Source organism: Streptomyces puniciscabiei (assembly GCF_006715785.1).
GTDB classification, from domain to species: Bacteria; Actinomycetota; Actinomycetes; order Streptomycetales; family Streptomycetaceae; genus Streptomyces; species Streptomyces puniciscabiei.
In genome coordinates, this window is sequence record NZ_VFNX01000001.1 from 6,233,762 (window position 1) to 6,289,285 (window position 55,524).

A 55,524-nucleotide genomic window follows, 5' to 3' on the forward strand; every position below is an offset into this window, starting at 1 on the left:
CGGCCGACCGCGTCTCGGCGGCCGGCCGGGCGCCGGTATCACCGGCCGGGGGCGCGTGTCCGTGGCGCCGTGCCCACCAGGTGTGGAAGCCGGCCGTCGCGGCCAGCGCGAGCGCCGAGATCACGAGCAGGGCGGGACCGTCGGGGCCGTGCCCGACCAGGTTCGCCACCCCGTCGGCCACGGCGACGGCCGTGAACAGCGCGGCGAGCTCGACGACGTCCCGCCGCCAGTGGTGCACGGGGCGTCCGTGCTTCGCCCGGGTCACATCAGACATCTCTGGAGTCATGCATCCACTGTGAAGGAACGGTGTTGCGTGATCACGAACTGATTGTGACCGATGGGTAAAGCATGCTCCGTCCGTTTTGTTGTATTTTTTACGGCCTGCTGGCGCCGCGCCACCCGGCCCCAGATCGTGGCGTTGTCGTCATCCAGTGCTCGCGTCATACGAAAACCGTAGAGGCGACCACTGACAATCGGCCTGACCTGCGAAAAGGGCCGCACCACAGACGAGTTGCCCGTGCCGCGCCCCGTGGGATGACGCCGGTGCGCGGCACGGATGAAGGGTACGGGACCGGCGGGCCCCCGGCGCCTACTGGCCGACCCGGCCCGGCTGGAGCGTCTGGGTGAACAGCACGGTGCCGTCGTACTCGCGCAGCCGGACCGTCAGTTCGCCGCTGCCGCCGTCGATGTCGACCTCGCCGAAGAACTGGTAGCCCTGGGCAGGCGAGACATTGGACGCGGTGGGCGCCTTGACGAACACCCGGTCCGGGCCGAACGTGCCGTCCAGCGCGTTGGCCGGGAAGGCGCCGGCGTTGAGCGGGCCGGAGACGAACTCCCAGAACGGCTCGAAGTCCTTGAACGCGGCCCGTGACGGGTCGTAGTGCTGGGCGGAGGTGTGGTGCACGTCGGCCGTCAGCCACACCGTGCCCGTGATCCGCCGGTGCTTGATGAACCGCAGCAGCTCGGCGATCTGCAGCTCACGGCCGAGCGGAGCGCCCGGGTCGCCCTGCGCGACGGCCTCGAAGTTCGGCTTGCCCTCGACGGGGTCGGGTACGACAAGACCGAGCGGCATGTCGTTGGCGATCACCTTCCACACCGCGCGCGACCTGGCGAGCTCCCGCTTGAGCCACTCCAGCTGCTCGCGGCCGAGGATGCCCACCGGGTCCGTGGTCTGGTTGTCGGGGGAGTTCGCGTTGCGGTAGGTGCGCATGTCGAGCACGAACACGTCGAGCAGCGGACCGTGGTGGACGACCCGGTAGATCCGGCCGTCGGGGCGCTCGCTGATCGTCGAGATCGGGAAGTACTCGGAGAACGCCTGCCGGGAGCGCAGCGCCAGGTCGTCGAGTTTCGTGCCCGCCGGGTAGGGGGTGCCGGCGCCGATGACCTCGCCCGGGTACCAGTTGTTGCGGACCTCGTGGTCGTCCCACTGGATGATGTTCGGCACCTGGGCGTTGAACCGGCGCAGCGCCGAGTCCAGCAGGTTGTAGCGGAAGTTGCCCCGGTAGTCGTCCAGGGTGGTCGCGACGTGCGACTTCTCCTCGGTGGTGACGTTCCGGTAGACACTGCCGTCGGGCAGGGTCGCCGTCGCCGCGATGGGGCCGTCGGCATAGATGTTGTCGCCGCTGCAGAGGAAGAAGTCGGGGTCGACCTTCGCCATCGCGTCGAAGATGCGGTAACCGCCGATGGACTCGTTGATGCCCCAGCCCTGTCCGGCCAGGTCGCCGGACCACACGAACCGCACACCCTGGCGGCGCCGGGCGGGCGCGGTACGGAAGGTGCCGGTGACCGGCTCGCTGGTGCGGCGCGGGTCGTCCGGGTCGGCGAGCAGCACGCGGTAGTGGACCTGCTCGCCCGACGGCAGGCCGTGCAGCCGGGTGGTGCCGGTGAAGTCCGTGCCTGAACCCAGCAGCGGACCGTGCCATCTGCGCGGGTTGCGGAACGACTCGGTGGCCGAGGTCTCCACGATCATCCGGGCCGGCCGGTCCGAACGCACCCACACCAGCCCGGAGTCGGTGGTCACATCGCCCGCCTGCACGCCCCAGCTCGCCTGGGGGCGCCCGGAGCGGGCGAACGCCGGGGCGGCGCCGAGGCCGACGGGCAGGGTGAGGGCCGCCGACGCGGCCAGGGAGCCGCGCAGAACGCTGCGGCGGCCGGGGGACGGACGGTCTGACATGGCTGCGCCTCCAGGAGCGGGATCCGGCCAGTGTGCAGAGCCACACCTACTGGGACGCTGCGGCGCGCGCGGAAACCGCAAGTGAACAACGGGGCTTGGACAGTGCCCGCCGAGGGGCTCGCCGCGGCCGAATGGCCCGTCCGCGTACGGCGGACCAGGTGCGTCCGGGACCGCCACACGAAACCGAGCGCACGCGCGCGTACCGCGCGAACCGAAGCGGATCGTGTGAGCCCGGGCAGAGGGCGCGAGCCGAGGCGGACCGGCCGGGTGCGCGGCGTGCGGGACGCGTCCGGCCTCGCGGAAGGCGGCCGCCCGCGCACGCGTGCGCGGGACACCGGCACGCACGCGGGGGACCAGGACGGGCAGCGGCCCGGGCGTGACCGCGCGGTACTCGTGGCCGTGTGGTCACGCAGCCGGCCGCGGCCGGGGATCCGCACGTGGTGCGCGACGCCGTTGGCCGGGGAAAGTCCTTCGGCGGAGGCTAGAACCGGCCGCTGCCCCACCTCCTGCGGCGAAGCGCCCGTGCCGTACGGCCCGCTCCCTGCGGTGTGGCGACAACCCCGGGGACGCCCGACGCGTCGGCGAGGGCCCGCCGGCCTGAACGGCCGCCGATCCCCAGCGGACGGCCTCACCGTGCCGATGGTCCCCGACGACCTCGCCCCATCCGCAGCACAGGCCGTGGCCGCCGGTGCCACGGAAGTCGACGTGCACCCGAAGACGCCGTGCGGACACGACGGTCTCTCCCCGCGCGTCCTCGCCCCCGCGCCGGAGGCGATCCGGGCGCGGGCGTCCGGGGCCCGTCGCCCGCGGCCGGCGCCGGTCACGTCACCCAGCCGGGGCCGGTCGGTCCGCCGCCGGTGCCGACCGCGCCGGTGTGTTCAGCGGCTGCCGTCCAGGATGACCCGCGCGACCAGTGCCGGGTCGTCGTTCATCGGGCAGTGGCCGCAGCCGGGCAGCCGTACCAGCCGGGCGTGCGGGATCAGCTGCTTGGCGCGCACGCCCTGGCGGCGCACGAGGATCCGGTCGCGGGTGCCCCAGGCCACCGTGACCGGCAGACCCGGCAGGTCGTCGGTGAACCGGACGGTGCCGCCCGCCCGCAGCGTCGCGTCGAACCCGGTGGCGCCCACCAGCGCGAGCGTCTCGGCGACGACGGCCTCCGGGGCGCGGCGCGCGGGTCGCGCGTAGATGGTGCTCGTCAGCGCCGTACGTCCGGCCGCGCTGCGCGACAACTGCTGCACCAGCGGGAGCGGGAGCCGCTGGGCGATGCCCCGCATCGCGAGCAGCACCGCGAAGGCGTACCGGCGCTCGGCCTCCGTCCAGAACCCGGCCGGGGAGAGGGCCGTGACGGACCGTACGAGCTTCTCCCGGCCGAGCTCCAGGGCGAGCAGGCCGCCCAGCGAGTTGCCCGCTATGTGCGGCCGGTCCAGCTCCAACGCCTCGAACAGGGCGCCGAGCACCGAGTTGGTGGTGGGCAGGTCGTAGGCGAGGCCGTCAGGCAGGCCCGGGGACGCGCCGAAGCCCGGCAGGTCTAGGGCGATCACCTCGCGCTCGGTGGCGAGGATGTCCACCACCGGGTCCCAGGCCTGCCGGTGATGGCCGATGCCGTGCAGCAGCACCAGCGGTTCGCCGCGGCCCACGCGCGCGTAGGACACGGCCACGTCCTTCGGGCCGTGCGGAGTGGGGACCTTGAAGGAGACGGTGGCGGACATGGGGTGCTCCTCGTCTGGGTGCTGACGGACGCCGTAGACAGCTTGTCAGCAATTGCTACCAGCCGGTAGCCCCCGATGGGAGGGGCGTCCGCTTCGCGGTGGAGGTCAATCCGCCCGGCGCACCTCGATGTTGAAGTCCGCGGTCCCCAACGTCCGCATCATGGTCAGCCACAGCGGCAGATACATCTCCGTCGCCCGGGCCGCCCGGATCCCGCCCAGGTCCAGCACCCGCTCGGCCGGCCATCCGAACTCTCCGAGCAGCGCCGTCACCTGCTCCTTGGCGCCGGCGTCCTCACCGCACACGAACAGGTGGTGCGCACCCGGCACCCGGCCCGGCTCCACCATCACCTGACAGTTGACCGTGTTCAGCGTCTTCACCACGCGCGCGTGCGGAAAGGCCCGCTGGATCTGCTCGCCCACGCTGTCCGACTCCACCGGGTCCAGCCGCGGCTGGCCGTCCTCGAAGGCCAGCGGGTTGGAGACGTCCACCACGACCTTGCCGTCGAGGTGTTCGGCGCCGGCCGCCCGCAGGGCGTCCAGCGCCACCCGGCCGCCCACCGCGTTGATGACCACCTCGGCCGAGGCGGCCGCCTCCGCGAACGTGCCGGCGCGGGCCCGCTCGGCGGAGGCCGTGGCCCACTCCAGCGCCACCGGGTTGTCCTTGACGCGCGATCCCAGGGTCACCTCGTGCCCCAGTTCCACCAGCCTCCCGCCCAGCGTGCGGCCCACCTCGCCCGTGCCCAGCACCGCGTATCGCATCGGCCACCTTCCGTCACCGACCGCCGACTTCCGGCGGTCCGCGGTCATTGTGATCCGGGCCGGCGCCGGACGGGCCGATTCCGGGTGGACAGCTCCGGTGCGTGTCGGCTGGGATGGACCGGTGACCACCGACACCGCGACCGATGTCTTCGAAGAGCACCGCCCCCTGCTGATGGGCGTCGCCTATCGCATGCTCGGTCGTGTCGCCGACGCCGAGGACGTGGTCCAGGACGCCTGGCTGCGCTGGTCCCGCGCCGACCGCGCGGAGGTCCGCGAACCGCGCGCCTACCTGGTGCGCATCACCACCCGACTGGCCATCGACCGGCTGCGCCAGGTGCGGACGCGCGGCGAGGCGTACGTCGGGCCCTGGCTGCCGGAGCCGTATCTCACCGAGTTCGGCGACGTCGCCCCGGACGCGGCAGACCGCGCCGTGCTCGCCGACACCGTCTCGCTCGCCCTGCTGGTCGTCCTGGAGTCGCTGTCGCCGCTGGAACGGGCCGTCTTCGTGCTCAGGGAGGCCTTCGGCTACCCGTACGCCGAGATCGCCGCCCTGCTCGACCGCGGTGAGGCGGCGGTACGGCAACTGGCCGGGAGGGCGCGCCGGCACGTCGAGGAACGGCGGCCGCGCTACGACGTCGACCCCGGCCGGCGACGTGAGCTGACCGAACGTTTCCTCGCCGCCGCGGCCGACGGTGACCTGGACGGGCTCATGTCCGTGCTCGCCCCGGACGTCCGCCTGGTCGGCGACAGCGGCGGCAAGGCCAAGGCGCCGCTACGCATCCTGCACACCGCCGACAAGGTCGGCCGGTTCCTCGTCGCCGTCGCGCAGCAGTCCACGGCGGCCCTGTCCTACCGCTTCCTGGAGGCCAACGGCGGCCCGGCGCTGCTCGTCCTGTCGGACGGCAAACCCGAGAGCCTGGTCCAGGTGGATGTCGTCGACGGCCGCGTCACCACCGTGTACATCGTCCGCAACCCGGACAAGCTGCGGCATCTCGCCGACCGCTGAGCCACACCGCCGGACCCCACGCGCCCCGCGAGCCCCTGTCCTGCGACGGGGGCTTTGCCGCGATGTCACACACACCGCCGTGCGCGAACGCCTTGTGAACGCTCCGCGGCAGGTCACCTGTGGGGTGCCCGGGGGATCGACGATTGGTCTTGACCAAGGGTGAAGGCCGCCCTATGGTCGCAGAGAAGTGCAACAACCTTTAATAAACAAGGGCGCCAAAACCGCCGGACCACGGCTCTTGCGGAGGACAGGGTGGGGACCACGCAGCTGGAATCGGTACCGGAACCGAAGTACTGGCATCTCAAGACCGTGCTCAGCGAGGCACTGGACTCCGAGTTCTCGGTCGGCGAGATCCTGCCCAACGAGCGCGACCTCGCCGCCCGCTTCGGGGTGGCCCGCGCCACGCTCCGCCAGGCCCTCGAACAGCTCGAGCTGGAAGGCCGGCTGCAGCGCCGCCGCGGCGTCGGTACGACCGTGGCGCCGCCGCGCGTGGGCGTGGCCGTCGGCACCGAGCGGCACGTCTGGCCCGGCGCCGGCTCGGACGCCTGGCAGCCCGTCGACTGCGATCAGGCGGTGCCGCCCGCCGCCGTCTCCTCGGCCCTGGAGACCGGCGCGGACGAGCCCGTGCACACCGTGCGCCGCTCCCGGATGTCCCACGGCCAGCGGGTCGCCACCGAACTCCTCTACATCCCGGCGGCCTCGGTCCCGGACCTCACCGCCATCGACGCCCCGTCCGGCCCGGCACGCGCGCGCGCGGTGCTGCGTGAACTCCAGCACCTGACGCTCGAGGGCCAGGACCGCGCCGTCGAACTGGGCTCCGCCCGCGCCGACGACGCCAAGGACCTCGACCGGCTCCCCGGTTCCCCGGTCCTCGTCGTCACCACCCGCTTCTTCGCCGACGGCCGCACCGCGGCCCTGTCCGTCGCCACCTACCGCGCCGACACCTGCCGCCTGACCTTCGGCGACTCACCCGACGTCGAAATACACCACGACCCGGACCGCCAGGCCTCCTGACCTCCGGGGTACCTCATGAACACTCGGTGGGGGTGACCAACCCGGGCGCGGGGCCGTGTCGTTGAGGCTCCGCCGCCTGGGCGCGACCTGCCACGACGACGCCGCAGTGGCACGCGGCCCGCGCCCTGCACGGCCAAAGCCTCAGCGCCGCGTCACCGTTCCCTCCACAGCGAACAGCTGCTCCTCGACATGGTCCAGAGCCAGGCGCAGCGCCCCCGTCGCCACCGCCGCCTCACCCAGCACGGACAGCGCCACCTGCGGCGGCCGCAGGCAGTAGCGGGCCAGTTCGCGGCGCAGCGGTTCCAGGACGCCGTCGAGACCGGCCGCCCACCCGCCGATCACGACGAGTTCGGGGTCCAGCGCCAGCACCAGCGCGGCCACGTCGTGCACGAGCCGCTGGATGAACCGCTCCACCGCCGCCCGCGCCCGCTGGTCGCCCTTCCGGGCCAGCGCGAACACCTCGGCGACCGCCTGCTCGTCCAGCGGGTGCAGCGGCTCGTCGGTGGTGGACAGCAGCGTCTCCGGAGTCGCCTCCCGGCCCAGGAGATGCAGCGCGCCGATCTCCCCGGCGGCCCCGCCGTAGCCGCGGTGCAGCCGGCCGCCGATCAGCGAACCCGCGCCGGGGCTCAACCCGGCCAGCACGAAGACCACGTCCTCCGACTCGGTGGCCGCGCCCTTCCAGTGCTCGGCGACGGCCGCCGCGTTGGCGTCGTTCTCCACCAGCACCGGGCACTTGAAGGAGCGGCTGAGCCGTTCCCCCAGATTCAGGCCCGTCCACTGCGGCAGCGCCGTGCTCAGCCGTACCGTCCCGTCCGCCTCCACGATCCCCGGCGTGCCCACCCCGACGGCCCGCAGCGAGCCGCGTGCGACCCCGGCCCGGCGCAGCAGCTCGGCGACCGCGCCGCGCAGCCGGTCCAGCCGCTCGTCGGCCGTGGCCGTCTCGTCGACCTCCTTGGCCTGCGCGCCGAGCACCCGCCCGTCCAGGTCGGACAGCAGCGCGGCGACCCGGTGCGGACCGATCTCCAGGCCCAGCAGATGCCCCGCCTCGGCCCGGAACCGGAACCGGCGCGCGGGCCGCCCCTGACGGCGCGCGGTGCCCTCGTCCGCCGGGGTCTCCACGACGAGCCCGCCCTCGATGAGCCCTTCGACGACACCCTCGACGGTCGGCCGGGACAGTCCGGTGACCCGGGTGATCTCGGTGAGCGTCGCGCAGTCCGTGGCGCGCAGCGCGTGCAGCACCACCGCGGAATTGATCCTTCGCAGCAGCGAGGGATCGCCGCCGGTCAGCTGCCCCACCGTCCGTCCTTCCAGCTCGCGGGCGTGTTGGGCGGATCGTACTCGGCCCGGCGCACCCCGGCGAGTGCCGGGCCGCGGCCCTGCCTCACCGAGGCTCGACGAACCGCGACTCGTACGCCGCGATCACCGCCTGGGTGCGGTCGCGCGCGCCGAGCTTGGCCAGCACCGCGCTCACATGCGACTTGACCGTCTCCGTGCCCACGACCAGCCGCGCCGCGATCTCCGCGTTCGACAGCCCCCGCGCCATGAGCCGCAGCACCTCCGCCTCCCGCTCGGTCAGCCGGGCCCGGTCCAGGACGGCGCGCGCCGGCCGGTCGCCGTCGCCGTACCGGGCGGCGAGCCGCCGTACGGAAGCCGGGAACAGCAGCGACTCGCCCTCGGCCACCAGGCGTACGGCGTGCACGATCTCGGCGGGCCGGGCCCGCTTCAGCAGGAAGCCGTCGGCGCCCGCGCGCAGGGCTTCGTACACGTACTCGTCGTCCTCGAAGGTGGTCACCACGAGGATCTTCGGAGGGTCGTCCACCGTACGCAGCACCGCCTGCGTGGCCTCGATGCCGTCCATGAGGGGCATGCGCACGTCCATGGCGACCACGTCCGGCCGCAGTTGACGCACCAGCGGGATGACCGCAGCCCCGTCGGCCGCCTCGCCGACCACCTCGATGTCGGGCTGTGCCTCCAGCACGGCGCGCAGACCCGCGCGGACCAGGGGTTCGTCGTCTACGAGGAGTACGGTGACCGGCATCCGGCCAGCCTAGATCAGCTGATCGGCAGCTCCGCGCGCACCTCCCAGTCGCCCTCTTCGGGCCCGGTCCTGGCCGTGCCGCCGAGCAGCGCGGCCCGCTCCCGTATGCCCCGCAGGCCGCTGCCCCGGCCCGGGCCGGGTATCGGGTCCGGCAGTGGGTTGCGGACCTCCAGCGCGAGCGTACCGTCGCCGACCGCCACCCGGACCCGGACCGGGACGGCACCCGCGTGCCGCAGCACGTTGGTGAGCGCCTCCTGGAGGATCCGGTAGCCCTCGCGGGACACCGGCCCCGGCACGGCGTCGACCGGTCCGGTCACCTCCGCGTCGACCTTCGCCCCCGAGGCCCGCGCCGACTCCAGGAGCCGGCCGGCGTCGGCCAGCGTGGGCCGGGCGCTCGCCGGACGCTCGGCCTCGCGCAGCACACCCAGCACCCGCTCCAGGTCCGCCAGCGCGGCCCGGCCGGTCTCCTCGATGGCGTCCAGCGCGCGGTCGGTGAACTCCGGGTCCCCTGCCGCCCGCGCCGCACCGGCCTGCACCACGGCCACCGTGAGCGCGTGCCCGATCGAGTCGTGCAACTCCCGGGCGATGCGGGTGCGTTCCAGCAACTGCTCGGTGCGCTCCTCCAACGCGGTCAGCCGCTCGGCCGCGGACGGCCCGAGGAGCCGGCGCGCGCAGAACGTGATCAGCTCGCCGAAGCCGACGACCACGCCGTACAGCACGAGCAGCGGAAGCGGCGTCAGCAGCGCCCATGCGCGGTCCGGCGGCAGCCGGTCCAGCAGCGGCATCCCGGACGGCATCCGCCCCCACGCGCAGCGCGCCAGCTCGATCGCGATGACGGGCAGCCACACCGTGGCGAGAGACGCGGCCAAGCCGAAGACCCACCGCACCTGAAGCCACAGCACCGTGCGCAGCCGGTCCCGCCATGTCCCGGACGGCGCCTCGGAGATGCCCGGCTCCTTCTCACCGGGCGTCAGCAGCAGCCGCGCCTGCACCCCCTCGCCCATCCGCACGGCGGGCAGGAGGCCCACCGGAACCAGCACCAGCGCGGGCACCCAGGGCTTCGACATGTCGATGAACAGCCACACGCTCTCCATCAGCATGGGCACCCACAGATGCAGCAGCCGCGTGTACGTCGTCCCGCGCAGCAGCGGGCGGAGGAAGCGGAGCAGATGGACCATGACGCCATCGTCGCAAGCGGCACTGACAACGGGCCTCCCCCGCACGGGGGAGACGATCTCCACCGGCGGGGGAGGAGCCAACTCCCACGGAACGCCAGGCTGGAGCCATGACCAGCATCGACGTACGCGACCTCACCAAGGAGTACGGCGCCCGGCGGGCCGTGGACCACCTGACCTTCAGCGTCCGCCCCGGCCGCGTCACCGGCTTCCTCGGCCCCAACGGCGCCGGCAAGTCCACCACCATGCGGCTCGTCCTCGGCCTGGACCGGGCCACGGCCGGCACCGCGACGATCGGCGGCCGGCCCTACGCCGAACTCCGCGAGCCGCTGCGCCGGGTGGGCGCCCTGCTGGACGCGGGGGCCGCGCACGGCTCCCGCACCGCGCACGCCCATCTGCGGGCCCTGGCGGCGAGCAACCGCATCCCGGACCACCGGGTCGACACGGTCCTGGAGCAGACCGGCCTCGCCGAGGTGGCCGGGCGCCGGGTGAAGACCTACTCCCTCGGCATGCGTCAACGGCTCGGCATCGCCGCGGCCCTGCTGGGCGACCCGGAGGTGATCCTGCTGGACGAGCCCGCCAACGGCCTCGACCCCGAGGGCATCGTGTGGATCCGCACCCTGCTGCGCGGACTCGCCGCGGACGGCCGTACGGTCCTGGTCTCCAGCCATCTGATGCACGAGACCGCCGCCTACGCGGACCACCTCGTGATCCTCGGCCGTGGCCGCCTCCTCGCCGACACCTCCGTCCAGGAGTTCATCCACGCACGCGTACAGCCACGGATCAGGATCCGCACCACCGACGCCGCGGCGCTCGCCGATCTGCTCGCCCGGCACGGCCACGACGCCACCCGCGAGGACGACGGGACGTGGATCGTGCGGCACGCGCACGTGGAGGCCCTCGGCCGTCTCATGTCCGAGGCGTGTGTGCCCGTACTGGAACTGGCCGCCCAGGAGGCCACCCTGGAGCAGGCCTACCTCGATCTGACCGCCGCCGAAGCCGAGTTCACCGCCCAGCCCCAGGAGGTCTGACCATGCCGTTCACCCCCGTTCTGCGCGCGGAGTGGATCAAGATCCGGACACTGCGCTCGCTCATCGGCGCCCTGGCCGCGATCCTTCTCGCCACAGCCACGTTCTCCGCGCTCGCCTCCGCCTCCGCCGATGCCGGCGCCGGCGCTACGGACCCGCTGTTCTCGGCGTTCTTCGGCATCAGCTTCGGGCAGATCGCCGCGATCGCCTTCGGTACGACGGCCCTGGCGTCGGAGTTCCGCGGCGGCGCGCTGCGGCTGACGCTGGCGGCCGTGCCGGACCGGCGACGGTGGTTCGCCGCGAAGGCCACGGCGATCGCGCTGCCCGTGCTGGCCGTCGGACTGGTCACGGGGGCGGTGACCCTGCTGGTGGGAAAGTCCGCACTCGGCGCCTCCGGCCCGACCTGGACCCAGGGCCTGCGCGGTGCCGTCGGCTGCGGCCTGCAGCTCACGCTGATGGCGCTGTTCGCGGCCGGACTCGCCGCCGTGCTGCGAAGCGGAGTCGCGACCCTCTCGATCCTGATCCCGTTCCTGCTGATCGTGTCCTTCGTCGTCGGTGACATGTCTTCCGGCCTCGCCGACTTCCTGCCCGACCGGGCCGGTCAAGTGGTGCTGCACAGCAGCTGGGACGGCGCCCTCGGTCCGTGGACCGGACTCGCGGTGAGCGCGCTGTGGACGGCGGCGGCGCTGCTCGCGGGAGCGTGGAGTGTGGGCCGCCGGGACGCCTGACAGCCCACCAATTGTCAGTGGGGCCCGCTTTACTGGATCACATGGACATCGCGAACCACCTTGCTGTGATCGACCTGCTGCGCGACCGGGAGTTTCCGGCGGAGCACGGCAGGACGGACGTCGGCATGGGCGGGCCCGGTTACCTGATAGCCGCATTACAGACCAGCGGCGACTTCCACGAGGACGACGGCACCGAGCGCGAGGAGACGGAGGCGCAGTACGAGGCGGACCGGGACGCGCTGGGGGAGCGGCTCGCCGAGCGGTGGGGGCCTGCCGACGTGATCGGTCTGGCCGGTGTGTTCCTGCGGAGCATGGAGGGTGAGGAGATAGCAGAGCCTTGGGGCACTCTCGCCTCGCACGTGCCCGATGTGCATCTGTGGCGATCGGAGTCGGGCCGCTGGGTCGCTCTCGGCGTGTCCCAGTGGGAGGGCGAACTGCCGTTCCAGCTGCTGGCGGTGGTCACCGAGACCGACCCTCCCTGACCCCTCAGGCCTGCGCAGCCGTCCGCAGCCGGGAAAACTCCTCCGCCATCGTCGCCGCCGTCCAATGGGCGTTCAGACCACTGGGGTTCGGCAGCACCCAGACCCGGCTGGCACCGACGGTCCGCTCCTGCGGTCCCACCCGCGCCGTGCGGTCCCCGAAGGCGGCCCGGTAGGCGGTCACCCCGACCACCGCGAGCCACCCCGGCCTCAGCCGCGACACCTTCTCGGTCAGCAACCGCCCGCCCTCGAGGTACTCCTCGGCGGTCAGCTCGTCGGCCCGTGCCGTCGCCCGCGCCACGACGTTCGTGATGCCCAGTCCGAATGCGAGCAGCTCCTGCTGCTCGGCCGGCTTCAGCAGCCTCGGGGTGAAGCCCGACAGGTGCAGCACCGGCCAGAAGCGGTTGCCGGGGCGGGCGAAGTGGTGGCCCGTCGCGGCCGTCATCAACCCCGGGTTTATACCGCAGAAGAGCACCCGGAGGCCGTCCGCGACGACATCCGGCACGAGACGGTCGCGGGCGGCCTCCAGGTCGGCCTTCGTCAGACGGGTCAGAGGATCGCTCCGGGGGTGTAGCCGGCGGCCTCCGGGTGCTGCTTGACGATCTCCTCGATCCGGCCCACGACGACACCGACCTGGTCGGCGGCGGCACCGGTGAAGGACAGCTTGTCGGCCATCAGCGCCGCCAGCTGGCCGCGGTCGAGCGGCAGACGGTCGTCGGCGGCGAGCTTGTCGAGCAGGTCGTTGCGCTCGGCACCCTGCTCGCGCATGGCGAGCGCGGTGGCGACGGCGTTCTCCTTGATCGCCTCGTGCGCGACCTCACGGCCGACCCCGGCCCGCACGGCGCCCATCAGTACCTTGGTGGTGGCGAGGAACGGCAGGTAGCGGTCGAGCTCGCGGGCGATGACGGCCGGGAAGGCGCCGAACTCGTCGAGGACCGTCAGGAAGGTCTCCAGCAGGCCGTCCAGCGCGAAGAAGGCGTCCGGGAGTGCGACGCGGCGCACCACCGAGCAGGACACGTCGCCCTCGTTCCACTGGTCGCCGGCCAGCTCGCCGGTCATCGAGGCGTAGCCGCGCAGGATGACCATGAGGCCGTTGACGCGCTCGCAGGAGCGGGTGTTCATCTTGTGCGGCATCGCGGAGGAGCCGACCTGGCCCGGCTTGAAGCCCTCGGTGACCAGCTCGTGCCCGGCCATCAGCCGGATCGTCCTGGCCAGCGAGGACGGCGCCGCCGCCAGCTGCACCAGCGCGGTGACGACCTCGTAGTCCAGCGAGCGCGGATAGACCTGGCCGACCGAGGTGAACGCCTGGGAGAAGCCCAGGTGCCCGGCGATCCGGTTCTCCAGCTCGGCGAGCTTGGAGGCGTCACCGCCGAGCAGGTCCAGCATGTCCTGCGCGGTGCCGACCGGGCCCTTGATGCCGCGCAGCGGGTAGCGGCCGAGCAGCTCCTCGACACGGCCGTGGGCGACCAGCAGCTCGTCGGCGGCGGTCGCGAAACGCTTGCCGAGGGTGGTGGCCTGGGCGGCCACGTTGTGCGAGCGGCCGGCCATGACCAGCTCGGCGTACTCGCCGGCCAGCTTGCCGAGACGCGCCAGGACGGCCACCGTACGGTCGCGCATCAGCTCCAGGGAGAGCCGGATCTGCAGCTGCTCGACGTTCTCCGTGAGGTCGCGGGAGGTCATGCCCTTGTGCACGTGCTCGTGCCCGGCGAGGTCGTTGAACTCCTCGATCCGCGCCTTCACGTCGTGCCGGGTGACCTTCTCGCGCTCGGCGATCGAGGCGAGGTCGACGGTGTCGAGGACACGCTCGTAGTCGGCGATCGCCTCGTCCGGCACCTCGATGCCGAGGTCCTTCTGGGCGCGCAGGACGGCGAGCCAGAGCTGCCGCTCCAGCTTCACCTTCTGCTCGGGGGACCAGAGCGTGGCGAGCTCGGCGGAGGCGTAGCGTCCGGCGAGGACGTTGGGGATGCGGGGCTTGGCGGGCGCAGAAGTCACGTGTCCAGATTCTACTGGCGGTTTCTGCAGGCCAGCGCCACGGCTCTGTTCGGCGGAAGCTACGAGAGGTCCGTCACGTCGGATGTTGGCGGCTCCGGCTCCGTTGCGCGATCCCCGCGCCTGCTCGGGGCGCTGCTACGCCTGAGCCTCGTACGGCAGCAGCTCGGGGCGCTTCGGCGGGCGGCCGTCGCCGGAGGAACGGCCCGTCAGGCGCCGGCCTATCCAGGGGAGCAGGTGCTGACGGGCGAACCGCACGTCCGCGACCCGGCGTGTCATCCAGCCCGGCGGGAGCGTGGCCGGCATCGGCACATGCCACTCGGCGTCCTCCGGCTCGTACCCGAGTGTCTGCCAGACCGCCTCGGCCACCCGGCGATGCCCCTCCGCCGTCAGGTGCAACCGGTCCACGTCCCACAGTCGGGGGTCGCCCAGGGCGGGCGCCCCGTACAGGTCGACCACGACCGCACCGTGCCTGCCGGCCAGCTCCTCCACGCAGGCGAACAGCTCCTCCATGCGCGGCCGGAACCGCTCCAGCACCGGGCCCTGCCGGCCGGGGCTGCGCATCAGCACCAGCTGCTTGCACGACGGTGCCAGCCGCTCCACGGCCTCGGTCAGCAGGCCCTTCACCCGGCCCATGTCGCACTTGGGCCGCAGGGTGTCGTTGAGCCCGCCGACCAGCGTGACCACATCGGCGTTCATGGCCGCCGCCACGTCCACCTGCTCGTCGACGATCTGCTTGATCAGCTTCCCGCGCACGGCCAGGTTGGCGTACCGGAAGCCCGGTGTGCGGGCGGCCATCCGCGCGGCGAGCAGATCGGCCCAGCCCCGGTAGGAGCCGTCGGGCAGCAGGTCCGACATGCCCTCGGTGAAGGAGTCGCCGACCGCGACCAGGCTGCTGTACGGGGGAGGTGTGGGATTCTTCTGCATGGCGCCAGCGATGGTATCCCGCCTCCATACCCGCCGGTCGGTCGCCCCCGAAACCCCGGCATCACCGCCGGCCCGTTCTCACCACCGGCCCCGTTATCACCACCCGCCCGCTCCGAGCCCCAGCCCCACTGACCTCCCGGGCCTTCTGGCCTCTCCTGGTCTTCCCGGCCTCCCAGGCCTCCTGGCCCCTCCTGGCCCCGGATTTCCCCGGGTCTCGGGACTCGTCTGGGCCTCCGTACCCGCCCGGAACTCCGGCCGTTCAGTGCCGCCGCCGGCCCCGCACGGCTACCCCGCCCGACGGCGGCCCGGGCCCCCTCTTCACCTGCGGATTCCCCCGGCCCTCGGCCGGTCGGCCCCAAGATCGCCCCTGCCCCCGGCCCCAGCCCCCCACGCCCGCCACGCCCGCCGGAGGCTCATGCCGGCTGGCCGAAGAGTTCTCGTAGGACGTCCTCCATGGTCACCAGGCCGGCCAGGCGGCCGTCGTCGCCGAGTACCGCCGCGACGTGCGTGCGGCTGCCGCGCATCGCGGTGAGTACGTCGTCCAGCGGGGTCCGCTCCCGCACGCGGGCGATGGGCCGCATGTCCCGCAGCCGGAACGGCACGTCCCGCGGCGAGGCGTCCAGCGCGTCCTTGACGTGCAGATACCCCACGATCCGACGGCCCACGTCGACCACCGGGAACCGGGAGAAGCCCGAGTCGGCCGAGAGGCGCTCCAACTGCTCCGGAGTGACGCCCATGTGCGCGTACACCACCCGCCTCAGCGGCACCACAACATCCCGCACCGGTCGGCTGCCCAGCTCCAGGGCGTCGTGCAGCCGCTCCTGCGCCCGGTCGTCGATCAGGCCCGCCTGACTGGCGTCCTTGACGATCTCGGCGAGTTCGGCGTCCGTGAAGGTGGCCGCGACCTCGTCCCGGGCCTCCACCCTGAGCAGCTTCAGCAGCCCGTTGGCGAAGGCGTTGACCGTGAAGATCACCGGGCGCAGGGCCCGGGACAGCGCGACCAGGGGCGGGCCGAGCAGCAGCGCGCTGCGCACCGGTTCGGCGAGCGCGATGTTCTTCGGGACCATCTCGCCCAGCAGCATGTGCAGATAGGTCGCCAGGGTCAGCGCGATCACGAAGGACACCGCGTGACCTGCGCTCACGGGCACCCCGACCGCGCGGAACACCGGCTCCAGCAGATGTGCGATCGCCGGCTCGGCGACCACGCCCAGGACCAGCGTGCACAGCGTGATGCCGAGCTGGGCGGCGGCCAGCAGCGCGGAGACGTGCTCCAGGCCCCACAGCACGCTCCTCGCGCGCCGGTCGCCCTCCTGGGCCAGCGGCTCGATCTGCGAGCGGCGCACGGAGATCAGCGCGAACTCGGCGCCGACGAAGAAGGCGTTGACGACGAGGGTCGCCAGACCGATCAGCAGCTGTACGGCGGTCATCGCGCCCCCTCCGCGGACTCCTGGGCCTGCTCGTCGTCCAGGGGCGCGTGCAGCAGCACCCGCGCCGCCCGGCGGCCCGTGGCGTCCACCACGTCCAGCCGCCAGCCCTCGACCTCGACGGTGTCACCGGTGACCGGTATCCGGCCCAGCAGGGTCGCGACCAGGCCGGCCAGGGTTTCGTACGGCCCCTCGGGCACCCGCAGTCCCACGCGGGCGAGCTGGTCGGCGCGGGCGGCGCCGTCGGCCGAGTACAGGGCCCGGCCCTGCTCGTCCGCCCCGGCGGGGGCGAGGTCGGGCGTCTCGTGCGGGTCGTGCTCGTCCCGCACCTCGCCGACGACCTCCTCGACGATGTCCTCCAGGGTCGCCACGCCGGCCGTGCCGCCGTACTCGTCGATGACGACGGCCATGGTGCGCCGGCCGCCGAGGCGGTCCAGCAGCCGGTCGACGGTCAGGGACTCGGGGACGAGCAGCGGCTCGCGCATCACCTGGGCGACCGTGCGATGGCGCCGCTGGTCGGCGGGGACGGCCAGCACGTCCTTGATGTGGGCGGTCCCGACGACCGAGTCCAGCGTGCCCTGGTAGACGGGGAACCGGGACAGACCGGTGGCCCGGGTCGCGTTCGCCACGTCCTCGCAGGTCGCCTGCGCGTCGAGGGCGATGACCTGGACGCGCGGGGTCATCACATTCTCCGCGGTCAGGTCGGCCAGGTTCAGCGTCCGCACGAACAGCTCGGCGGTGTCCGGCTCCAGCGCGCCCTCCTTGGCGGAGTGCCGGGCGAGGGCCGCGAGCTCCTGCGGTCCGCGCGCCGAGGCCAGCTCCTCGGCGGGTTCGACGCCCAGCCGGCGCACGACATGGTTGGCCGTGTTGTTCAGGTGTGTGATGAAGGGCCGGAAGGCCGCGCTGAACAGGCGCTGCGGGTTGCCGACCCGCTTGGCCATGGCCAGCGGCGCGGAGATCGCCCAGTTCTTCGGCACCAGCTCGCCGACGACCATCAGGAACACCGTCGACAGCGCCGTACCGAGCACCAGGGCGACCGTGCTCGCCGTGCCTTCCGACAGACCCATGGCCCGGAAAGGACCGGCGAGCAGCTTGGCGATCGACGGTTCGGCGAGCATGCCGACGACCAGGTTGGTCACGGTGATGCCGAGCTGGGCGCCCGACAGCTGGAAGGTCAGGTTCCGTACGGCCTTCAGAGCGCCCTGGGCGCCGCGCTCGCCGCGCTCGGCGGCCCGCTCCAGCTCGCCGCGCGCCACCGTGGTCAGCGAGAACTCCGCCGCGACGAAGGCCCCGCAGGCCATGGACAGCAGGATGGCCACCAGAAGGAGCAGCACTTCGGTCATCGGGTCACCCCCCACCCATGATCGGACAGGGCGCGACGGGACGCGCGGTGACGGGGACTGGGAGGCTCGCCCATGGGCGGACGCTCACAACCTTTCATAGAGGGCCGAGTGCTCCCTCTATGGTAAAGGATGGGCAAAGAGATCCTGGTTTCTCAGTGGGTGAGCGGCTTCACCCAGCGCCGCCAGTGTTCCTCGGCGCCGTAGCCGGCGGCGCTCCAGGCGTGGTGCGCGGTCTCGTTGCGGACCAGCACCATCGCGTCGGCGCGGCGTCCGCCGAGCCGTACGAACCGCTCCTCGGCCGCGGCCGGCAGTGCCGACCCGATGCCCTGCCGGCGCCGCTCCGGATGCACCGCGAGCCGGTACAGATGGCAGCGCCAGCCGTCGAAGCCCGCGATCACCGTGCCCACCAGCTCGCCGCCCCGCTCGGCGAGGATCAGCGCCTCTGGGTCGCGGGCCACCAGCCGCTCCACCCCGTCCCGGTCGTCGCTGACGCTGGTGCCCTCGGCGGCCGTCCTCCAGAAGGCGAGCCACGGCGTCGATGTCGTCACGGGCCGCCGGGCGAAGTCGCAGATCGGTCATGTGGTCATCGGAGCACGCGGCACGAGGCCCGCGCGGGGATTTCCATCATGCGGACTCATGCGGACTCCGCACGTGCATTCCTCATGCGGACTCACGTGGATTCCTCATGCGGACTCCTCACGCAGCCGCTCCATCACCGGCGCGAAGGCCTCCATGTACGGCTCCAGCACGGTCAGGTAGGAGAAGCCGAACCGCTCGCGCTGTGCCCGCACCCGCGCCACGATCTCCTCCAGCGGACCGGCCAGCACGATGGGCAGGGCCAGCGCGGCGTCCAGGGTCAGCTGCGACTGCCGCTCCAGCAGTGGCTTCAGCACGGGCTCCGGGTCGTCGGTGACCGCCACGAGCTGGATGAGCAGGTTCAGCTCCGCCGGTTCCGCCCGCCCCGCCGCCAGGGCCCGGTAGCGCGCCACCCGCTCGTCCAGCTCCTCGGCGGTGAGCGGCTCCAGCGCACCCGGGGCGGACCCCGGCCGGGCTCCGGTGAAGGCCGCGATGTCCGCGTGCTCGGCGGTCAGCCGCAGCATCCGGTCGCCGTTGGCGCCGATCAGCAGCGGCACCCGGGACTGGGCGGGCCGGGGCTGGTGCTCGTCGGAGCCCAGCAGCCGGTCCAGTTCCGCGACCGTGCGCCGCAGGTGGTCCACCCGTTCGCCCGGTGAGCCGTACGGCAGCCCCGCCGTCTCGTGCTCGGCCGGCACATACCCGGTGCCCAGCCCGAGTTCGAGGCGCCCGCCGGTGAGCGCGTCCGTGGTCGCCACCTCACGGGCCAGCAGCGCCGGGTTGTAGAACCCCGCGTTGAGCACGAACGTGCCGAGCCGGGGGCGCTCGGTCGCCTCGGCCGCCGCCACCAGGGCCGGGAACGGGGCGGGCATCCCGAGGTGATCGGGGACGAGGATCACGTCGTAGCCCAGCTCCTCGGCGCGCCGGCACTTCGCGCGCCACTCGGCGGCGGGCGCGGGCGTGAGCAGATTGACCCCGAAGCGGAACGGACGCGACATCAACTCTCCCCGTTGACAGGTGGCTTGGGCTACGCCCGCGATTCCATCACTCGTGCGCGATCGCCGCCAGCACGTTCATCCGCGACGCCCGCAGCGCCGGCAGCAGAGCCGCCACCACGCCCACCACCGCCGAGCCGATCACGACGCCGACGATCGTGCTCCAGGGGAACGCCAGTGCCGTCAGCCCGCGCAGGGCCAGCACCCGCTGCATGCACACGCCCCACACGAGCCCCAGCGCCAGCCCGAGGACCGCGCCGAACACCGCGATCACCACCGACTCCAGCCGGATCATCCGGCGCAACTGCCGTCGCCCCAGCCCGATCGCGCGCAGCAGCCCGATCTCACGGGTGCGCTCCACCACCGACAGGGCGAGGGTGTTGACCACGCCGAGCACCGCGATGACGATCGCCAGGCCGAGCAGCGCGTACACCAGGTAGAGCAGAACGGCGATCTGGTTGTGGACGAGCTCCTTGTAGTCGGTCTGGTTGCGCACCTGGACCTGCGGGAACGGCTTCAGCGCGTGCTCCAGCCGGGGGCGCAGGTCCTGCGGTTTCGTGCCGGTGGCCGCGTTGACGTAGAGCACGGAGTCCTGCGCGTCCGGGGCGTACTTGTCGAGGGTGGCGAGCCCGAAGAAGAGGCCGCCCTGCGCGCCGAAGCCCTCGGCCGTCTCCTGCTTGGTGAGTGCGGCGACGGTCAGCTCGGCGTGCCGCCCGCCCGGGAAGTCCACCGGCAGGACACTGCCGACGCGCACACCGTGGTCCCGGGCGTAGTCGGCGTCCATGGCGAGGTGCCCGTCCGCCAGCGCTGCCGCCGTACCGCCCTGGGCGTAGGTGAGGTGCACGACGTCGTCGAGCCGGGGGCCGTACGCGGCGGCGGCCGTCGTGACCCGGGCACCGTTCGGCAGCCGTACGGCGACCTGGGTGAGCCGCTGCGGTACGACGAGCCCCACACCGCGCGTGCGGGCCACGGTGTTCCGCACCTCCTGGGTGAACGGCGTGAAGTTGGTGTTCTGGACGATGAAGTCGGCGCCGAGCGTCCGGTCGATCTGCCGGTCGAACGACGCGGACATCGAGGCGCTCGCCACCGACATCCCGCCGACCAGGGCCAGGCCCACCATGAGCGCGGCGGCGGTGGCGCCGGTACGGCGCGGATTGCGCAGGGCGTTGCGCTGGCTCATCAGGCCGACCGGGCCGAACAGCGCGGGGAAGGCCGCGCCCAGCACCCGGATCACCGGCCGCACCAGCAGCGGACCGGCGACGACGGTCGCGATCAGCGTCAGGGCCACGCCGAGAGCGAGCAGCGAGGCCGCCTGGGCGGTCCTGGTGGCCGCCGCACACCCGGCCAGCGCCGCCGCGCCGACCGTCCCGATCACCGCACCGACGACCGCGCGAGTCCGCAACGGCTTGCCCACACCGGCGACTTCGGCGTCCACCAGCGCCGCCATCGGAGAGACGGCCGCCGCGCGCCGCGCGGGCAGATAGGCGGCCACGAAGGTGACGCCGAGACCGACGACGTACGCCGCGGCGGGCGTGCCCCAGCCGATGACCATCTCCGTGGCCTTCAGGTTCATCCCGAACGCGCTCATCAGCCGGATCAGCCCCAGGGCCAGCCCGATCCCGGCCGCGAGGCCGAGCGTCGAACCGACCAGCCCGAGCAGCAGCGCCTCGGCGAGCACCGAGCGCCGCACCTGCCGCCGGTCCGCACCGAGGGCCCGCAGCAGGCCCAGTTCGCGGGTGCGCTGGGCGATCAGCATGGAGAAGGTGTTGACGATGAGGAACACGCCGACGAGGAGCGCGACACCGGCGAAGCCCAGCATCACGTACTTGATCACGTCCAGGAACGTGCCGAGGCTGGCCGCCGCCGACTTGGCCTGTTCGTTCGCGGTCTTCAGGTCGTAGCTGCCGGTGTCGACCGCCCGGGCGACCCGCCGCTTGAGCTCCGTGTCGGACACGCCCTTGGCCGCGTCCACCGCGATGCTGGTCGCCCTCGCGGCCGACCCGAGCAGTTCGCGGCCCGCCACCGCCGGGTCCAGGAAGACCAGGGCCGCGCCGGGGTTGGTGGTGGTGAAGGTGGCGATGCCGACGACCCGCACCCGGAACACGCCGGGCTGGGCCTGCACGGTCAGCGTGTCGCCGATCCGTACGTGCTTCTTGCGCGCCGTGTCGGCGTCGAGCAGCGCCTCACCGGCGCCGTGCGGTGCGTGGCCGGAGGTGAGCTGCACCGGGCTGCGGTGAGTGACGTACCAGGCCAGCGCGATGGTCGGAGCGCCGGTGGTCGGGCCGACGGGCCTGTTGCGGCTGTCGACCACGACCGCGTTCTGCACCGACACCTCGGCACGGGCCGCCGCGACGCCGTCGACCCGCACCACCCGGTCCCGCAGCGCGGCCGGGAGCGTCTGCACCGAACCGCTCACCCGGGCCGACCTCAGGTCCAGCTGTTTCGGCTGGACCGTCACATCGGCGGCGGTGGAGGCGAAGAGCCGGTCGAACGTGCGCGTGACGGTGTCGGAGAAGATCAGACTGCCCGCGACGAACGCCACGGACAGGATCACGGCCAGCGCGGACAGCGCGAGCCGCCCCTTGTGCGCGAGGAAGCTCCTCAGGGTCGCTTTGAGCACCCGGTCAGTCCTCTCGGGTGGTGGCGTGGTCGTCGCCGAGCCGGCCCCGGACGGCGTCGAACCGCTTCATGCGTTCCAGTACGGCGTCCGCCGTCGGGCGTTCCATGTCGTCCACGATGCGTCCGTCGGCCAGGAACAGCACCAGGTCGGAGTGGGCGGCGGCGCCGGGATCGTGGGTGACCATGACGACGGTCTGCCCGAGTTCGTCCACCGCCTCGCGCAGAAAGCCCAGCACCTCCAGACCGGCCCGCGAGTCGAGGTTGCCGGTCGGCTCGTCGGCGAAGATCAGCTCCGGCCGGGAGGCCAGCGCCCGCGCGCAGGCGACCCGCTGCTGCTGACCGCCGGAGAGCTGGGCGGGCCGGTGCGTGAGGCGGTCGCGCAGGCCGAGCGTGTCGATGACCTGGTCCAGCCACTGCGGATCGGGCTTGCGGCCCGCGATGTCCATGGGCAGGGTGATGTTCTCGGCGGCCGTCAGCGTCGGGATGAGGTTGAACGACTGGAACATGAACCCGACCCGGTCCCGCCTGAGCCGGGTCAGTTCCCGGTCCCGCAGCCCGGTGATCTCGGTGTCGCCCAGCCACACCTGGCCCGCCGAGACCGTGTCGAGCCCCGCCAGACAGTGCATCAGCGTGGACTTCCCGGACCCGGACGGCCCCATCACGGCGGTGAATCGGCCGCGCGCGATGTCCACGTCCACCGAGTCGAGAGCGATGACGGCCGTCTCGCCGGAGCCGTACGCCTTGGTCAGCCCGCGGGCGCGGGCCGCGACGGCGCCGCCCGGCGCGTGCTGCGCAGCAGGTGTGGACAAGACCGCCTCCCGGTCGCCGGAACCGCCCGTCCCGGGCGAGCGTAGGCGACAAGCCGGCCCGGCGCACCGATTCACGCGCCCTTGCCTTGCTAGCATTCGGGCGCTAGCGTCGAGGTATGGCGAAGACCCAGCTGAACGTGCGCGTGGACGAGGGCACCGCCCGCGCCGCCCGCGAACGCGCCCTGGCCCGCGGTATCAGCGTCAACCGCTATATCGAAGAGCTGGTCAGACAGGACACCGGTGAGGCGGGCCGTACGTTCGTGGAGGCCGCCGCCGACTTCATGAAGCAGTACGAGTCCGTGTTCGCCGAGGAGTTCGCCGAGACCCGCGGCACCGGTGTCGGGGACGGCCGCTGATCCCTTGAACGAGCTCAGCATCGACCTCGCCTGGCTCCTCATGCTCGCCGAACAGAAGACACCCGGGGACCCGCAGGTCACCGACTGGGGCGCGCTGGTCGCCGCCGTCGCCCGGCACCGCGCCGAGATATTCGGCGTGCCCGTCTACGACGACCCGCACGCCCGTGCCGCCTCCCTGCTCCAGTTGCTGATCCATCTCCCGGCGCTGGAGCGCTCCAACGCGCTGTTCGCCTCGGCGGTCGCCTATGCCTACCTGGTCGCCAGCGGCGAGAAGGTGGCCACCTCGCCCGAGCAGGTGCGGGACCTCGCCCGGCTGGTGAAGGAGGGCGCGGCCGGGGTGGACGACATCGCGCGCGAACTGCGCCGCTGGAGCCTGTGACTTCAGGTGCGGCGCCGGGGCGCGCGGGCCGCAGGCGCGGGGCCGGGTCCAAGATCAGCGTGCGTCCGGCTCGTCCGGCCGCCAGGCGACCCCGAGCACGCAGTACGAGGTCGGCAGTGCCGGGCCGTTCTCCGGCAGCAGTACCTGCCGTTGCGGGCCGAGCGTGAGCCCGGCCTCGCGCAGCGCGGCCACCGGCTGCCGGGCCAGATGGCAGCCGCCGGTCAGCGTGGGCCACACGGTCCGGTCCAGGGAGCGCTGGGTCAGTCTCATCACCCGGCCGCCGCCCTGGCCGTGCTCGAAGAACCGCACCTGTCCGCCCGGTTTGACCACCCGTCGTACCTCGCCCAGCGCGCGCGCCACGTCCCGGACGCTGCACAGCACCAGGGACAGCACGGCCGCGTCGAAGGCCTCGCTCTTGACCGGCAGCGCCTCCGCCGCGCCCGGCACCACGTCGACCGGAACCTCGGAACGCAGGGCCGACTCCAGAGCCAACTTCCTGAGCAGCGGCTCCGGTTCGATCGCGACGACCTCGGCGACGGCACCGGGATAGTGCGAGAAGTTCAGCCCGTTGCCCGCGCCGATCTCGATCACCCGGCCGGACAGCCCGGCCAGCAGCCGCTGCCGTATCCCGGCCATGCCCATCCGGGTCTCGGCGCTCACACTGCAGCGGGCGTAGAAGCGGGCGAACAGGGGGTGGTGGACGGGACTCCGCGCCACCTTGCCGGAGCCGGACAGCAGCCGCATGGGGAACCTCCCGGGGGGACGGCCTAGGAACAGTGTCCCCCGTGGAAGGCCACCGCACCCCCGGCGCGTGTTCCCCTGCGCGGGGGCGAGGTCAGGCGGGCTGCCACAGCTCGACCCGATTGCCCTCGGGATCGGTGACCCAGCCGAATCGGCCGACGCCCTCCATGTCCTGCGTCTCGTCGGACACGTCCGCTCCCTTGGCGCGCAATTGCGCGAGCATCGCATCCAGGTCGCGCACCCGGAAGTTGAGCATGGTCTGCTGGGCGCGGGTCCCGAAGTAGCCGGTCTCGGACTCGAACGCCGCGAACACCGTCGGCCCGGCTCCCTGGCGCCACAGACCGTTCTCGTCGGCGTCCAGGCCCAGGCAGTCGCGGTACCAGGCGTTCAGGGCAGCCGGGTCGGCAGCCCGCATGAAGTAGCCGCCGATTCCAAGCACACGTTCCATGCCGCCATCCTGCCAGGACGGCGGCCGGAAGGTCGGCCGACGGCGTGGGACGGGCCGGGATCCGGTGCTGCCCGGCACCGGATCCCGTACACCGCCCCGGTCTACGGCGCCACCCGTACCCGGAACGCCTCCGCATCCCATGTGCCGTCCAGGCGGGGCGCCAGCCACTTCCGTGCCGCCGCGCGGAAGCCGGCCGGTGCCAGCGACCCCGCCCCGGCGGGGATCGCGCCGAGCAGCGGAGCGGCAGCGACCTCGGGGAGGTCGGCCACGTTGCAGCGGGACGCGAGGTCGGGGGAGTCGGGCCAGCTGCCGATCACCACACCTGCCAACTCCAGCTTCCGGCGGCGTAGTTCGAGTGCCGTCAGCTCCGTGGTGTTGAGGGTGCCCAGGCCCGCCTGGGCGACCACCAGCACCGGTGCGCCGAGCAGCTCGGCCGCGTCGGCCAGCGTGCCGCCGGCCGCGTCGAAGCGGACGAGCAGTCCGCCCGCCCCCTCGACCAGTACCAGATCGTGCTCCGCGGCCAGCTTGGCCGCCCGTTCGGCCACCTCGTGCGGGTGGACGGGGGCCATGCCCGCCCGCCGGGCCGCGGTGCCGGGCGCCAACGGCTCCGGATAGCGCGCCAGTTCCGTGGCCGTGACCGTCCCCGCGAGCCGCGCGACCTCGTCGGCGTCACCGCGCTCGTCCGGCCGTACGCCCGTCTGCGCGGCCTTCAGCACGGCCACCGAGCGCCCCGCTGCGAGCGCCGCGGCGGCGACGGCGGCGGTGGTGACGGTCTTGCCGACCTCCGTGCCCGTGCCCGTGATCACCAGTACCGGCATGTCATCCCTCCCGTGCCGCGGCGCACACCGCGCGCGCGATCCTCGCCACGTCCTCGTCCGAGGTGATGTACGGCGGCATCGTGTAGATCAGGTCGCGGAACGGGCGCAGCCACACGCCTTCCCGCACGGCGGCGGCGGTGGCCGCGGCCATGTCCACCTCGTGGTCGAGCTGGACGACGCCGATCGCCCCGAGGACGCGGACGTCCTTCACACCGGGCAGCTCGCGCGCCGGCGACAGGCCCTCCCACAGGCCCGCCTCGATCCGCTTGACCTCCGTCCGCCAGTCCTGCCCCAGGAGCAGCTCGATGGACGCGCAGGCCACGGCCGCCGCCAGCGGGTTGCCCATGAACGTCGGTCCGTGCGCGAGCACCGGCACCTCGCCCCGCGAGATGCCGTCGGCGACCCGGGCGGTGCACAGCGTGGCCGCCAGCGTCAGATAGCCGCCGGTCAGCGCCTTGCCCACGCACATCACATCCGGGGTGACACCCGCGTGCTCCGCCGCGAACAGCGCGCCGGTGCGGCCGAAGCCGGTGGCGATCTCGTCGAACACCAGCAGCACGTCGTGTGCGTCGCAGGCCTCACGCAGCACCTGCAGATAGCCGGGGGAGTGGAAGCGCATGCCGCCCGCGCCCTGTACCACCGGCTCCACGATCACCGCGGCCAGCTCGTCCGCGTGGCGGGCGACCAGTTCGCGAAGCTGGTCGGCGTACCACTCCTCGTAGTCCGCCGGCGGCGCGTCCGCGAACACCTGGCGCGGCAGCACGCCCGACCACAGCGCGTGCATCCCGCCCTCGGGGTCGCACACCGACATCGGGTTCCAGGTGTCGCCGTGGTAGCCGCCCCGCCAGGTCAGCATCCGCTGCTTGCCGGGCCGGCCGAGCGAGCGCCAGTACTGCAGGCACATCTTCACCGCGACCTCGACCGACACCGAACCGGAGTCGGCCAGGAAGACATGCTCCAGGCCTTCTGGCGACATGTCGACAAGATGCTTCGCGAGCCGTACGGCGGGCTCGTGCGTGAGCCCGCCGAACATCACATGGCTCATCCGCCCGAGCTGCTCACGCGCCGCCTCGTTCAGGACCGGGTGGTTGTAGCCGTGGATCGCCGACCACCAGGACGACATGCCGTCCACCAACTCGCCCGAGCCGTCCGCGAGCCGCAGCCGGACCCCGCTCGCCGACTCCACGACGAGCGGTTCGGCACGTCCGGGCATCGGGCCGTACGGATGCCACACATGCCGTCGGTCCAGCTCCAGCAGCTCGGGCACGGTCAGGCCGGGCAGCTCAGGCATTGGGCGCGAGGTCCGTCCCGGCGCCCCGGCGGCGGACGGCGACGAGATCGGTGCGCGCCTCCTGCGCGGCCGGCGCGGCCGTCGTACCGCACGCGCCCTCGTGACCGCAGGCGTCCGCGCCCTCGTGCGAGCCACAGCCCTCGTGCGAACCGCAGACCGACCCGCAGCCGGCCGCGGCCTCCACCCGGTGCTGCGGCAGCGTCACCTCGCCGGCGCCCTCCACCTCGAACCCGGCGTCCGCGATCATCTCCAGGTCGGCCTTGCCGGCCTGGCCCTCGCTGGTCAGGTAGTCGCCGAGGAAGATGGAGTTGGCCAGGTGCAGCGCGAGCGGCTGCATCGTGCGCAGGTGGACCTCACGGCCGCCCGCGATCCGGACCTCCACGTCCGGGCAGACGAACCGGACCATCGCGAGGATCCGCAGACACCGCTGCGGAGTGAGGTTCCACTCCTTGGCCAGCGGGGTGCCCTCGAACGGGATGAGGAAGTTCACCGGCACCGAGTCCGGGTCCAGTTCGCGCAGGCTGAAGACCACGTCCACCAGGTCCTCGTCGCTCTCGCCCATGCCCGCGATCAGACCGGAGCAGGCGGACAGACCGGCCGCGTGCGCCTTCTGCACCGTGTCCACCCGGTCGGCGTACGTGTGCGTGGTCGTGATGTCCGCGTACGTCCCCTCGGACGTGTTGAGGTTGTGGTTGTAGGCGTCCGCGCCCGCCTCGCGCAGCCGCTCGGCCTGGCCGTCGGAGAGCAGACCGAGGCAGGCGCACACCTCGACGTGCTCGTTCTGCTCCTTGATGGTCCGGATCGTCTCCGAGACCCGGTCCACGTCACGGTCCGTCGGGCCGCGCCCGCTGGCCACGAGGCAGACCCGCTTGGCGCCGCCCGCGAGGCCCGCGGCGGCCGCCTGGGAGGCCTCGTCGGGCTTGAGCCAGGTGTACTTCAGGATGTCGGCCTTCGAGCCGAGCCGCTGGGAACAGTACGAGCAGTCCTCAGGGCACAGACCCGACTTGAGGTTCACCAGATAGTTGAGTTTCACCCGTCGCCCGAACCAGTGCCGGCGCACCTTTCCGGCCGCGGCCACCACATCGAGCACGTCGTCGTCGGAGGTGGCCAGAACGGCGAGCGCTTCCTCGCGGGTCGGCAGCTCGCGCCGCAGTCCCTTGTCCACCAGCGTGTTCAGCAGGTCCATGAAGCCTGATCCTGTCCTACGGGACCGCCCCGGGCCAAGGAGAGTTCGCACAACGAAGGCGGATCACCGTGTGGGTATTGCCACACCGTGGGTGACTGGTAGTGCCGCTAGTGTCTGTCCGCTACCTACAAAAGCCCCGGAGGACCCATGGCGTTCGGCTGGATCGACGAGCAGGCCGAGGCGCGCCGCCGCGCCGGACTCGTACGCACCCTGCGCCCGCGCCCCGCCGAGTCAGCCCTGCTGGATCTGGCGAGCAACGACTACCTGGGCCTCGCCCACCACCCCGAGGTCACCGAGGGGGCCGTCCGGGCCGCCCGGACCTGGGGCGGCGGCTCGACCGGCTCCCGGCTCGTCACCGGCACCACCGAGCTGCACACCGAGCTGGAGCGCGAGCTGGCCGAATTCTGCGGTTTCGAGGCGGCGCTGGTCTTCTCCTCCGGTTACGCCGCCAACCTGGCCGCCGTCACCACGCTCGGCCCGCACGGCTCGCTGATCGTCTCCGACGCCGGCAACCACGCCTCTCTCATCGACGGCTGCCGGCTGGCGCGGGGCGAGCGGCAGGTCGTCGCGCACGCCGATCCGGAGGCGGTGCGCAAGGCCCTGGCCACCCACCAGGGACCGGCGATCGTCGTCTCCGACACGGTGTTCTCGGTCGACGGCGACCGGGCACCGCTGGCCGGGCTGGCCGAGGCGTGCCGGGAGCGCGGCGCGGGACTGGTCGTGGACGACGCGCACGGGCTCGGGGTGCTGGGCGACGGCGGCCGGGGCGCGCCGTACGCGGCCGGTCTCTCGGGCGCCGCGGACGTGGTGGTCACCGCCACCCTGTCCAAGTCGCTGGGCAGTCAGGGGGGAGTGGTGCTCGGCCCGGCGCGGGTGATCGACCACCTGGTCAACGCGGCCCGGACCTTCATCTTCGACACCGGCCTCGCCCCGGCGGCGGCCGGCGCCGCGCTGGCGGCACTGCGGCTGCTCGTCCGCGAGCCGGAGCGTGCGGCGCGGGCCCGCGCGGTGGCCGCGGAACTGCACGCACGGCTGACCACCGCGGGTCTGGAAGCGGTGCGTCCGGACGCCGCGGTGGTCTCGGTGCGGGCTCCGTCCCCGGAGCAGGCCGTGCGCTGGGCGGCCGACTGCCGCACCGCGGGGCTCGCCGTGGGCTGTTTCCGTCCTCCCTCCGTGCCCGACGGCATCTCACGGCTGCGGCTGACGGCCCGGGCGGACCTGTCCGGGGCCGAGATCGAACGCGCTGTACGGGTGATCGGCGAAACGCGACCATGAGTCGGCGTGACACGGCCGTGCTTCGACCTTGGCTGGTCATGAGTGATCGGTTGGGATCGCTTCTGATCGGAGAGTGCTTCAGAGAGTGCTGAGGAAGCCGGCCCAGCTCTCGGCGGAGAAGAGCAGCGCGGGTCCGGCCGGGCTCTTGGAGTCGCGCACGGCGAGCAGTCCGGCCCCGCGGCCGGAGCGCGGCCGGGCCGTCTCCACGCAGTTGTTGGCTCCCGTGCTGTAGCTGCTGCGCAGCCAGCGCACGTCGTGCAGGTCGGTACTGGCAGGGACGTTCCGAGGCAGTGCTGACATGGTGCCTCCTTACGCGCCGTCACCTATCCCGGCGATGTAGTCCAACGTGTCCTCGGGTGAGAGGGCGTGCATCCGAAGGGTGTCGAAGGCCTCCGTGTAGGCCATGAGGTCTTCTTTCCGTTCGAGGTAGAGGCTACTCGTCAACTGGTCGAGAACAACCACATCCAGATCAGAAGTGCTCGGAAATGACAAGATAACGAAAGGCCCGGTGAGGCCGACATGCGCTCCGGCCCCGAACGGCAGTACCTGGAGCCGGACTTGGGGCAGCCGGGCCGCCTCCATCAGCCGCTCCAGCTGCCGGGCCATCACCTCGGGGCCGCCGACCTCGCGCCGCAGCACCGCCTCGTCCAGCACCGCGCTCAGCTCCAGCGGGGGGTCGGCGCGGAGCACGTCCTGCCTGGCCAGCCGCACCTCCACCAGCGTGTCCAGGCCCTCCTCGTCCAGGTCCGTCACGGCCGCCCGGGTCACCGCCCGGGCGTACTCGGGCGTCTGCAGCAGGCCGGGTACGACCGTGGTCTCCAGGGTGCGCATAGTGCTGGCCTGCGACTCCAGGCTGATGAAATCCCGGTACGCGGGCGGCAGCACCCCGCGGTAGGCGTGCCACCAGCGGTGCCGGTCGCCCGTGTCCTCGGAGCCCGCCAGCATCAGCAGCAACTCGCGCAGTTGTCCGTCCCGTACCTCGTAGGCGTCGAGAAGTAACCGCACATCGGCTGGTTTCACACCACTGGCACCGGTCTCGATACGGCTGACCTTCGACTGGTGCCAGCCGACCAGCCGGGCCGCCTCACCGCTCGTGAGCCCAGCACCCGTGCGCAGCGTGCGCAGTTCGGCGCCCAGTTTCCGGCGGCGCACGGCCGGCCCGTTCTGCATGGGCTCCTCCTTACTCCTTCCGGGCCGCCCGAATACGGTCTCGCGTCGTAGAGTTCACCGCTTTGGGCGACAGATATATGCATATCTTGGTGGATCGCTCCCCGTGACCGGCGCCGTGATGGCAGTCTGACGAGCAAGCACCAGTCCGGGACCGTACTCGAACCATCCGGCTCCGTGTCGGACTGCGGTCCCGTGGGAAAGGGACGACGTCGCCATGGCAGACCATCTGGAAGCATCCGTCACTCTGCCGAGCGATCCCGCCTCGGTCTCCGCCGCCCGCACGTATGTCGTGGGCACGCTCGCGGAGTGGGGCCTGCCGTCGGACACCGAGACGGCCGACACCGTGCGGCTCATCGTCTCCGAACTCGCCACGAACGCCGTACAGCACACCTTCGGTCAGTCACCCACCTTCACGGTCGACATCGCGCTGGACCGTGACGAACATCTGCGCATCGGCGTCACGGACAGTCACCCGCGCTTTCCGAAGAGACTGCCCGCCGCCGTCCAGCAGGACAACGGCCGCGGCATGGTCATCATCCGCTGGCTCACCGCGGAGTGCGGCGGCAAGCTCCGCGTCCGCCCCACCCGCGAGGGCGGCAAGACGGTCTCCATCGAACTCCCCTGGATCATCCCGGCCGAGCCGGTGCCTGTGGCGGCCCCGCAGGAGCCGTAGCCCTCCGGGCGGGGCGTGGGCGCGTGGTGCTGGTGCTCTCACCGCGTGCCCGCATCGGGGAGGGCGGGGCGACGACGGCCGGAGACGACGGACAGGACAAGGGGGGCGGCGGGCACGGGAGCCGGGGCAAGGCCAACTCCGGTACGGCGGCACACCGAGGGCCCAAGGTGCCCGGCGGACGTCGCCGGGTGCGCCCCGAAGTGCCCGGGGTACGGAGGGGCGTCGTAGCCCCTGGGCGGCCCGCTCGGGCGCTCAAGCTCCCGGTGAGCGTCCGGCTCTGCCGAATGCTCCTCGGAGCAGTGCGCGGAAGGCGTCCGCGGCCGGCGTCGATTCGTCGGGGCGGTAGGCCACGGAGATGGTGCGGTGCAGGCGGCCCGCTTCCAGGGGGCGTACGCCGACCGGTGTGGAGGCCGTGCGGGCCACCATCTCGGGGACGACGGCCACGCCGAGGCCGGCGCTGACGAGGGCGCAGACCACCGCGTATCCGGGGGTCGGGACGAGCAGGGCGGGTGTGGCGCCCGCCTCGGACAGCAGGGCCTCGACGTCCCGGCGGGCCGGATGGTGCGGTGCCATGCTGATCAGCGGCTGTCCCGCCAGCTCGGCCAGTGGCAGCCGGGACGAGGTGCTGCTCAGGGCGTGTCCGGGCGCGGTCACGAGCACCAGTTCCTCCACCAGGACCGGCTCCAGACGCACCGACGACGGCACCGGGGAACGCTCGGCGGGGTGGTACGTGTGGGTCAGCGCCAGGTCCACCTCGCCGGCCGCCACGGCCGTGACCCCGGTCGGCGGGTCGTAGTCCGCGACCGACAGCGTCACGTCCGGGTGGGCCCGGCGGAACGCGCTCAGCGCCGGCGGCAGCAGATGCACCCCTGCGGTCGGGAAGGTGCCGAGCCGCAGCGCGCCGCCGGTGAGACCGGTCAGCCGGGCCAGCTCGTGCCGGGCCTGTTCCAGCTCGTCCAGCACTCGCCGGGCCCGTGCCACCAGCGCCTCGCCCGCCTCGGTCAGCCGGGCCCCACGATGGTGCCGCACCAGCAGCGCGGTACCCGCCTCCCGCTCCAGCTTGGCCAGTTGCTGGGAGAGGGCGGGCGGCGTGTAGCCGAGCCGGTCGGCGGCCCGGGTGATGGAGCCGGCCTCCGCGACGGCCACCAGTGCGGCCAGCCGGGTCGGGTCGTACATGGCGCCAGCCTAAAGCATTGCTTCAGGCTGACCCAGGAAAGCCGAAATACCTGCTGAAGGCCCCGTCGAGGCAGTCTGGGCGCATGGACGGACAGCTCATCGCCTTCACCGGGATCGCCGCCGGACTGGTCGCCATGCCGGGCGCCGACTTCACCGTGGTCGTCCGCAACGCGCTGGTCTCACGCCGGGCCGGCGCGGTCTGCGGACTCGGCATCGCGGGCGGACTCCTGGTGCACACCACCCTGGCGGTGGCCGGTGTCGCGGCCGTGCTGGTGGCCGTGCCCGCGCTGTTCCGGGCGCTGCAACTGCTGGGCGGCGCCTATGTGCTGCACCTCGGGGTGCGCACGCTGTGGTCGCTGCGGGGAGCCGTCCAGTCGCCCGAGGACTCGGCGGCCGAGCCGGCGCACCCGCTCCGGCAGGGCTTTGTCACCAACGTCCTCAACCCGAAGGCCTCGCTGACCTTCCTCAGCCTGCTGCCGCAGTTCGTGCCCGCCGGGAGCCCCGCGCTGCCCCGGACACTGCTGCTCGCCCTCATCGTGTGCGCGCTGGCGCTGGTGTGGTTCCAGGTGGTCGCGCTGCTGGTGGACCGTCTGGGCAGATGGCTGCGCCGGCCCCGGGCCGCCCGTGGGCTCCAGGCGGGCACCGGGGTGGCGCTGACGGTGCTTGGAGCGGCCCTGCTGCTGGAGCCGCTCCTGCCCTGAGGACGGGTCAGCTGACCCGGCCGTACCAGACGCTCGGCGTCCAGATCTTCTCGAGCCGGACCACGGAACCGGTCCTCGGGGCGTGCCAGATCTTGTTGTGCCCGGCGTAGATGCCGACGTGGTAGACGTAGGAACCCGAGTGGAAGAACACCAGGTCACCGGCCCTGCGTTGACGGGCGGAGATGTGGTTCGTCCGGTTGTACTGCTGTGCGGCGGTACGCGGCAGGGTCTTGCCCGCCTTCTTGAACGAGTAGAGCGTCAGCCCCGAGCAGTCGAACCTGCGCGGCCCCGTGGCCCCGTACTGGTACGGAGACCCCTTCTTGGAGGCCGCGACCTGCAGTGCTTTGGTCGCGAGCGTCGCGGCCGAGGCATCGGTGGCGAGCCCGGGGACCGCGATCGAGCCGCCGACGGCGGCGAGGGTGAGGGCCGAGGCCGTGCCGGCCCGGGCCATGAGCGACGGGACACGATTAGGCGCAGTCATGCGCAACCCTTCGTCAGCCGCCTGTGAAGGATGACCTGTCGGATTCGGGCTGGCGAAGTTGCCCGGCCGCGTTGCCGCGGCTTCACCCCAAGGGCTGCTCGGAACGACCGGCCGTCTGCGACGTACAGACGAACATCCGTTCCGGCGACCCGTCTTGCCTGGGTCCTCCACTCCTGCCGATCCACTCCTGTCGACCGGTCATCCGGGCGGCGGCAGGACTCGGCGTCCGCCCGGACCGCCCCGCCGCGGTGGCGGGGGCTTGTCGTCGGACGGGATCTTCACCCACACCGGTCCGAAAATCCCAACGCATCCGTGGATTTGTGGCATTACTCACCACTCACCCGTTCGGGTGGACAGGGTTCTGTTCGAGGCGTCGTCAGTTCTCTTACGTAGCCCCCCACCTGGGAAGAAGCGCCTTCTCGGGAACGGAGGACACGCGCTGGGCGCAAGTCGGGAGGCTCGTAGAACGATCGGGATATACACCGGTCGGCGGTACGTCGTTCGGGCCGTTTCAACTCCGGCCCGAGCGGCTCCTGTCGACAACCGGGGCGCGTCCGGCTGGTCCGACCGTCCGGATCAGCCGACACCGTCGGGCGGGAGCGCGACGCGCGCGGTACGGCGTTCACCGTCCAGCAGCCGCAAGGCCCGTGCCAGCGTGTCCCCGTGCAGCTCCGTCTCGCCCCGCCGGTGCATCAACGCGAGGGCGTCACGCAGCTCTGCGGCCTTGCGCGCCAGGGCCTGGGCGGCGCGCAGCCGGTGATAGGTGTCCCCGCCGCGCGCGGGGTTGATGCGGCCCAGCAGGTCGGCGGCCTCGAGATAACGGTCGATCAGTTCGCCCTCGGCACGCGTCAGTGCCGGCAGCGGCGGCAGTTCCGGCAGCATCGGCGGCTCACCTCGCGTCCGGTGCGCCGGGGGTGCTCCGCCGGCCGGGCACGACGGCGTCGACCAGGCCGTAGGCCACCGCCCCGGCGGCGTCGAGGACCAAGTCCCGCTCCAGATCACGCCGTACCTGCTCGGCCGTGCGCCCGGTGTGCCGTACCAGCATCTCCTCGGCCACTGTGCGCATCCGGGCCAACTCCTCGGCCTGGATGAGCAGGTCGCTGAACTGCCCCTGCATCGGTTCCGGGAGCTGCGGCTGCTCGATCACCACGCGCGCGCCCGGCAGCATGAACCGCTTGCCCGGGGTGCCGGCCGCGAGCAGCAGGGCGGAGTGGGAGGCGGCCTGACCCAGGCAGTAGGTCGCCACGTCGCAACTGACGTAGCGCATCGTGTCGTAGACCGCCGTCAGCGCGCTGAACGTGCCGCCGGGGGAGTTGACGTACAGCGTGATGTCCCGCTCCGGGGCGGCGTGTTCGAGGTACATGAACTGCGCCATCACGTCGTTCGCCGCCGTGTCGTCCAGCGTGGTACCGAGGAAGACGATCCGGTCCTCGAAGAGCTTGCCGTAGGGATCGAGCGTGCGGGCACCGCTGCCGGTGCGCTCGGTGAACTCGGGCAGGACCTGACGGGCGAACGCTCGGGACATGGGACACCCCTTCTCATCGCACGGCCCCTGGCGGGCTCGGCTTCTGTAAAAAATGTACAGGACGTACCTGACGTACGATGGGGGTATGGCCTACGAGATTCCGGTGACGCAAGCCAGGGCTGAGCTCGCCGATCTGATCAACCGGGTGGTGTACGGCGGTGAGCGCGTCGTCGTGACACGGCACGGCAAGCCGCTGGTCGCGCTCGTCTCGGCGGCCGACCTGGAGCGGCTGGACGCGCTGGAGGAGGCGGCCGGGGAGCAGGTCGTCAGCTCGGTCTCGGGCGTCCGCGAGGCCGGTTCCGCCACGCGCGAACAGCAGCGGTTCGGGATCGCGGCGGAGCATCGCGGTCCCGGCATGGCCGCCGAGCATCGCGGCCCGGGCGTGTCCTGACCCGCGCGGGTATCGGGGGTCCCATCGCGCGGTCAGCTGTGGATCAAGGTCTGGTTAACGTCGCTGAAACTCCGGCGCTCTAGCCTGCCGATCCACGCCATCAGGGGTTTTTCTGCCCGGATTGACGACGATCCGGGGATTTGTCTGTGTGTTACACCTATCCCCGTCGCGATGGCTGCGGCAACCCGGACCCCGCACGGTCCGGAGCAAGGACTGTGAGGTGGGACGTGCAACTGACCCCGCATGAGCAAGAGAGGCTGCTGATCCACGTGGCGGCCGACGTGGCCGAGAAGCGCAGGGCCCGCGGGCTCAAGCTCAACCACCCGGAAGCGGTCGCCCTCATCACGTCTCACATCCTCGAGGGCGCGCGTGACGGCCGTACCGTCGCCGAACTCATGTCCTCCGGCCGCAAGCTCCTCACCAGGGACGACGTCATGGACGGGGTCCCCGAGATGATCCACGACGTCCAGGTCGAGGCCACCTTCCCGGACGGCACCAAGCTCGTCACCGTCCACGAGCCGATCATCTGAGGGGGCCGCGATGATTCCCGGAGAGATCCTGTTCGCGGACGATCCCGTCCTGGTGAACGAGGGCCGCGAGGTCACCCGCCTCACCGTCCTCAACGCCGCCGACCGTCCGGTCCAGGTCGGCTCCCACTACCACTTCGCCGAGGCCAACCCCGGCCTGGAGTTCGACCGCGCCGCGGCCCGCGGCAAGCGGCTGAACGTCGCCGCCGGCACCGCCGTGCGCTTCGAGCCCGGCATCCCCGTCGACGTCGAACTCGTGCCCCTCACCGGCGCCCGGATCGTGCCGGGGCTGCGCGGGGAGACCGGAGGTGCCCTCGATGCCTGAGATCTCGCGTGGCGCCTACGCCGACCTGTTCGGGCCGACCGCCGGTGACCGTGTCCGGCTCGCCGACACCGACCTGCTGATCGAGATCGAGGAGGACCGCTCCGGCGGACCCGGCGCGTCCGGCGACGAGGCGGTCTTCGGCGGCGGCAAGGTCATCCGTGAGTCCATGGGCCAGTCCCGCGCCACCCGGGCCGAGGGCACCCCCGACACCGTCATCACCGGGGTCGTCATCGTCGACCACTGGGGGATCGTCAAGGCCGACGTCGGCATCCGCGACGGCCGGATCGCCGCGATCGGCAAGGCCGGGAACCCGGACACGATGGACGGCGTCCACCCCCGCCTGGTCATCGGTCCCGAGACCGAGATCATCGCGGGCAACGGGCGGATCCTCACCGCCGGCGCCATCGACGCGCACGTGCACTTCATCTGCCCGCAGATCGCCGACGAGGCGCTGGCCTCCGGCATCACAACCCTGGTCGGCGGCGGCACCGGCCCCGCCGAGGGCTCCAAGGCCACCACCGTCACACCCGGCCCCTGGCACCTCGCCCGGATGTTCGAGGCGATGGAGGCCTATCCGGTCAACGTCGGCTTCCTCGGCAAGGGCAACACCGTCTCGCACGAGGCGATGCTCTCCCAGATCCGGGGCGGCGCGGCCGGCCTGAAGCTGCACGAGGACTGGGGCTCGACCCCGGCCGTCATCGACGCCGCGCTGACCGTCGCGGACCGCACCGGCATCCAGGTCGCCATCCACACGGACACCCTGAACGAGGCCGGTTTCGTCGGTGACACCCTCGCCGCGATCGCGGGCCGGGGCATCCACTCGTACCACACCGAGGGGGCCGGCGGCGGGCACGCGCCGGACATCATGACCGTGGTCTCGCAGCCCAACGTGCTGCCCAGCTCCACCAACCCCACCCGGCCCTACACCGTCAACACCGCCGAGGAACACCTCGACATGCTGATGGTCTGTCACCACCTCAACCCCGCCGTCCCCGAGGACCTGGCGTTCGCCGAGTCCCGGATCCGGCCGTCCACCATCGGCGCGGAGGACGTCCTGCACGACCTCGGCGCGATCTCGATCATCTCCTCCGACTCCCAGGCCATGGGCCGCGTCGGCGAGGTCATCCTGCGCACCTGGCAGACGGCCCATGTGATGAAGCGCAGGCGCGGGGCGCTGCCCGGTGACGGACGCGCGGACAACCACCGCGTGCGTCGCTATGTCGCCAAGTACACGATCAATCCCGCGCTCGCCCAGGGTCTCGCCGCCGAGATCGGCTCGGTGGAGACCGGCAAGCTCGCCGACCTCGTGCTGTGGGAACCGGCGTTCTTCGGGGTCAAGCCGCACCTCGTGCTCAAGGGCGGGCAGATCGCCTACGCGCAGATGGGCGACGCCAACGCCTCCATCCCGACCCCGCAGCCGATCCTGCCCCGCCCGATGTACGGCGCGATCGGCCGGGCCCCGGCCGCCAACTCGGTCAACTTCGTGGCCCCGTTGGCGATCGAGGACGGCCTGCCGGAGCGGCTGGGACTCGGCAAGCGGTTCACGGCGATCGCGTCCACGCGTGCGGTGACCAAGGCCGACATGCGCGAGAACGACGCCCGGCCCGACGTCCGGATCGACCCCGACAGCTTCGCCGTCCACATCGACGGCGAACTGGTCGAGGCCACCCCGGCCGCCGAACTGCCCATGGCCCAGCGCTACTTCCTCTTCTGATGGGGTCGTGATGTCTCGGGCAGCACTTCTCGTCCTGGCCGACGGCCGCTTCCCCGCCGGAGGGCACGCGCACTCCGGCGGGGCGGAGGCCGCCGTCAAGGCGGGCCGGATCACCTCCGCCGCGAGCCTGGAGGACTTCTGCCGGGGCCGGCTGCACACCGCCGGACTGGTCGCGGGCGCGCTGGCGGCGGCCGCCGTGCTCGGCGTGGATCCCGGGGAGCTGGACGCGGCGGCGGACGCCCGTACGCCGTCGCCCGCCCTGCGCGTCGCTGCGCGTCGCCTCGGCCGACAGCTGGTGCGGGCGGCGCGGTCCGCCTGGCCGTCGGCCGAACTCGACGCGCTGGCACGGCGATTCCCCAAGGGGGCGCACCAGCCGGTGGTCCTCGGTCTCGCCGCGCGGGCGGCCGGGCTGGGGCCGGACGACGCGGCGTACTGCGCGGTGTACGAGAGCGTGAGCGGGCCGACGACGGCGACGGTACGACTGCTGAGCCTCGACCCGTTCGACGCCACGGGCGTACTGGCGCGGCTGGCTTCGGAGCTGGACCGCGTCGTGGACCAAGCGGTGGCGGCGGCCCGGAGAGTGCGCGACGAGGGCGTCGACGCGTTGCCGGCGGCGTCCGGGCCGCTGCTGGAGATCGGCGCGGAGTGGCATGCGGGCTGGCCCGTGCGGCTGTTCGCGTCGTAGAGGTCGCCCCCGCTGCCCCCCACCCCTCCCACCCCAAAGGGGCTCCGCCCCTTCGACCCCGCCAGGGGGCTTGGCCCCCTGAACCCCCGATCGGCCTGAACGGCCTCGTCCTCAAACGCAGGACGGGCTGATTGATGCCGGACCTGGCTGAAAATGGAGCCGCTGTCATGCACCTCGACCACACCCACTCCGGCCCCGCCGCCGTCAGCGCGGACGCGCACCGTCCCGATGGGGCGCGGCGGGCCCTGCGCATCGGGCTCGGTGGGCCCGTCGGATCCGGGAAGACCGCGACCGTCGCCGCGCTCTGCCGGGCCCTGCGCGACGAGCTGTCGCTGGCCGTCGTCACCAACGACATCTACACCCGTGAGGACGCCGAGTTCCTGCTCCGCGAGGCCGTGCTGCCGCCCGAGCGGATCACAGCCGTGGAGACGGGCGCCTGCCCGCACACCGCGATCCGCGACGACATCTCCGCGAACCTGGAGGCCGTCGAGGACCTGGAGGACGCGGTCGGCCCGCTGGACCTGATCCTCGTCGAGTCCGGCGGCGACAACCTCACCGCGACCTTCTCCAGGGGGCTCGTGGACGCGCAGATCTTCGTGATCGACGTGGCCGGCGGCGACGACATCCCGCGCAAGGGCGGTCCCGGTGTCACCACCGCCGACCTGCTCGTCGTCAACAAGACCGACCTCGCTCCCCACGTCGGCTCCGACCTCGCCCGGATGGCCGCCGACGCCAAGGCCCAGCGGGCCGAGCTCCCCGTCGTCCTCCAGTCGTTGCGCAGCGAGCGGGGCGTAGCCGACGTGGCCTCCTGGGTGCGCGAGAGGCTCGCCGCGTGGACCGCATGACGGCCACCGGCGTACGGGCGGACGCGCGGATCGTGGCCCGCGCGGACGGCCGAGGCGGCACCGCGCTGCCCGTCCTGGACAGCGACGGCCCGCTGGCCCTGCGCCGCACCCGGTCGAGCGGCACCGAGGCGAAGGTCATGGTGGTCGGCGCGATGAGCGGCCCGCTCGGCGGCGACCGCTTCACGCTCACCGCCCGGGTGGAGCAGGACGCCCGGCTGCACGTCGGCTCCGCCGCCGCCACCCTCGCGCTGCCGGGCCAGACCAAGGACGAGGCCCGCTACGACGTACGGCTCGACGTGGCCGACGGCGCCGAACTGCGCTGGCTTCCCGAGCAGTTGATCTCGGCCCGCGCCAGTGACCTGCACGTCACCACGCGGGCCGAACTCGCCGCCGGCGCCCGGCTCGTGCTGCGCGAGGAGCAGGTGCTCGGACGAGCGGGAGAGGAGCCCGGGCGCCTCACCAGCCGGCTGACGGTACGGGTCGCAGGCCGGACGGTGCTGGACCAGGAACTGTCCTGCGGGCCCGGTGCCCCGGGGGGCTGGGACGGCCCCGCCGTACTCGCCGGACACCGTGCGGCGGGCCAACTCGTGCTCGTCCGGCCGGAGTTCCTGGAAGAGCCGCGCCAGGCGCGGATGGTGGACGAGTGCGCGGCCCTGGTACCACTGGCCGGCCCGGCGGTTCTGGTCAGCGCCGTCGCGCCCGACGCCCTGTGCCTGAGGCGCGTCCTGGACCGGGCATTGGCCCAGTTCGGCTGAAGCGCGCCCCACAAAGGGGAGTTGACCGTCAATGGGACATGACCATCCGTTTATCGGATTGGTAAAGATGGCAGGCGCCCCCTGTTCTCAGACGGCTCACAGCCGAGAGGATCCCCCGGACTGACCACTCGCAGTGATCCTGCATGTAGGGGGAGGGGCCCACTTGAGGGACAACAGACCGAAGAGCCGCCTGCTGGCGCTCGGTTCGGCCGGAGCACTCGTCACCGCCACCCTGATCGCCGGTGCCGTCTCCGCGCCCGCCGCCAGTGCCGCCGGCCGGCCCGGCCAGGACCGGGAGGCCCAGGGCGCCGCGATCGCCGCCGCCCGCGCCGCCAAGGCCGGCATCGACTGGCAGGACTGCCCGGCCGACTGGGGGCTGGAGAAGCCCATCCAGTGCGGCTGGGTCAGCGTGCCGCTGAACTACGCCCACCCGTACGGCAAGCAGATCAAGCTCGCCGTGGACCGCATCGGCAACACGGGCACCAAGGAGGAGCGCCAGGGCGCCCTCGTCTACAACCCGGGCGGCCCCGGTGGCTCCGGCCTGCGCTTCCCGCGCCGGGTCACCACCAAGAACGCCGTCTGGGCGAACGTCGCCAAGGCCTACGACTTCGTCGGCTTCGACCCGCGCGGCGTCGGCCACTCCGCGCCCATCTCCTGCGAGGACCCGCAGGAGTTCGTGAAGGCGCCGAAGATGGACCCGGTGCCGGACTCCGAGGCGGACAAGCTGGCCCAGCGCAAGCTGGCCCGCCAGTACGCGGACGGCTGCCTGGACCGCACCGGCCGCGCCATGCTCCAGCAGATGACCACGCCGAACACCGCCCGCGACCTGGACGTCATCCGCGCCGCCCTGGGCGAGAAGAAGCTCAACTACCTCGGCGTCTCCTACGGTACCTACCTCGGCGCTGTCTACGGCACCCTCTTCCCGGGCCACCTGCGCCGTATGATCGTGGACAGCGTGGTCAACCCCGCCCGCGAGAACATCTGGTACCAGGCCAACCTGGGCCAGGACATCGCCTTCGAGGGCCGCTGGAAGGACTGGGAGGACTGGGTCGCCGCGAACGACGCCGCCTTCCACCTCGGCACCACCCGCGACGCCGTCCAGGCCAAGTGGCTCCAGCTGCGCGCCACCGCCAAGAAGAGCCCCATCGGCGGGGTCGTCGGCCCGGCCGAGCTGACCTCCTTCTTCCAGAGCGCGCCGTACTACGACTCCTCGTGGGTGCCGGTCGCCACGGTGTTCGGCAAGTACGTCGCCGGTGACACCAAGGCGCTGGTCGACGCCGCCGCCCCCGACCTGGCGAACACGGCCGGGAACATCTCCGCCGAGAACGGCAACGCGGTCTACACGGCCGTCGAGTGCACCGACGCCAAGTGGCCCACCAGCTGGAAGAAGTGGGACAGGGACAACACCGAGCTCAACAAGAACTACCCGTTCATGACCTGGGCCAACGCCTGGATGAACCTGCCGTGCGCCACCTGGCCGGTCAAGCAGCGGACTCCGGTCGACGTGCGGACCCACAAGGGCCTGCCGCAGGTGCTGATCGTTCAGTCCACCCGGGACGCGGCCACCCCGTACGAGGGCGCCGTCGAACTGCACAAGCGGTTCCAGGGCTCCCGCCTGATCACCGAGAAGGACGCGGGCTCGCACGGTGTGACGGGCCTGGTCAACCCCTGCATCAACCAGCGCGTCGACGCCTACCTGCTCGACGGCACGCTGGACGGCGCGGACGTGACCTGCGGCCCGCACGCCACGCCCAAGCCGTAACCGGACTCGTCACGGCTACGAGGGGCGGCCGGGCTCACCGGCCGCCCCTCGCTCACGCCGCAGCCGGACTGTCCGTACCCCTCCGGCGACGGCAGGGGTCAGCTCAGCGGTGCCCGCGGGAACCTGCGCTCCCTCTTCTCGGCCGTCTGTGCCGCCTTGACGACCGCGGCGTACTCGTCGACGTACTCCTGCTCGGACAGGGTCAGGATGGCGTACATGATCTCGTCGGTGACGGCCCGCAGGATCGCCTTCTCCTGCTCCATCCCGGCGTAGCGGGAGAAGTCGAGGGGCTTGCCGAACCGGATGGTGACGGGATGGAAGTTCGGGACGACCTTCCCGGGCGGCTGGGCCTCGAACGTGCCGATCATCGCGCACGGCACGACCGGCACCCCGGCCGTCAGCGCCATCACCGCGACGCCGACCTTGCCCTTGTAGAGCCTGCCGTCGTGCGATCGGGTGCCCTCCGGGTAGATCCCCAGCAGCTCGCCCCGGCCCAGCACCTTCAGGCCCTCACGGATCGCCGCCTGCCCCGCGTCCTTGCCCGAACGGTCCACCGGGATCTGCCCGGCGCTGCGGAAGAAGAACGCCGTGAGCCGGCCCTTCAGCCCAGGGCCGGTGAAGTACTCCGCCTTCGCCAGGAAGGTGATCCGGCGCCGCAGCATCGCCGGCATCAGGAAGTGGTCGGAGAAGGACAGATGGTTCCCGGCGACGATCGCGGGGCCGGAGTCCGGCACGTTCTCCAGGCCCTCGATCCGGGGCCGGAAGACCAGTCTCAGCAGGGGACCCAGCAACACGTATTTGAGCAGGTAGTAGAACAAGGGGTCGCTCCTCACTCTGGCGGATCGGCTCAACCGCCGCGTTCTAGCAGGTCAAACGGCATGTCGTGGGGTGTCAGTGTAGGTGCGGGCGCAGTCACGGGGAACCGGGCCCGTTCGTATCCATGTTGACGCGGTGCCGACGTTGTTGACGAGTCGTCAGGGCCGGTGTGCGTTCGACGCGGAGCGGAATCGCCGGCCGCGGGTCACAGCCGGACGATGACCAGTGCCGTGTCGTCGGTGGCGCCCCCGGGCGGCAGCAGTTCCAGCAGGACGGCGTCCGCGAGGCTCTCGGGGTCCTCGTCGCGATGGCGTGCGAGGGAGTCGGCGAGCCGGGCCAGACCGGTGTCGATGTCCTCATGACGGCGCTCCACCAGGCCGTCGGTGTAGAGGACGAGGGTGGCGCCGTGGCCGTAGGTCGTGCCCGCCTCGGGTCTCGGCATGGGGTCGGGGCGGGCGTCGAGCGGCGGGTCGGTGGCCTGGTCGAGGAACTCCACCCGGCCGTCGGGGTGGACGAGGACGGGCGGCGGGTGTCCCGCACTGCTGTAGGTGATCGTGCGGCGGTCGCAGTCGATGAACGTCGTGACGGCGGTGGCCGATTCGGCGCCGTCGACGACGTGCGCATACCGGCCCAGGACGTTCAGGGCCTCGGCCGGCCCCGCGGCGACCCGGGAGGCGGCGCTCAGTGCGCTGCGCAGCTGACCCATCACCCCGGCGGCGTCCAGGCCGTGCCCGACCACGTCGCCCACGGCCACGCCGATGCGGTTGCCGCCCACCAGGTCGACGAGGTCGTACCAGTCCCCGCAGACGTTCAGCGCGCCGACCGCGGGCCGGTAGCGCACCGCGGCGCGATGGTGGCCGACCTGCCGGCGTGCCGGAAGCATCGCCTTCTGCAGGGCGAGGGCCACCTCGCGCTCGCGGGCGTGGGCCTGGCGCAACCGCTCGTTCAGTTCCTGCAGTTCGCGGGCGCGCGTGTACAGCTCCGCCTCCAGGACGCGGGACCGGCTGCCGGTGGGGCCGCCGCGGGCCCGGATCAGCTCGGTGACCTCCTCGAGCCGGTGCACCAGCAGCACCACCTTGCCGTCCGGACCGAACACCGGGGCGTTGACAGGGCTCCAGTAGCGTTCCTCCCACTCCCCGGGCCGGTCGGGGTTCTCCACGTCGTACCGCTGCAGGGCCATGGCGTCGCGCTCGCCGGTGGCCACGACCCGGGTCAGCGAGGCGGCCAGGTTGCGCATGCCCGACGCGGCGGGGGCGTTGGGATTGTCCGGGAAGACGTCGAAGAGGTAGCGCCCCACCACCTGCTCGCGGGTGCGCCCGGCCACCCGCAGGAACTCCTCGTTGGCGTCCGCGAAGAGCAGGTCGGGTGTCAGCAGCGCCACCATGCCCGGCAGCGCCTGGAACACCCCCGCGTAGTCGATGGCCCCATCGTTCATGGCTACCACCCATCCGCCGGAGTTACGTCATTTTCGCACGTGATGCGATGTATGCACGCTTCGTGGGGGTCAGGCCGGCTGGTCCGTCGAGGACTGCTCCGCCCAGATGATCTTCCCGCCCGGGACGAAGCGGGTGCCCCACCGCTCGGCGAACTGGGAGACCAGCAGCAGCCCGCGGCCGCCCTCGTCCGTGGTGCGCGGATGGCGCAGATGCGGCGCGGTCGCGCTGCCGTCGGAGACCTCGCAGATCACGGCGGCCCGCTCCCTGATCAGCCGGAGCCGCACGGGGCCCTCCGCGTGCCGGATGGCGTTGGTGACCAGCTCGCTCACGACCAGCTCCGTGGTGAACACCAGGTCGTCCAGTCCCCACTCGCTCAGCTGCCGGGTGGCCTCCTTGCGGGCGTCGGCGACCACGGCCGGGTCGGCGGCCAGCTCCCAGTCGGCGACCCGGCCGGCGCCGAGCAGCCGGGTGCGGGCCATCAGCAGGGCCACGTCGTCGTGCGGCCGGGCCGGGACCAGCGTGTCGACCACGCTCCGGCAGCGCATGTCCAGTGTGGGGGCGCGCCGTTCCAGGGCGCGGCGAAGCCGGTCCCGGTCCGCGGCGACGGTCCCCGCACTGTCTTCGTCGTCCCTGCCGTCCGCGTGGGCCAGCAGCCCGTCGGTGTGCAGGGCCAGCGTGCTGCCCTCGGCCAGGGCCAGTTCGACCGCCTCGAAGGGCGGACCGCCCGCCCCGAGCGGCGGGCCCTGCGGCAGGTCGACGAAGCTGACGGCGCCGTCGGGCAGGACGACGGCGGGCGCGGGATGGCCCGCGGCGGCCATCGTGCACTGCCCGGTGACGGAGTCGTAGATGACGTACACGCACCCCGCCCCCACCGCCTGGACACCGGCGGCCTCCGGGTCCTCGAGCCGCAGGCCCTCCTCCCGGGCCATCCGCGCCACCAGGTCGTCGAGGTGCGCGAGGATCTCCTCGGGCGGCAGGTCGAGCGCCGCGAGGGTGCGCACGGCGGTGCGCAGCCGCCCCATGGCCGCCGCGGCGTCGATCCCGTGCCCCGGCACCTCACCCACGACCAGGGCCACGCGCGCCCCGGACAGCGGGATGATGTCGTACCAGTCGCCGCCCAGGCCGGTCAGCTCGTCGGCAGGCCGGTAGCAGGCGGCCACCTCCACGGCGTCCTGCTCGGGCAGCCGGCGCGGCAGCAGGCTGCGCTGCAGGACCAGGGCCGCCTCCCGCTCGCGGGTGTAGCGGCGGGCGTTGTCCACGCAGACCGCCGCCCGGGACACCAGGTCCTCGGCGAGACTCAGGTCGTCCTCGTCGAACGGTTCCTGGCGGCGGCGCCGGAAGAAGGTGGTGACGCCCATCGTGACGCCCCGCGCGCGGATGGGCACGATCATCACGCTGTGCACACCGAGCTCCAGGAAGGTCGCCATCCGGCCGCCCGGGATGTCCGTCGCCCATTCCTTGGCCAGCGGGTCCAGCCGTTCCGCGCGCCAGGACCGGCCCGTGGTCAGACTGCGGATCGGGGGCGATCCGGCGAGGTAGGTGGCCACTTCGCCGATCGCGACGACGGCTTCCGGGACGCCGGGGTGCACCGACTGGTGCCCGGCCCGCCGCAGCGGCACCTGGTCCATGTCGCTGGGCGGCTCGGGCTCGGCGCCCCGCAGCACGGACTCCAGCAGGTCCACGCAGACGAAGTCGGCGAAGCCCTGCACGCCCACGTCGGCCAGTTCCTGCGCGGTCCGCACGATGTCCAGGGTGCGGCCGATCTGCTCCCCGGCCCGGTCCAGCAGGGCCAGCCGCTGCCGGGCACGGTGCCGGTCGGTGATGTCGACGACCGTGTAGTACACGCCCATCGGGTGGCCCTGGTCGTCGTCGAGGCGGGTGAACGACATCATGTGCGCCGTCTCCCGGTGCGGCGCGGACCGCACGTGCCCCACATGCTCGAAGCCGACCACCGGCCGCCCGGTCTGCAGCACGCGCCGCATCTGCGTCTCGATGTCCGCGAAGTCGATGCCCGGCTGGATCTCCGAAAGGCGCCGCCCCAGCCGTTCGCGCGGGGAGCCGCCGCCATACCGCTCCAGGGCCTCGTTCGACCACACACACCGCAGATCGGTGTCCACGATCGCCATGCCGACGGCGGAGTCGGTCACCATCTGCTCCAGCACCTCGCGGCTCATGTCCCAGCCGCGTGCCCCGGACACGTCGGAGACGAGAACCAGCCAGTGCGGCGCCCCGCCGGGTTCCATCGCCGGGGTGATCCGCACCATCACCCGCACCGGCTGCCCGCCCTTGCGCCGCGCGGTCAGCAGCCCCGCCCAGCCGCCGTCCCGGCGGCACCGCTCGGCCAGCTCGGGCACCCGCGCGGCGTCCTCGTCGGACAGCAGGCCGGTCACCTGGCTGCCCACCACCTCGGCGGCCGTGTACGCGAGCAGGCGCTGGGCGCCCTGCGTCCAGCTCGTCACCACGCCCTGTGCGTCGAGCAGCAGGGGCGCGGCGTCGGCCACGTCGAACCGCTGCCGGGTGACGTCCCGCTCCTCGTGAGTGCTCACGGCCGACCTCTCTGTAGCTGAGAGTGGTCTACCCCCCCTTGGCTCAATCTTCACTCTGCGGGCAAACGAACGGTCGGTGTGGGCGACCTGCGGGCCGCCCATTGGCCGCCCACACCGGGGTCACGAACCCAGGACCTTCTCCAGCGCCGCCAGCGCGGAGCGCAGTTCCTCCGCCGTGATGGTCAGCGGGGGTGCGAGCCGGATCGTGGAACCATGGGTGTCCTTCACCAGGACTCCTTCCCGCATCAGCCGCTCGCTGACCTCACGGCCGGTGCCGATCGCCGGGTCGATGTCGACGCCCGCCCACAGGCCACGGGAGCGGAAGCCGACCACGCCCCGGCCGGCCAGCTCGGTCAGCCCGTCCCGCAGGACCACGCCCAGCTCGGCGGCCCGGCGCTGGAACTCACCGCCCTCCAGCAGCTCGACCACGGCCGTGCCGACCGCCGCGGCAAGCGGGTTGCCGCCGAACGTGGAGCCGTGCTCACCCGGGTGCAGCACACCCAGCACCTCGCGCCGGGCCACCACCGCCGACACCGGCACGATCCCGCCGCCCAGCGCCTTGCCGAGCAGCAGCATGTCCGGCACGACGGCCTCGTGCTCCACGGCGAAGGTGCGGCCGGTGCGGCCGAGGCCGGACTGGATCTCGTCCGCGATGAACAGACAGCCCTTGCGGCGGGTCAGCTCCCGCACCCCGGCGAGATAGCCCTCGCTCGGGATGATCACGCCCGCCTCGCCCTGGACGGGCTCGATCAGCACGGCCGCCGTGGTCTCGTCGACGGCCTCCTCCAGCGCGGCCAGGTCGTCGTACGGCACGATCCGGAAGCCGGGCGTGAACGGGCCGAAGCCCGCCCGGGCGGTCTCGTCGGTGGAGAAGCTGACGATGGTCGTCGTACGGCCGTGGAAGTTCTCCGCCGCGACCACGATCGTCGCCCGGTCGGCGGGGACGCCCTTCACGTCGTACGCCCACTTGCGGGCGACCTTGATGCCGCTCTCCACCGCCTCCGCGCCGGTGTTCATCGGCAGCACCATGTCCAGGCCGGTCAGCGCCGCGAGCCGCTCGGCGAAGGAGGCGAGCCGGTCGTTGTGGAAGGCGCGGGAGGTCAGCGTCAGCTGGTCGAGCTGGCGGTGCGCGGCCTCGATCAGCGCGGGGTGCCGATGGCCGAAGTTCAGGGCGGAATAGCCGGCGAGCATGTCGAGGTAGCGGCGGCCCTCGACATCCTCCACCCAGGTGCCCTCGGCCCGGGCGACCACCACCGGCAGCGGGTGGTAGTTGTGCGCGAGGACCGGCTCCTCCGCACGGATCAGGTCGTCGGACGTACGGGTGCGCGCGGGTGCGGTCATGAGCGGATCTCCTGGGTGCAGCACTTGATGCCGCCGCCTGCCTTGTGGAACTCGGACAGATCGACGGGGACGGGGGTGTAACCGTGGCCGGTGAGACGCTCGGCGAGCGCCTCCGCCTGCGGGGCGATGAATACGTGCCGGCCGTCGGAGACGGAGTTCAGGCCGAACGCCATCGCGTCGTCGCGGGTGGCGAGCACCGCGTCCGGGTACAGCCGGCGCAGCACCTCGCGGCTGCCGGCCGAGAACGCCTCGGGGTAGTAGCAGATGTTGTCGTCGTCGAGGACGAACAGCGCGGTGTCCAGGTGGTAGAAGTACGAGTCCACCAGGGTCAGGCCGATCACCGGGTGACCGAGGAACTCCTGCGCCTCCCGGTGCGCCTCGCGGGTGGTGCGGAACCCGGTGCCGGCGAGCACGTACCGGCCCGTCCACACCAGGTCGCCCTCGCCCTCGGCCACCGACTCCGGGCGGTACACGTCGTAGCCGGCGGCCTTGAACCAGGTGTCGTAGTGCAGCGACTCCGGGCGCCGCTCGGGTGCGTGGAAGAGGGAGCCGAAGACGCGGCCGCCGACCACGAACGCCGCGTTGGCGGCGAAGACCATGTCGGGCAGGCCGGGGACCGGCTCGACCGACTCGACGGTGTGACCGTGGTCGCGGTAGGTGCGGATCAGCGTCTGCCACTGTTCCCGGGCGAGGTCCACGTCGACCGGCTTGTCGGGGTGCATCCAGGGGTTGATCGCGTACCGCACGGCGAAGTGTCTGGGTTCGCAGACGAGAAAGCGCCGAGGACGCTGTACACGGCTATCGGACACAGAGGGTTTCCTCCGCTTTGCTGTGTGTCACTGGGGGTGCACACCACGGTAGAAAGGGAGGCAGACGGCCGACAAGAAAAGAAAGCTGCGTAGATGCGCAGCATCGCTGCGTCTTTTGCGGGCATCACGCACTGGTCCTGCGCATACTTCGTCACTCGGGGGCCGCGTGGGTCGCACCCGCTTCCGGGCTTTCCGGGAGGAGATGGGACAGAACCATCACGCTGATCGTCTTCCGGATGAACGGCTCGACCCGGATCCGCTCCAGCACCTCCTCGAAGTGCTCCACGTCCCGCGCCCGCACGTGCAGCAACGCGTCGGCGCCGCCGGTGACCGTCATGGCCGCCGTGATCTCCGGATGGTTGCGCACGACCTCGGCCAGCCTGCGGGGCGGGGCCGCGCCCTCGCAGTAGACCTCGACGTACGCCTCGGTGCGCCAGCCGAGCGCCGAGGGCTTCACCGTCGCCGTGAACCCGGTGATCACCCCGGTCTCCCGGAGCCGGTCCACGCGCCGCTTGACGGCGGTCGCGGACAGCCCGACGCCCGCACCGATCTCGGCGAAGCTGGTCCGGGCGTTCGCCATCAACGCGGTGATGATCTGGCGGTCGAGGTCGTCGAAGGAGGTCGTCCTGCTGTTCATGCGGGCACTGTAGTCAGCCCCGCCCGGCGGCCGCCCTCACGACTGCGTGACGACCATGGCGAGCGTCAGCAGCCCCAGCACCACCCATCCGAACCACAGCCAGCCGTTGCTGCCGAGCGCGACCGTGTAGGCGGTGACGACGACGAGCCCGCCGACCGTGAGAGCCCCCATCGCCTTGGTGGAACCGTTCGTGGAACCGGGCATCGCGACACCCTCCTCATGGTCCGTCCTGACCATGGTGCCCCGATTCCCGCCCGGACGGGACGGCTCCGCCCCAGCTCTCGCGTGCGGCTCAGCCCTCGCGGGCGTTCAGCGAGGCCAGGTAGGCGTTGTACGCCTCCAGCTCCTTGTCGCCGTCGCGGTCCGCGGCCCGGTCCTCGCGCTTGGCCTGCCGCTGCTCGGAGCGGTACCACTGGAACAGCAGCGCGATCAGCACCAGCACCGACGGGATCTCGCTGAACGCCCAGGCGATGCCGCCGGCCGCGTTCTGGTCGGACAGCGCGTCGATACCGAGGGAGGCCGGCGGGTGCCGGAAGGTGTCCACCATCGGCGACGTCGCCATCATCAGGGCGATGCCGAAGAACGCGTGGAACGGCATGCCCGCGAACAGCTCCAGCATCCGCATCAGGTGCCCCGGCCGGTGCGGGCCCGGGTCGACACCGATGATCGGCCAGAAGAACACCACGCCGACCGCGAGGAAGTGCACCATCATCGCGAGATGCCCGGCCTTGGAGCCCATCAGGGAGTCGAAGATCGGGGTGAAGTACAGCGCGTACAGGCTCGCGATGAACAGCGGGATGGTGAACGCCGGGTGCGTGATGATCCGCATGTACCGGCTGTGCAGCAGCGCCAGCAGCAGCTCCCGCGGCCCCCTGCGGCCCCGGCCGGCGGTCGGCAGCGCCCGCAGCGCCAGCGTCACCGGCGCGCCGAGCAGGATCAGGATCGGCGACAGCATGCTGATCACCATGTGCTGCACCATGTGCACGCTGAACATCACCATGCCGTAGTCGTTCAGCCTGGTGCACATCATCAGGGCGACGGTCAGCACACCGACGACGTACGACACCGTACGGCCGGCCGGCCACGCGTCCCCGCGCCGCCGCAGCCGTACGACACCCCAGCCGTAGAGCCCCAGCCCGAGCAGGCAGGCGACGAGGAAGAACGGATCAGCGGACCACTCCAGCCCCCGTCCCAGCGTGAACGGCGGCAGATCCATCATCATGCCGTGCCCGCTGTGGTCCATCCGGCGGCTCCTGATTCGTGGGGGTTGTGCGAGTTGTCCGCCCCCAAGAGTAGAACCGCCCCCGGTCACGGCTGTGACGGGGGGCGGGTTGTTCCCGGGTGAACTACAGCACGCACTCCGCCTCGTCGTACCGCTCCACCGGAACCGTCTTCAGGGTCTCGACCGCCTCGGCCAGCGACACCATCACGATGTCCGTCCCGCGCAGCGCCGTCATCCGGCCGAACTCGCCCCGGTGCACGGCCTCCACCGCGTGCCAGCCGAAACGGGTCGCCAGTACGCGGTCGTACGCCGTCGGCGTGCCACCCCGCTGCACATGACCCAGGATCACCGGCCGCGCCTCCTTGCCGAGGCGCTGCTCCAGCTCGACCGACAGCTGCCGGGCGATCCCCGCGAAGCGCTCGTGGCCGTAGATGTCCTTGCCGCCCTCGTCGAAGTCCATGGTGCCGGGCTTCGGCTTGGCGCCCTCGGCCGCGACCACGATGGCGAACCGCTTGCCCGCCTCGAACCGCTCGCCGACCTTCCTCGTCAACTCGTCGATGTCGAAGGGCCGTTCCGGGACGACGATGGCGTGGGCGCCGGCCGCCATGCCGGAGTGCAGCGCGATCCAGCCGGTGTGCCGGCCCATGACCTCCACGATCAGCACGCGCTGGTGCGACTCGGCGGTCGTCTTCAGCCGGTCCAGGGCCTCCGTCGCCACGGTGACGGCCGTGTCGAAGCCGAAGGTGACGTCCGTGACGGCGATGTCGTTGTCGATGGTCTTGGGCACGCCCACGATCGGCAGCCCGTTGTCGGACAGCAGCCGGGCCGCCTTCAGCGTGCCCTCACCGCCGATCGGGATGATCGCGTCGAGGCCGAGTTCCGCGACATGGCCCTTGGCCCGCTCCACACCGTCCCGCAGATGCTCCGGGCGGACCCGGGAGGAGCCGAGGATGGTGCCGCCACGGGCGAGGATGCCGCCCACGGCGTCGAGGTCGAGCTTGAGGTAGTCGCACTCCAGGAGGCCCTTCCAGCCGTCCCGGAAACCGATGACCTCGTCGCCGTGGTCGGCGACGGCACGGTGCACGACGGACCGGATGACGGCGTTCAGGCCGGGGCAGTCGCCGCCGGACGTGAGGACACCAATGCGCATAGCCCGAAATACCTTCTCAACGTGGGCCGGGTAAACCGGACCACGTTGTCCGGCGGATTCCCGGCCACCCTACCGGCGTGAGGGGGTGGCTCCGTAGCGGGCGTCCGCCTGCTGGACGCGCCCGCACATGTGAGCGGACGGTCTGTCAGGCGGGCCCGCCGAGAGCGTGCCGGAAGGCGCTGGACTCTCGCTGAAACGGCGCTCAGGCGGGCTGCTGAGCGGCCGTGATGCGCTCGTTGCGGAGCGCCTCGTACCAGCGGTCGTCGGTCGGCGGCAGCGCGTTGACGTCGAGCGCCAGCTTCAGCAGCAGGTCGGCGATCTGCGGGTTGCGGGCGAGGACCGGGCCGTGCATGTACGTGCCGAAGACGGTCCCGTTGTACGCGCCCTCCGTGCCGTCCCCGGTGCCGTTGCCCTTGCCGATCTGCACCCGCGCGAACGGGCGGGCGGTCGGGCCGAGGTGGGTGACGCCCTGGTGGTTCTCGAAGCCGGTCAGCTGGGGCAGCCCGAGCTGCGGGTCGATGTCGGCGAGCACGTCACCGACGCACCGCTCGCCCTCGCCGCGCACCGAGACCACGTCGAGCAGGCCGAGGCCCGGCTCGCGCTGGCCGAGGTCGTTGATGAACTCGTGGCCGAGGATCTGGTAGCCGGCGCAGACGGAGAACACGATCGCGCCGTTCTGCACGGCCCGCTGCAGATGCCCGTCGCGGCGCAGCCGCTCGGCCGCGAGCCGCTGCGGACGGTCCTCGCCGCCGCCGATCAGGTAGATGTCGCCGGAGGTCGGGATCGGCTGGTCGCTGCGCACGTCGAGCCGGGCCACGTCCAGGCCGCGCTGCCGCGCCCGGCGCTCCACGACGAGGGCGTTGCCCTGGTCACCGTAGGTGCTCAGCAGGTCCGGGTAGATCCACACCAGCCGCAGTTGGTTGTCGCTCATTGAGGTGATCGCCCTTCGAGGATCAGAAGATCAGTTGCCGACGCGGCGGCGCAGGTCCTGGAACGCGGTGTAGTTCGCGATGACCTCGATCCGGCCCGGCGGGCACATCTGCACGGCCTGGTCGAGGTTCTCGCAGACCTGGAAGTGCTGGTTCGCGACCTCCAGACGCACGGCGAGGTCCAGCTTCCGGTCGCCGATCACGAAGATCGGGTGGCCGGTCAGCCGGGTGTAGTCGACGTCCCACAGCCAGGAGGTGTCGGTGCCGTCGGCGCCGCGGGCGTTCACGGACAGGATCACCGGGGTGGGCGGCGGGTCGATCAGGGAGAAGGTCTCCAGCCAGCCGGCCGGGTTCTTCGCCAGCAGCAGCCGAAGGTCGCGGTTCTGGAACTGCACGACGTCGTACCGTCCGGCCACGGCCTGCACCTGGTACATCCGCTCCAGGGCGACCTGCGGCGGCACCCCGAAGACGGCGGCGACGGCCGCGGAGGAGGCGGCGTTCGCCTTGTTGGCGCGACCCGGCAGCTGCAGGTGAATGGGCCAGGCGGACCCGTGCGGATCCAGCACGTGGTCCCCGGACAGCGCCCAGGTCGGCGTGGGCCGGCGGAACCCGCACTCCCCGCAGAACCAGTCGTCCCCCGGGCGCTGCATCACGCCACCGCAGGACGGGCAGGACCAGGCGTCGTCCTTCCACATCTGCCCGGCCGCGACCCAGATCACATTGGGCGAGGAGGACGCGGCCCACACCACCAGCGGGTCGTCGCAGTTGGCGACGACCACGGCCTTGGAGCCGGCGAGGCCCTCGCGCCAGTTCTCGGCGAGCATCCGGGTCTCGGCGGCACGGTCGAGCTGGTCGCGGGAGAGGTTGAGCAGGGCGATGCACTTCGGGGCGGTGTCCCGGGCCACACCGGCCAGGTACTTCTCGTCGACCTCGATGACACCGAACTTCGCGTCCGAGCCGCCTGCGAGTGCGGAGGTGATACCGGCCGGCATGTTGGCGCCCAGCGCGTTCGACACGACCGGGCCCGCGGCGCGCAGCGCCTCGGCGATCAGCCGGGTGGTCGTCGTCTTGCCGTTGGTGGCGGACACCAGGACGACGTCCAGGTTCTGCGCGAGCCGTGCGAGCAGGTCGGGGTCGAGTTTCAGCGCGACCCGGCCACCGATCACCGACCCGCTGCCGCGCCCGGCGGCGCGCGATGCCGCAGCGACCGCCTTGCCCGCGGTCACGGCCAGCTTGGCCCGCGGCGTGAGCGGGTCCGAGTTGCCTGCCATCAGTTCTCGATCCTCCTTGCGTACGCGCCGCGACTGGGGCCATCCGGCAGCGTGGTGTGACCTCAGCCTATCGAGATCCGTATCCACACCCGAATCCCGGCCCACGTCGTGAGCGGCGGGCGTGGGCGATACGAACCGTACCCTTGCCGCCATGCGACACGGTTCCATTCCGGGCGCCCACGGGCGCGTCCGGCCTCTCACCCTGCTCGGCGACGCGGGTTTGCGCGAACAATGCCGGGAAGTCACCGAATTCGGCCCCGGGCTGGCGGCCCTCGTGGAGGACCTGTTCGCCACGATGTACGCGGCGCAGGGCGTGGGTCTGGCGGCGAATCAGGTGGGGGTGCCCCTGCGGGTTTTCGTGTACGACTGCCCGGACGACGAGGATGTCCGGCATCTCGGACATGTGGTGAACCCGCGGCTGGTGGAGGCCGACGGGGTGGTCGTCCGGGGACCCGAGGGGTGCCTGTCCCTGCCGGGGCTGGAGGCGGGGACCGAGCGTTACGACCATGCGGTGGTCGAGGGCTTCACGGCGACGGGTGAGCCGGTGACCGTGCACGGCACGGGGTTCTTCGCGCGGTGTCTGCAGCACGAGTGCGACCACTTGGCGGGCCGGGTGTACGCGGACCACCTGACGGGCTGGCGCAAGCGCAGATTGGCGAGGCAGATCAAGCGAGCTTCATGGCACCGGGCGAGTGGTCCCAGCTGAAGGGGCGCGGGGCTGTACCGATGTGCGGCTCCGCCGCGTGGGCGCGCTCAGCCCCCACGCAGCCGCGGACGGGGATCGATCGCTAGAACCCCGGACCCCCCATTTTGTCCCCTGCCGCCGCAAGACGCCCCCACAGCAAATCCGCAAGAGACCGCACCAACTCGCCCCGGGAGCAAGGCCGTTCCCCCAGCCACCAGTCACCCGCCGCGTGCATCATCCCGACGATCCCGTGCCCCCACACCCGAGCCAGCTGCTGACTCCCCGGCCCCAGATCCACCCGCTCCTCGATGACCTGGGCCAGCTCCTCGCCCATCCGCCGAAGCAGCGGAGCCGAATGCTTGCCGACGTCGAAGCCCTGATCGCCGCCGGCGTTCCCCTCCGCCGGATGCATCAGGAACCGGTACACCTGAGGCCGGGCCTCGATCGCGGCGAGATACGTGTCCAGCGTCGACTCGACCCGCTCCCGCCGGTCGGCCGGAGCGTCCAGGGCCGCCCGCAGGGAATCGAGCAGCGCGTCCGTGTGCCGCTTGGCCAGGGCGGCGTACAGGCCCCCCTTGTCGCCGAAGTGGCGGTAGAGGATCGGCTTCGTGATGCCGGCCTCCGCGGCGATCGCGTTCATCGAGGCCTGCGGGCCGTCGCGCAGCACCAC

At 72.2% G+C, this 55,524-nt stretch carries 58 protein-coding genes and 2 pseudogenes (2 of these 60 only partly in view); 20 read left to right on the top strand and 40 right to left on the bottom strand.

The features are described from left to right. The 3 genes from FB563_RS28885 to FB563_RS28890 all read right to left on the bottom strand — a co-directional run. On the bottom strand, positions 1-286 hold the beginning of the coding sequence (locus tag FB563_RS28885) for a GNAT family N-acetyltransferase (protein WP_234357702.1). Its footprint begins 1,172 nt before the window's first position; the window shows 286 of its 1,458 coding nt (coding positions 1-286); its start codon is at positions 284-286; its stop codon lies off the left edge, out of view. Next, positions 283-444 carry a hypothetical protein gene (locus tag FB563_RS43095; RefSeq protein WP_159045491.1) on the bottom strand — a complete coding sequence of 54 codons (162 nt, stop codon included), beginning with the start codon at positions 442-444 and terminating at the stop codon, positions 283-285. Before FB563_RS43095 ends, FB563_RS28885 begins: the two co-directional genes overlap by 4 nt. A gap of 145 nt (positions 445-589) precedes the next feature. Then, positions 590-2,173, bottom strand: coding sequence for an alkaline phosphatase D family protein (locus FB563_RS28890; protein WP_055705617.1), 1,584 nt, complete (start codon positions 2,171-2,173; stop codon positions 590-592). Between the two features lie 639 nt (positions 2,174-2,812). Here FB563_RS28890 and FB563_RS45500 point away from each other — a divergent pair. Then, positions 2,813-2,965: pseudogene (locus FB563_RS45500) on the top strand (3-keto-5-aminohexanoate cleavage protein); the annotation flags it as partial. Between the two features lie 86 nt (positions 2,966-3,051). Here FB563_RS45500 and FB563_RS28895 read toward each other — a convergent pair. Both FB563_RS28895 and FB563_RS28900 read right to left on the bottom strand, forming a co-directional pair. Further along, the gene (locus tag FB563_RS28895; RefSeq protein WP_055705618.1) at positions 3,052-3,882 is read right to left on the bottom strand and encodes an alpha/beta fold hydrolase; all 831 of its coding nucleotides are present in this window, start codon (positions 3,880-3,882) and stop codon (positions 3,052-3,054) included. A gap of 105 nt (positions 3,883-3,987) precedes the next feature. After that, the gene (locus FB563_RS28900) at positions 3,988-4,641 is read right to left on the bottom strand and encodes an NADPH-dependent F420 reductase (protein WP_055705629.1); all 654 of its coding nucleotides are present in this window, start codon (positions 4,639-4,641) and stop codon (positions 3,988-3,990) included. A gap of 121 nt (positions 4,642-4,762) precedes the next feature. Here FB563_RS28900 and FB563_RS28905 point away from each other — a divergent pair, with 121 nt between their 5' ends. Beyond that, the gene (locus FB563_RS28905) at positions 4,763-5,647 is read left to right on the top strand and encodes an RNA polymerase sigma-70 factor (RefSeq protein WP_055705630.1); all 885 of its coding nucleotides are present in this window, start codon (positions 4,763-4,765) and stop codon (positions 5,645-5,647) included. A 252-nt stretch (positions 5,648-5,899) separates the two neighbouring features. Next, the gene (locus FB563_RS28910) at positions 5,900-6,661 is read left to right on the top strand and encodes a GntR family transcriptional regulator (protein ID WP_055705619.1); all 762 of its coding nucleotides are present in this window, start codon (positions 5,900-5,902) and stop codon (positions 6,659-6,661) included. A gap of 141 nt (positions 6,662-6,802) precedes the next feature. On the opposite strand, the gene FB563_RS28915 is transcribed toward FB563_RS28910, so the two are convergent. From FB563_RS28915 to FB563_RS28925, 3 genes are all read right to left on the bottom strand, one after another. Further along, positions 6,803-7,957, bottom strand: a complete 1,155-nt coding sequence (locus FB563_RS28915) for an ROK family transcriptional regulator (protein WP_055705620.1) — start codon at positions 7,955-7,957, stop codon at positions 6,803-6,805. An 85-nt stretch (positions 7,958-8,042) separates the two neighbouring features. Further along, positions 8,043-8,699: a response regulator gene (locus tag FB563_RS28920; protein WP_055705621.1), complete on the bottom strand. Its 657-nt coding sequence runs from the start codon at positions 8,697-8,699 to the stop codon at positions 8,043-8,045. A 14-nt stretch (positions 8,700-8,713) separates the two neighbouring features. Continuing rightward, the gene (locus FB563_RS28925; protein WP_055705631.1) at positions 8,714-9,868 is read right to left on the bottom strand and encodes a sensor histidine kinase; all 1,155 of its coding nucleotides are present in this window, start codon (positions 9,866-9,868) and stop codon (positions 8,714-8,716) included. A 116-nt stretch (positions 9,869-9,984) separates the two neighbouring features. Here FB563_RS28925 and FB563_RS28930 point away from each other — a divergent pair, with 116 nt between their 5' ends. Genes FB563_RS28930 through FB563_RS28940 form a run of 3 tightly spaced genes read left to right on the top strand, consistent with a single transcriptional unit; the run spans position 9,985 to position 12,112 of the window. Beyond that, positions 9,985-10,905 (top strand): ABC transporter ATP-binding protein, encoded by a 921-nt coding sequence (locus FB563_RS28930; protein WP_055705622.1) that lies wholly within the window; start codon positions 9,985-9,987, stop codon positions 10,903-10,905. 2 nt (positions 10,906-10,907) lie between these two features. Continuing rightward, a complete protein-coding gene (locus FB563_RS28935; RefSeq protein WP_055705623.1) occupies positions 10,908-11,630 on the top strand; it encodes an ABC transporter permease in 723 nt (240 codons plus the stop codon). 41 nt (positions 11,631-11,671) lie between these two features. Continuing rightward, entirely contained in the window at positions 11,672-12,112 is a 441-nt protein-coding gene (locus FB563_RS28940) for a hypothetical protein (RefSeq protein WP_055705624.1), read from the top strand. Positions 12,113-12,116: 4 nt separating this feature from the next. On the opposite strand, the gene mug is transcribed toward FB563_RS28940, so the two are convergent. The 9 genes and pseudogenes from mug to FB563_RS28985 form a co-directional block, all read right to left on the bottom strand. Continuing rightward, positions 12,117-12,614 (bottom strand): G/U mismatch-specific DNA glycosylase, encoded by a 498-nt coding sequence (gene mug, locus FB563_RS28945; RefSeq protein ID WP_107100590.1) that lies wholly within the window; start codon positions 12,612-12,614, stop codon positions 12,117-12,119. Between the two features lie 44 nt (positions 12,615-12,658). Further along, on the bottom strand, positions 12,659-14,101 hold the full coding sequence (gene purB / locus FB563_RS28950) for an adenylosuccinate lyase (RefSeq protein WP_055705625.1): 1,443 nt from the start codon (positions 14,099-14,101) through the stop codon (positions 12,659-12,661). 135 nt (positions 14,102-14,236) lie between these two features. Next, the gene (locus FB563_RS28955) at positions 14,237-15,025 is read right to left on the bottom strand and encodes an SGNH/GDSL hydrolase family protein (RefSeq protein WP_055705626.1); all 789 of its coding nucleotides are present in this window, start codon (positions 15,023-15,025) and stop codon (positions 14,237-14,239) included. Between the two features lie 413 nt (positions 15,026-15,438). After that, entirely contained in the window at positions 15,439-16,452 is a 1,014-nt protein-coding gene (locus tag FB563_RS28960; protein WP_142218986.1) for a hemolysin family protein, read from the bottom strand. Beyond that, positions 16,449-17,792: a hemolysin family protein gene (locus FB563_RS28965; protein WP_055706239.1), complete on the bottom strand. Its 1,344-nt coding sequence runs from the start codon at positions 17,790-17,792 to the stop codon at positions 16,449-16,451. Before FB563_RS28965 ends, FB563_RS28960 begins: the two co-directional genes overlap by 4 nt. A gap of 152 nt (positions 17,793-17,944) precedes the next feature. Beyond that, positions 17,945-18,371: pseudogene (locus FB563_RS28970) on the bottom strand (GNAT family N-acetyltransferase). Positions 18,372-18,475: 104 nt separating this feature from the next. Next, complete coding sequence (locus FB563_RS28975; RefSeq protein WP_055706238.1) at positions 18,476-19,363, bottom strand: LLM class F420-dependent oxidoreductase; 888 nt, start codon at positions 19,361-19,363, stop codon at positions 18,476-18,478. A 46-nt stretch (positions 19,364-19,409) separates the two neighbouring features. After that, positions 19,410-21,980 carry an ABC transporter permease gene (locus tag FB563_RS28980; protein ID WP_055706237.1) on the bottom strand — a complete coding sequence of 857 codons (2,571 nt, stop codon included), beginning with the start codon at positions 21,978-21,980 and terminating at the stop codon, positions 19,410-19,412. A gap of 4 nt (positions 21,981-21,984) precedes the next feature. After that, positions 21,985-22,788 (bottom strand): ABC transporter ATP-binding protein, encoded by an 804-nt coding sequence (locus FB563_RS28985; protein WP_055706236.1) that lies wholly within the window; start codon positions 22,786-22,788, stop codon positions 21,985-21,987. Between the two features lie 116 nt (positions 22,789-22,904). Between FB563_RS28985 and FB563_RS28990 the strand changes: the two genes are divergently transcribed. Further along, positions 22,905-23,144, top strand: coding sequence for a toxin-antitoxin system antitoxin component (locus tag FB563_RS28990; RefSeq protein ID WP_055706235.1), 240 nt, complete (start codon positions 22,905-22,907; stop codon positions 23,142-23,144). Between the two features lie 4 nt (positions 23,145-23,148). Continuing rightward, a complete protein-coding gene (locus FB563_RS28995) occupies positions 23,149-23,523 on the top strand; it encodes a hypothetical protein (RefSeq protein WP_055706240.1) in 375 nt (124 codons plus the stop codon). Positions 23,524-23,577: 54 nt separating this feature from the next. Here FB563_RS28995 and FB563_RS29000 read toward each other — a convergent pair whose 3' ends face one another. The 5 genes from FB563_RS29000 to bioB form a co-directional block, all read right to left on the bottom strand. Further along, positions 23,578-24,267 (bottom strand): class I SAM-dependent methyltransferase, encoded by a 690-nt coding sequence (locus tag FB563_RS29000; protein ID WP_055706234.1) that lies wholly within the window; start codon positions 24,265-24,267, stop codon positions 23,578-23,580. 91 nt (positions 24,268-24,358) lie between these two features. Continuing rightward, a complete protein-coding gene (locus tag FB563_RS29005; protein ID WP_055706233.1) occupies positions 24,359-24,712 on the bottom strand; it encodes a VOC family protein in 354 nt (117 codons plus the stop codon). A 101-nt stretch (positions 24,713-24,813) separates the two neighbouring features. Beyond that, positions 24,814-25,530: a dethiobiotin synthase gene (gene bioD, locus FB563_RS29010; protein ID WP_055706232.1), complete on the bottom strand. Its 717-nt coding sequence runs from the start codon at positions 25,528-25,530 to the stop codon at positions 24,814-24,816. 1 nt (position 25,531) lies between these two features. Next, entirely contained in the window at positions 25,532-26,821 is a 1,290-nt protein-coding gene (locus FB563_RS29015; protein WP_055706231.1) for an adenosylmethionine--8-amino-7-oxononanoate transaminase, read from the bottom strand. Further along, a complete protein-coding gene (bioB, locus tag FB563_RS29020; RefSeq protein ID WP_055706230.1) occupies positions 26,814-28,007 on the bottom strand; it encodes a biotin synthase BioB in 1,194 nt (397 codons plus the stop codon). The genes FB563_RS29015 and bioB overlap by 8 nt, the downstream gene beginning before the upstream one ends. Positions 28,008-28,154: 147 nt before the next feature. Here bioB and FB563_RS29025 point away from each other — a divergent pair, with 147 nt between their 5' ends. Then, positions 28,155-29,282, top strand: coding sequence for an 8-amino-7-oxononanoate synthase (locus FB563_RS29025; protein WP_055706229.1), 1,128 nt, complete (start codon positions 28,155-28,157; stop codon positions 29,280-29,282). A gap of 78 nt (positions 29,283-29,360) precedes the next feature. Here FB563_RS29025 and FB563_RS29030 read toward each other — a convergent pair whose 3' ends face one another. Both FB563_RS29030 and FB563_RS29035 read right to left on the bottom strand, forming a co-directional pair. Beyond that, positions 29,361-29,582, bottom strand: a complete 222-nt coding sequence (locus tag FB563_RS29030) for a DUF397 domain-containing protein (RefSeq protein WP_055706228.1) — start codon at positions 29,580-29,582, stop codon at positions 29,361-29,363. Between the two features lie 9 nt (positions 29,583-29,591). Then, entirely contained in the window at positions 29,592-30,452 is an 861-nt protein-coding gene (locus tag FB563_RS29035) for a helix-turn-helix domain-containing protein (RefSeq protein WP_055706227.1), read from the bottom strand. 214 nt (positions 30,453-30,666) lie between these two features. On the opposite strand from FB563_RS29035, the gene FB563_RS29040 reads away from it, so the two are divergent. Beyond that, positions 30,667-31,125 carry an ATP-binding protein gene (locus tag FB563_RS29040; protein WP_055706226.1) on the top strand — a complete coding sequence of 153 codons (459 nt, stop codon included), beginning with the start codon at positions 30,667-30,669 and terminating at the stop codon, positions 31,123-31,125. A 252-nt stretch (positions 31,126-31,377) separates the two neighbouring features. Here the strand turns inward: FB563_RS29040 and FB563_RS29045 are convergent, their stop codons facing one another. Further along, a complete protein-coding gene (locus FB563_RS29045) occupies positions 31,378-32,301 on the bottom strand; it encodes a LysR family transcriptional regulator (RefSeq protein WP_055706225.1) in 924 nt (307 codons plus the stop codon). A gap of 83 nt (positions 32,302-32,384) precedes the next feature. Here FB563_RS29045 and FB563_RS29050 point away from each other — a divergent pair, with 83 nt between their 5' ends. Next, entirely contained in the window at positions 32,385-33,002 is a 618-nt protein-coding gene (locus FB563_RS29050; protein ID WP_055706224.1) for a LysE family translocator, read from the top strand. 7 nt (positions 33,003-33,009) lie between these two features. On the opposite strand, the gene FB563_RS29055 is transcribed toward FB563_RS29050, so the two are convergent. From FB563_RS29055 to FB563_RS29065, 3 genes are all read right to left on the bottom strand, one after another. Then, positions 33,010-33,483 (bottom strand): C40 family peptidase, encoded by a 474-nt coding sequence (locus tag FB563_RS29055; protein ID WP_055709746.1) that lies wholly within the window; start codon positions 33,481-33,483, stop codon positions 33,010-33,012. 576 nt (positions 33,484-34,059) lie between these two features. Next, positions 34,060-34,365 carry a hypothetical protein gene (locus FB563_RS29060; protein ID WP_055709745.1) on the bottom strand — a complete coding sequence of 102 codons (306 nt, stop codon included), beginning with the start codon at positions 34,363-34,365 and terminating at the stop codon, positions 34,060-34,062. Positions 34,366-34,372: 7 nt separating this feature from the next. Further along, positions 34,373-35,008, bottom strand: coding sequence for an ATP-dependent Clp protease proteolytic subunit (locus FB563_RS29065; protein WP_055709744.1), 636 nt, complete (start codon positions 35,006-35,008; stop codon positions 34,373-34,375). Between the two features lie 85 nt (positions 35,009-35,093). On the opposite strand from FB563_RS29065, the gene FB563_RS29070 reads away from it, so the two are divergent. From FB563_RS29070 to FB563_RS29105, 8 genes are all read left to right on the top strand, one after another. Continuing rightward, positions 35,094-35,399: a type II toxin-antitoxin system Phd/YefM family antitoxin gene (locus FB563_RS29070; RefSeq protein WP_055709743.1), complete on the top strand. Its 306-nt coding sequence runs from the start codon at positions 35,094-35,096 to the stop codon at positions 35,397-35,399. 227 nt (positions 35,400-35,626) lie between these two features. After that, positions 35,627-35,929, top strand: coding sequence for an urease subunit gamma (locus FB563_RS29075; RefSeq protein WP_055709742.1), 303 nt, complete (start codon positions 35,627-35,629; stop codon positions 35,927-35,929). A gap of 10 nt (positions 35,930-35,939) precedes the next feature. Continuing rightward, positions 35,940-36,251, top strand: a complete 312-nt coding sequence (locus FB563_RS29080; protein WP_055709741.1) for an urease subunit beta — start codon at positions 35,940-35,942, stop codon at positions 36,249-36,251. After that, entirely contained in the window at positions 36,244-37,965 is a 1,722-nt protein-coding gene (locus FB563_RS29085; RefSeq protein ID WP_142218987.1) for an urease subunit alpha, read from the top strand. The genes FB563_RS29080 and FB563_RS29085 overlap by 8 nt, the downstream gene beginning before the upstream one ends. A gap of 10 nt (positions 37,966-37,975) precedes the next feature. Beyond that, complete coding sequence (locus FB563_RS29090) at positions 37,976-38,650, top strand: urease accessory protein UreF (protein ID WP_142218988.1); 675 nt, start codon at positions 37,976-37,978, stop codon at positions 38,648-38,650. A 167-nt stretch (positions 38,651-38,817) separates the two neighbouring features. Then, positions 38,818-39,495 carry an urease accessory protein UreG gene (gene ureG, locus FB563_RS29095; protein WP_055708549.1) on the top strand — a complete coding sequence of 226 codons (678 nt, stop codon included), beginning with the start codon at positions 38,818-38,820 and terminating at the stop codon, positions 39,493-39,495. Beyond that, positions 39,492-40,250 (top strand): urease accessory protein UreD, encoded by a 759-nt coding sequence (locus FB563_RS29100; protein WP_055708581.1) that lies wholly within the window; start codon positions 39,492-39,494, stop codon positions 40,248-40,250. Before ureG ends, FB563_RS29100 begins: the two co-directional genes overlap by 4 nt. A 163-nt stretch (positions 40,251-40,413) precedes the next feature. Further along, on the top strand, positions 40,414-42,012 hold the full coding sequence (locus FB563_RS29105; protein WP_199832933.1) for an alpha/beta hydrolase: 1,599 nt from the start codon (positions 40,414-40,416) through the stop codon (positions 42,010-42,012). 98 nt (positions 42,013-42,110) lie between these two features. Here FB563_RS29105 and FB563_RS29110 read toward each other — a convergent pair whose 3' ends face one another. From FB563_RS29110 to FB563_RS29160, 11 genes are all read right to left on the bottom strand, one after another. Then, positions 42,111-42,830 carry a lysophospholipid acyltransferase family protein gene (locus FB563_RS29110; RefSeq protein ID WP_055708550.1) on the bottom strand — a complete coding sequence of 240 codons (720 nt, stop codon included), beginning with the start codon at positions 42,828-42,830 and terminating at the stop codon, positions 42,111-42,113. 203 nt (positions 42,831-43,033) lie between these two features. Beyond that, positions 43,034-44,263: a PP2C family protein-serine/threonine phosphatase gene (locus FB563_RS29115; RefSeq protein WP_055708551.1), complete on the bottom strand. Its 1,230-nt coding sequence runs from the start codon at positions 44,261-44,263 to the stop codon at positions 43,034-43,036. A gap of 69 nt (positions 44,264-44,332) precedes the next feature. Continuing rightward, a complete protein-coding gene (locus FB563_RS29120; protein WP_055708552.1) occupies positions 44,333-46,810 on the bottom strand; it encodes a SpoIIE family protein phosphatase in 2,478 nt (825 codons plus the stop codon). 120 nt (positions 46,811-46,930) lie between these two features. Then, positions 46,931-48,151 carry an ornithine--oxo-acid transaminase gene (rocD, locus tag FB563_RS29125; RefSeq protein ID WP_055708553.1) on the bottom strand — a complete coding sequence of 407 codons (1,221 nt, stop codon included), beginning with the start codon at positions 48,149-48,151 and terminating at the stop codon, positions 46,931-46,933. After that, positions 48,148-48,960 carry a dimethylargininase gene (gene ddaH, locus FB563_RS29130; protein ID WP_055708554.1) on the bottom strand — a complete coding sequence of 271 codons (813 nt, stop codon included), beginning with the start codon at positions 48,958-48,960 and terminating at the stop codon, positions 48,148-48,150. Before ddaH ends, rocD begins: the two co-directional genes overlap by 4 nt. A gap of 151 nt (positions 48,961-49,111) precedes the next feature. Beyond that, positions 49,112-49,597 carry an Lrp/AsnC family transcriptional regulator gene (locus FB563_RS29135; protein ID WP_055708555.1) on the bottom strand — a complete coding sequence of 162 codons (486 nt, stop codon included), beginning with the start codon at positions 49,595-49,597 and terminating at the stop codon, positions 49,112-49,114. A 36-nt stretch (positions 49,598-49,633) separates the two neighbouring features. Continuing rightward, entirely contained in the window at positions 49,634-49,801 is a 168-nt protein-coding gene (locus FB563_RS29140) for a hypothetical protein (protein ID WP_107093214.1), read from the bottom strand. An 88-nt stretch (positions 49,802-49,889) separates the two neighbouring features. After that, entirely contained in the window at positions 49,890-50,840 is a 951-nt protein-coding gene (locus tag FB563_RS29145; protein WP_055708557.1) for a cytochrome c oxidase assembly protein, read from the bottom strand. Positions 50,841-50,943: 103 nt separating this feature from the next. Then, complete coding sequence (locus tag FB563_RS29150) at positions 50,944-51,969, bottom strand: 6-phosphofructokinase (RefSeq protein ID WP_055708558.1); 1,026 nt, start codon at positions 51,967-51,969, stop codon at positions 50,944-50,946. Between the two features lie 202 nt (positions 51,970-52,171). Further along, on the bottom strand, positions 52,172-52,900 hold the full coding sequence (locus tag FB563_RS29155) for a type 1 glutamine amidotransferase (protein WP_055708559.1): 729 nt from the start codon (positions 52,898-52,900) through the stop codon (positions 52,172-52,174). Positions 52,901-52,930: 30 nt separating this feature from the next. After that, positions 52,931-54,169: a MurT ligase domain-containing protein gene (locus FB563_RS29160; RefSeq protein WP_055708560.1), complete on the bottom strand. Its 1,239-nt coding sequence runs from the start codon at positions 54,167-54,169 to the stop codon at positions 52,931-52,933. 151 nt (positions 54,170-54,320) lie between these two features. Between FB563_RS29160 and def the strand changes: the two genes are divergently transcribed. Next, on the top strand, positions 54,321-54,875 hold the full coding sequence (gene def, locus FB563_RS29165; RefSeq protein WP_199832934.1) for a peptide deformylase: 555 nt from the start codon (positions 54,321-54,323) through the stop codon (positions 54,873-54,875). 82 nt (positions 54,876-54,957) lie between these two features. On the opposite strand, the gene FB563_RS29170 is transcribed toward def, so the two are convergent. After that, positions 54,958-55,524: the 3' portion of a TetR/AcrR family transcriptional regulator gene (locus FB563_RS29170; protein WP_055708562.1), read on the bottom strand. Its footprint extends 78 nt past the window's final position; 567 of the gene's 645 nt are visible here — the last part of the coding sequence; its start codon lies off the right edge, out of view; it ends in the stop codon at positions 54,958-54,960.

Bases quoted from the DNA above. Each gene is read 5' to 3' on its own strand.
- FB563_RS28940 (WP_055705624.1), top strand. From the start codon at position 11,672: ATGGACATCGCGAACCACCTTGCTGTGATCGACCTGCTGCGCGACCGG.
- bioB (WP_055706230.1), bottom strand. From the start codon at position 28,007: ATGGACCTGCTGAACACGCTGGTGGACAAGGGACTGCGGCGCGAGCTG.
- FB563_RS29040 (WP_055706226.1), top strand. From the start codon at position 30,667: ATGGCAGACCATCTGGAAGCATCCGTCACTCTGCCGAGCGATCCCGCC.
- FB563_RS29060 (WP_055709745.1), bottom strand. From the start codon at position 34,365: ATGCTGCCGGAACTGCCGCCGCTGCCGGCACTGACGCGTGCCGAGGGC.
- FB563_RS28955 (WP_055705626.1), bottom strand. From the start codon at position 15,025: ATGCAGAAGAATCCCACACCTCCCCCGTACAGCAGCCTGGTCGCGGTC.
- FB563_RS28900 (WP_055705629.1), bottom strand. From the start codon at position 4,641: ATGCGATACGCGGTGCTGGGCACGGGCGAGGTGGGCCGCACGCTGGGC.
- FB563_RS29050 (WP_055706224.1), top strand. From the start codon at position 32,385: ATGGACGGACAGCTCATCGCCTTCACCGGGATCGCCGCCGGACTGGTC.
- def (WP_199832934.1), top strand. From the start codon at position 54,321: ATGCGACACGGTTCCATTCCGGGCGCCCACGGGCGCGTCCGGCCTCTC.
- ureG (WP_055708549.1), top strand. From the start codon at position 38,818: ATGCACCTCGACCACACCCACTCCGGCCCCGCCGCCGTCAGCGCGGAC.
- FB563_RS29135 (WP_055708555.1), bottom strand. From the start codon at position 49,597: ATGAACAGCAGGACGACCTCCTTCGACGACCTCGACCGCCAGATCATC.
- FB563_RS28895 (WP_055705618.1), bottom strand. From the start codon at position 3,882: ATGTCCGCCACCGTCTCCTTCAAGGTCCCCACTCCGCACGGCCCGAAG.
- FB563_RS28990 (WP_055706235.1), top strand. From the start codon at position 22,905: ATGGCGAAGACCCAGCTGAACGTGCGCGTGGACGAGGGCACCGCCCGC.
- FB563_RS29015 (WP_055706231.1), bottom strand. From the start codon at position 26,821: ATGCCTGAGCTGCCCGGCCTGACCGTGCCCGAGCTGCTGGAGCTGGAC.
- FB563_RS28890 (WP_055705617.1), bottom strand. From the start codon at position 2,173: ATGTCAGACCGTCCGTCCCCCGGCCGCCGCAGCGTTCTGCGCGGCTCC.
- FB563_RS43095 (WP_159045491.1), bottom strand. From the start codon at position 444: ATGACGCGAGCACTGGATGACGACAACGCCACGATCTGGGGCCGGGTG.
- FB563_RS28965 (WP_055706239.1), bottom strand. From the start codon at position 17,792: ATGACCGAAGTGCTGCTCCTTCTGGTGGCCATCCTGCTGTCCATGGCC.
- FB563_RS29070 (WP_055709743.1), top strand. From the start codon at position 35,094: ATGGCCTACGAGATTCCGGTGACGCAAGCCAGGGCTGAGCTCGCCGAT.
- FB563_RS29100 (WP_055708581.1), top strand. From the start codon at position 39,492: ATGACGGCCACCGGCGTACGGGCGGACGCGCGGATCGTGGCCCGCGCG.
- rocD (WP_055708553.1), bottom strand. From the start codon at position 48,151: ATGACCGCACCCGCGCGCACCCGTACGTCCGACGACCTGATCCGTGCG.
- FB563_RS29150 (WP_055708558.1), bottom strand. From the start codon at position 51,969: ATGCGCATTGGTGTCCTCACGTCCGGCGGCGACTGCCCCGGCCTGAAC.
- FB563_RS29160 (WP_055708560.1), bottom strand. From the start codon at position 54,169: ATGGCAGGCAACTCGGACCCGCTCACGCCGCGGGCCAAGCTGGCCGTG.
- FB563_RS29115 (WP_055708551.1), bottom strand. From the start codon at position 44,263: ATGAACGATGGGGCCATCGACTACGCGGGGGTGTTCCAGGCGCTGCCG.
- FB563_RS28920 (WP_055705621.1), bottom strand. From the start codon at position 8,699: ATGCCGGTCACCGTACTCCTCGTAGACGACGAACCCCTGGTCCGCGCG.
- FB563_RS28935 (WP_055705623.1), top strand. From the start codon at position 10,908: ATGCCGTTCACCCCCGTTCTGCGCGCGGAGTGGATCAAGATCCGGACA.
- FB563_RS29145 (WP_055708557.1), bottom strand. From the start codon at position 50,840: ATGGACCACAGCGGGCACGGCATGATGATGGATCTGCCGCCGTTCACG.
- bioD (WP_055706232.1), bottom strand. From the start codon at position 25,530: ATGCCGGTACTGGTGATCACGGGCACGGGCACGGAGGTCGGCAAGACC.
- FB563_RS29000 (WP_055706234.1), bottom strand. From the start codon at position 24,267: ATGCGGCTGCTGTCCGGCTCCGGCAAGGTGGCGCGGAGTCCCGTCCAC.
- FB563_RS29030 (WP_055706228.1), bottom strand. From the start codon at position 29,582: ATGTCAGCACTGCCTCGGAACGTCCCTGCCAGTACCGACCTGCACGAC.
- FB563_RS29005 (WP_055706233.1), bottom strand. From the start codon at position 24,712: ATGGAACGTGTGCTTGGAATCGGCGGCTACTTCATGCGGGCTGCCGAC.
- FB563_RS29085 (WP_142218987.1), top strand. From the start codon at position 36,244: ATGCCTGAGATCTCGCGTGGCGCCTACGCCGACCTGTTCGGGCCGACC.
- FB563_RS29140 (WP_107093214.1), bottom strand. From the start codon at position 49,801: ATGCCCGGTTCCACGAACGGTTCCACCAAGGCGATGGGGGCTCTCACG.
- FB563_RS29090 (WP_142218988.1), top strand. From the start codon at position 37,976: ATGTCTCGGGCAGCACTTCTCGTCCTGGCCGACGGCCGCTTCCCCGCC.
- FB563_RS29155 (WP_055708559.1), bottom strand. From the start codon at position 52,900: ATGAGCGACAACCAACTGCGGCTGGTGTGGATCTACCCGGACCTGCTG.
- FB563_RS28975 (WP_055706238.1), bottom strand. From the start codon at position 19,363: ATGTCGCGTCCGTTCCGCTTCGGGGTCAATCTGCTCACGCCCGCGCCC.
- FB563_RS29080 (WP_055709741.1), top strand. From the start codon at position 35,940: ATGATTCCCGGAGAGATCCTGTTCGCGGACGATCCCGTCCTGGTGAAC.
- FB563_RS29045 (WP_055706225.1), bottom strand. From the start codon at position 32,301: ATGTACGACCCGACCCGGCTGGCCGCACTGGTGGCCGTCGCGGAGGCC.
- FB563_RS29055 (WP_055709746.1), bottom strand. From the start codon at position 33,483: ATGACTGCGCCTAATCGTGTCCCGTCGCTCATGGCCCGGGCCGGCACG.
- FB563_RS28930 (WP_055705622.1), top strand. From the start codon at position 9,985: ATGACCAGCATCGACGTACGCGACCTCACCAAGGAGTACGGCGCCCGG.
- FB563_RS29035 (WP_055706227.1), bottom strand. From the start codon at position 30,452: ATGCAGAACGGGCCGGCCGTGCGCCGCCGGAAACTGGGCGCCGAACTG.
- FB563_RS29025 (WP_055706229.1), top strand. From the start codon at position 28,155: ATGGCGTTCGGCTGGATCGACGAGCAGGCCGAGGCGCGCCGCCGCGCC.
- FB563_RS29065 (WP_055709744.1), bottom strand. From the start codon at position 35,008: ATGTCCCGAGCGTTCGCCCGTCAGGTCCTGCCCGAGTTCACCGAGCGC.
- FB563_RS28960 (WP_142218986.1), bottom strand. From the start codon at position 16,452: ATGACCGCCGTACAGCTGCTGATCGGTCTGGCGACCCTCGTCGTCAAC.